Origin of the sequence: Bacteroides salyersiae (assembly GCF_031172035.1) — a bacterium.
Classification (GTDB): Bacteria; Bacteroidota; Bacteroidia; order Bacteroidales; family Bacteroidaceae; genus Bacteroides; species Bacteroides salyersiae.
The window spans coordinates 1,614,800-1,672,470 of record NZ_CP133452.1 but is presented as its reverse complement, the minus strand read 5'-3'; the positions used below and the strand labels follow the sequence as shown (position 1 = coordinate 1,672,470).

The following is a 57,671-nucleotide window of genomic DNA, read 5'->3' as shown; positions in this document are numbered from 1 at the left end:
AGCTAACGGCAACAGACATTATGTCTATACTCGGAGAAGTCTGTCTGGACACAGATGAGTTTCGTAAACTAAGACAACGCATAAAAGAACAATTATGAGAGAGCCCAAAGTACATGTCGGCATCCTGTCCGAAACAAAAATAGAATTTATTTTTCCGGATACTTATCGTGTCAACGAAGAAGAAGTATCCGGAAAACAACTTGTCCTTTTTGATAATGGTAAGATTCTCTGGAAAAACAACCGTTACGATGAATTGCTGTTTGAACCCTTGCGGGAAGAGACTGACTCTTTCGAATTATTAGATGTAACGATCGGCATCAATTTCCATTGGGAACGCAAGGAGAACCAACGTTTTCACGGAGCACTGAAATTTATTGTAGAAGATGAAAAGATAACCGGTATCAATGTCATCCACGTAGAAGATTATTTAACCAGTGTCATCTCTTCGGAAATGAGCGCAACCGCTTCTCTGGAACTGCTGAAAGCCCATGCAGTCATTTCGCGCAGTTGGCTACTTTATCAGTTGAAAGTGGAAAGTGGAAAGTGGAAAGTTGCTATGCAGCATAATAACGCAGCCAACTCTCAACTAAATAAGGACTCTCAACTTTCAACTTTCAACTTTCAACTAATAAAGTGGTACGACCGGGAAGACCATATGCACTTTGACGTATGCGCCGATGATCATTGTCAACGCTACCAAGGAATCACCCGGGCAAGCACTGAAATGGTAGAGCAAGCCATCCAAGCCACGCGGGGACAAGCATTAACTTATGAAGATAAAATCTGCGATGCCCGCTTCTCTAAATGTTGCGGAGGGGCCTTCGAAGAATTTCAATACTGCTGGGAAGACGTAAAACACCCCTATCTTGTCAAACAACGAGACAGTAAAAAAGCGATCTTCCTACCCGATCTACGTATCCATTCAGAAGCAGAGAAGTGGATACGGACCTCTCCTGATGCATTCTGTAATACGAAAGAAAAGAGAATACTCAGTCAAGTATTGAACAATTACGATCAGGAAACTACCGATTTTTACCGTTGGAAAGTAGAATATACACAGGAAGAACTGGCCAAACTTATTTTCCAACGTTCCGGCATCGACTATGGGCAGGTTATAGATTTGATCCCTATAGAACGCGGCACATCCGCCCGTATCTCAAAGTTAAAAATCATAGGAACGAAAAAGACGCTCATTATCGGTAAGGAACTGGAAATCCGGAGAACCCTGTCTCCTTCCCACTTATACAGTTCGGCATTCGTTGTGGACAAAACAGAGGTAAAAAACGGTATTCCCGGAAAATTTATTCTCACAGGTGCCGGTTGGGGACATGGTGTAGGGCTCTGCCAGATCGGTGCCGCCGTAATGGGCGAACAAGGTTATGCTTACGACGAAATATTGTTGCACTATTACATCGGTGCCGCTATCGAGAAATTATATTAAATATATACCGTCATGAAAAACAAGAAACTATCACCGTGGGCTTGGATACCGACATTGTACTTTGCACAAGGTCTACCTTACGTAGCTGTGATGACCATTTCTGTCATTATGTATAAAAAGCTCGGTATCTCCAACACAGACATCGCCCTATATACCAGTTGGTTATATCTCCCTTGGGTTATCAAACCATTCTGGAGCCCTTTTATTGATTTACTGAAAACCAAACGTTGGTGGGTAGTAACCATGCAGATTTTGGTGGGAGCAGGACTGGCCGGAATAGCTTTCACCATCCCAATGCCTAATTTCTTTCAGATAACCCTTGCCATATTCTGGCTGGTAGCTTTCAGTTCGGCTACACATGATATAGCCGCCGACGGGTTCTACATGCTGGCTTTAAGCGTCCGGGACCAAGCTATGTATGTCGGCATCCGAAGTACTTTTTACCGGATTGCAACAATAGCCGGACAAGGACTTCTGGTCGTACTGGCCGGAGAACTGGAAAAGCGTACTTCTACCATAGCCATGGCATGGAGTATTACATTCTATATCCTTGCAGGACTCTTCATTGCATTCTATTTATACCACAGTTACATTTTGCCTCATCCGGCATCCGACAAGCCGGCAGTGGGCAATGTGACCGCGAACAACATATTCAAAGAGTTCTTTGCCACATTCGCAAGTTTCTTCAAAAAGCCGCAAGCCGGAGTTGCCATATTGTTCATGCTGTTCTACCGCTTACCGGAAGCACAATTGGTAAAGCTTATCAATCCTTTTCTACTCGATCCTATTGAAAAAGGCGGGTTAGGGCTGAGTACAGCCGAAGTCGGCTGGGTATACGGCACTATCGGTATTATAGGACTCACTCTCGGAGGAATCATCGGCGGTATTTGCGCGGCAAAAGGCGGACTACAAAAATGGCTATGGCCAATGGCATGGAGTATATCACTCACTTGCATTACATTTGTTTATCTGGGATATTTTCAGCCGCAAGATCTTCTCACAATCAATATTTGTGTATTTATCGAACAGTTCGGATACGGATTCGGTTTCACGGCTTATATGCTTTACTTAATTTATTATTCCGACGGTGAACACAAGACAGCACATTATGCCATTTGTACCGCTTTCATGGCATTAGGTATGATGTTGCCGGGTATGATGGCCGGTTGGCTACAGGAACTTATCGGATACGAGAAGTTCTTTATCTGGGTAATGATCTGTTGTGCTGCTACAATAGCTGTCTGTGCATTCATCAAGATCGATCCGAATTACGGTAAAAAAGAAGAAACAGAAGAAATTAAAGAAACCCAAAAATAAAACAATAACGATTCGAAACAGAGATATTTATGAACAAATTCCGATTTATTATTCTTAGCACCTGCTGCCTGCTGTCCCTCACCATACAGGCACAAAAAATAAAAATCAAAACCGGTATTGAGGTTCTGAAAGAACAGAACTTCAAATGCCTCGAAGGAAAACGTGTCGGCCTCATCACCAATCCGACCGGAGTAGACAATCACTTGAAATCGACCATCGATATCCTTCACGAAGCCCCCAACGTGAATCTGGTAGCTCTATACGGGCCGGAACATGGTGTACGCGGTGATGTTCATGCCGGAGACAAAGTGGATAACTCCGCCGATCCGTCTACCGGCCTACCGGTTTATTCACTTTACGGAAAGACTCGTAAACCAACCCCTGAGATGCTAAAAGACATCGATGTGTTAGTATACGATATACAAGATATCGGTTGTCGTTCATTCACTTATATCAGTACCATGGGAGTGGCCATGGAAGCCGCAGCCGAAAATGGAAAGGAATTTATCGTGCTCGACCGTCCAAACCCGGTGGGTGGTGAAAAGGTGGAAGGCAATCTGGTAGAAGATAAATACATTTCTTTTGTAAGTCAATTTAAGATTCCGTACCTTTACGGACTCACTTGCGGCGAATTAGCTTTGATGCTGAACGGTGAAAATATGCTGGGCAAGCGGTGCGATCTGCACGTGGTGAAAATGAAAGGATGGAAACGCAAGATGGACTATGTGCAAACCGGCTTGCAATGGATTCCTTCCTCCCCCCACATTCCGCATCCACATTCAGCCTTCTTCTATCCGGTATCGGGCATACTCGGAGAACTGGGTTATCTGTCCATCGGAGTAGGTTATACCATTCCATTCCAGATGTTTGCCGCCCCATGGATAAAAGCCGAAGAACTGGCCGGCAAGCTAAATCAATTGCAACTGCCCGGTATCGTTTTCCGTCCGATACACCTCAAGCCGTTTTATTCCGTAGGGAAAGGAGAGCATCTGCAAGGAGTACAAGTGCATATTATGGATTACCGGAAAGCTGCACTAAGTGAAATACAATTTCTGGTAATGCAAGAGGTGGCTGCTCTTTATCCGGAACATACTGTATTCGATCATGCAGACAAAGGACGTTTCGACATGTTCGATAAAGTAAGCGGCTCCAATGAAATACGCGAACGTTTCAGCAAACATAACCGTTGGGAAGACATTCGTGACTATTGGTATAAAGATGTAGACAGCTTCCAGCAATTGTCTAAAAAATATTATTTATATAAATAAAAATGGATAAGGAGAATAAGTACCAGGCCTTTCTGCAGGAAATTTCACAGTTTGTCCCGCAAGAAAGAATCTACACTGACGAATTACGTCGGCTGGCATGGGGAACAGATGCAGGTTTCTACCGGCTCATTCCCCAGATCGTCATTCGTTCGAACAACGAGCAGGAGATATCGGATTTATTGCGTTCGGCAACCCGACATCAGTTGCCGGTGACCTTCCGTGCAGCCGGAACGAGCTTATCCGGACAAGCCATCAGCGACTCTATTCTCATTATAGCCGGAAAAAACTGGGAAAAATACAGCATTTCTCCCGATCATAACCGGATCACATTGCAACCCGGCATCATCGGGCAGCGTGTCAACGAACTGTTACAGCCATTCGGACGTAAATTCGCCCCGGATCCGGCTTCAGTAAAAAGTGCCATGATAGGCGGCATTGTGATGAATAACGCTTCCGGTATGAATTGCGGGACACATGCCAACAGCGATAAGATGTTATTATCTGCACGTATTATACTGGCAGATGGCACTTTGCTCGATACCGGCAATGACGCCAGCAAACAGGCTTTTTCAATGAAGCATGCAGAGTTTATCACACAAATTCAATCCCTGCGTGACCAAATTCGTACCGATAAAGAACTCAGCGCCCGGATTCGCTATAAATATTCAATCAAAAATGTAACGGGACTGAATTTATTACCTTTCATCACATTCGATGATCCGTTCGATATCATCACTCACTTAATGGTAGGTTCGGAAGGAACACTTGCATTCCTTTCCGAAGTCACCATGAGCACAGAATACGACTATCCGCACAAGGCCAGCGCCATGCTCTATTTTAAAGACATCAAAGAAGCATGCCGGGCAGTAGTAGCATTGAAGAAGTTAACCAACGAAAAGAAAGAATGGATTGTAAAAGGTGCCGAACTACTCGACTGGAAATCGTTAGCATCGGTCAATGATCGGACAGGAGAAGGACTCACCGCCGTACTGACAGAGACCAAAGCACACAGTAAAGAAGAACTGGCAGCAAATATCGCTGTCATAGAGGAAACGCTGAAACCCTTCAACACTTATATTCCCGTCCACTTTACGGACAAACCAGAGGAATACTCCAAATATTGGGCCATCCGTTCCGGGATTTTCCCTTCTGTAGGAGGAACCCGGAAACCGGGAACCACAAGTCTCATCGAAGATGTGGCCTTCCACATCGAAGACCTACCTGAAGCAACTGCCGACTTGCAACAACTGATAGCCCGTCATGGATATGACGATGCCTGTATCTACGGGCATGCCCTCGAAGGTAATTATCATTTCATCATCAACCAGTCTTTCAGTACGGATGCTGAAGTAAAACGCTACGAAGAACTGATGAATGATGTCAAAACTTTAGTAATAGACAAATATGACGGTTCACTGAAAGCAGAACACGGTACCGGACGCAACATGGCTCCGTTCGTAAAATACGAATGGGGAGAAAAAGCGTATCGTATGATGCAAGCCGTCAAAACACTCTTCGACCCGCTGAATATACTTAATCCGGGAGTTATCTTCAACGATGATCCCCAATGTCATATCAAGAATTTTAAACCGTTGCCTCTATTAGGCAGTTCCCACCGGCAACCGGCAGAAAACAATAAAAGTACACCGGATATCGGCCCAATAGACAAGTGTATCGAATGCGGCTTCTGTGAAGTAAACTGCCTGACTTGCGGTTTCACTCTTTCTTCGCGCCAACGTATCGTGCTACAACGCGAAATCTCCCGACTCAAAGAAAGCGGTGAAAATCCCCAAAGGCTGGCAACCTTGCAAAAACAATACCGCTATCCCGGCAATCAAACCTGTGCCGGCGACGGTCTCTGTTCTACATCTTGTCCAATGGGAATCAATACCGGCGATCTGACTCATTATATCCGCCAACAGGAATTACCGGAAGGTAGCTTCGCTTACTCCATAGGCAACTTTGCCGCCAACCATTTTGCCGGTATAAAGAGCAGCTTGCGCCCTATGTTGACCTTAGCCAACGCAGCACACACCGTATTAGGTACTTCGGCAATGCTTACTCTCACTACAGGAATGCACAACTTGTTAGGTATTCCGCAATGGACTCCTTTCATGCCCAAGAGCTATAAGAGAAGGGAGAAGGGAGATTTGAGCAGGGAGAAGGAAAGAGAGGAAAGCCAAAGTGACAGCAATACCGGCTCTCAACTTTCAACTTTCAACTCTCAACTTTCAACTAAAAAAAAGGCTTTCAGCTCTCAGCTAAACAAGGTCGTTTATTTTCCAAGCTGTATTAATCAGACGATGGGACTTCCTAAGAAATCCAAGGAGAAGCAACCACTCGTAGATAAGATGTTATCGCTACTGCAAAAGGCCGGATACGAAGTGATCTTTCCGAAAGATATGGAGAAACTCTGTTGCGGTACAATTTGGGAAAGTAAAGGTATGCCGGATATTGCCGACCATAAATCGGCAGAACTTGAAAAAGCCTTGTGGGAAGCTTCCGAAAAAGGGAAATACCCTGTGCTCTGTGACCAAAGCCCCTGCCTGCATCGCATGCGTGAAAAAATCCGGAAGATGAAGCTATATGAACCGGCCGAGTTTATCTATACCTTCCTGCGCGACAAGTTGGAATTCTGCCCGGTCGACCGTCCGGTAGCTATCCATATCACCTGCTCCATGCGTAGGATGGGATTGGCCGATACCCTCCTTTCTCTGGCACGTTTATGCTCCACCCGGGTGATCGTTCCTGAAGAGGTGGGCTGTTGCGGTTTTGCAGGAGACAAGGGCTTCACACACCCGGAAGTGAATAGTTATGCACTGCGTAAGCTACGCCCTCAATTAGAAAAGGCAGGCATACAGACCGGATATTCCAATAGCCGTACCTGTGAAATAGGATTAGCTACCCACACAGGTGTAACTTACGTATCCATCGCCTACCTTGTAGACGAATGTACAAAAGCCCGTTGATCAAACTAAAAAACTTAACACATAAAAATTGCAGAAAATGAATAAAACAACCAGTAAACGCCTCTTAGCCCTCGACATACTGAGAGGTATCACCATTGCAGGAATGATTATGGTGAACAATCCCGGGTCGTGGTCGTACGTCTACGCACCATTGGGACACGCCCAATGGAACGGTTTGACACCGACCGATCTCGTATTCCCCTTTTTCATGTTTATCATGGGAATATCTACTTATATTTCTCTCCGGAAATACAATTTTGAATTCAGCCATTCAGCCGCTCTGAAAATACTCAAACGTACCATTGTTATTTTCGCCATCGGATTGGGGCTTGCATGGTTCTCCATGTTCTGCCGTACATGGAACTCCCTGTCTGCCGAAGAAATTTCGTTCTTCTCCCGTCTCGGACAATCTATTTGGACATTCGACCATATCCGCATTTTGGGAGTTATGCAACGGCTGGCACTCTGCTATGGAGCAACTGCCATCGTTGCCCTGACCATGAAGCACAAGCATATCCCCTACCTGATTGCGACCCTGCTGATCGGTTACTTCATTTTGCTCGTCACCGGCAACGGATTCGAGTACAACAGTACCAATATACTTTCGGTCGTAGACCGTGCCGTATTAGGCGAAGCGCATATGTATAAAGACAACGGAATTGATCCGGAAGGCTTATTAAGCACGATCCCGGCCATCGCCCACGTATTGATAGGCTTTTGTGTCGGCAAACTGCTGATGGAAGTAAAGGACATCAACGAGAAACTCGAACGGCTGTTCCTCGTCGGCACGATCCTTACTTTTCTGGGCTTCCTGCTCAGTTACGGCTGCCCCATCAACAAGAAAATATGGTCGCCCACTTTCGCCATTGTCACTTGCGGATTGGGTTCCAGTTTTTTAGCATTACTCATCTGGATCATCGATGTAAAAGGATACAAATCGTGGAGCCGCTTCTTTGAATCATTCGGTGTAAATCCGCTTTTCATCTATGTCATGGCCGGAGTACTTGCCGTTTTATTAGGTAATATCCGCATACCGTTCGACGGAACGACTACCAGTTTGCACAGCTACATTTACAAAGGTATCCTCCAACCGCTTTTGGGCGATTATCCGGGGTCACTGGCATTCGCACTCCTTTTCGTTGCACTCAATTGGAGCGTCGGTTACATATTATACAAGAAAAAAATATATATAAAAATATGATATTAATAGCAGATAGTGGTTCTACAAAGACCGATTGGTGTGTTGTAGGACAAGGACAACTCGTCCGTCAGATAGTAACGAAAGGCATGAATCCTTTCTTTCAATCAGAGGAAGAAATAGAGAATGAGATTGCTACGGCACTGATTCCTCATTTAAAAACGAACGTGCTCGATGCTGTTTATTTTTATGGAGCCGGCTGTGTACCGGACAAGGTTCCGATGATGTATAATGCACTTTCCACACACCTCAACACCAAGAACGGTATTGAAGTGAATACGGATATGCTTGCCGTTGCCCGGGGATTGTGCGGACACAAACCGGGTATTGCCTGTATCATGGGTACAGGTTCCAATTCTTGTTTCTACGATGGTGAAAAAATAGTAAGTAACGTCTCACCATTAGGATTCATCTTAGGTGATGAAGGTAGCGGTGCAGTATTGGGTAAACTCTTGGTAGGCGACATGCTGAAAAACCAGATGACGCCGGAATTAAAAGAAAAATTCCTGAATAAGACCGGACTGACTCCTCCCGAAATCATCGACCGGGTATACCGGCAGCCGTTCCCCAATCGTTTCTTGGCAAGTCTTTCTCCATTCCTGGCAGAAAACATTCAGGAGCCCTCCGTACATGCATTAGTTCTCGGCAGCTTCAAGGCTTTCTTCCAGCGCAATGTCATGCAATACGATTACAAAAATCATCCGGTTCACTTCATCGGCTCCGTCGCCTACCACTATCAGGACATATTGCACGAAGCCGCCCGCGAATTAGAGATACAAATAACAACCATCGTCAAAAGCCCCATGCAAGGTCTCATGACCTTTCATCAGTCATAAATCATAAATCATTATTCATAAATCACAACATGTTTATCAAAATATCAGAGCAACCTTCGCTCTATAACGATTTAGAAAAAAAGTCTATCCGGGAAATACTGGAAGACATCAATGCAGAAGACCAGAAAGTAGCCCTTGCCACGCAGAAAGCGATTCCGCAAATCGAAAAGTTGGTGAGCCAAATCGTTCCCCGCATGAAACAAGGCGGTCGCATTTTCTACATGGGAGCCGGCACGAGCGGTCGTTTGGGGGTACTCGATGCTTCGGAGATTCCTCCGACATTCGGCATGCCGCCTACATTGGTTATCGGACTGATTGCCGGTGGCGACACCGCCCTCCGTAATCCGGTGGAAAATGCCGAAGACGATACCCGGCGGGGATGGGAAGAACTGGTCGAACACAACATTAACGATAAAGATACCGTAATCGGCATTGCTGCCTCAGGCACTACCCCCTATGTGATCGGTGCACTGCATGCGGCACGTGAACATGGCATCCTGACCGGCTGTATTACCAGTAATCCGGATTCTCCAATGGCCGCGGAAGCCGATGTCCCCATCGAAATGATTGTCGGTCCGGAATATGTGACCGGAAGTTCCCGTATGAAATCGGGTACCGGACAGAAAATGATCCTGAACATGATCACCACTTCCGTTATGATTCAGTTAGGACGTGTAAAAGGTAATAAAATGGTCAATATGCAACTTAGTAACCAGAAATTGATAGACCGTGGTACACGCATGATTGTCGAAGAACTCGGACTGTATTACGACCAAGCAAAGGCATTACTCCTGATGCATGGTTCTGTCAAAAAAGCAGTAGACGCTTACAAATCGGGAACGACAAAGCTCCCATAACATAACTAATAAAACCACAGATGAACGTAAATTTGCGAAAAAACAGTATTCTATTTACGTTCATCTGTATTCCTCACCCGAACACTATCCACATGAAAACACTGTTTGTCATCCTGAACATATTCCTGTTCACTTTTCAAATTTCAGCCCAACCGCTACAACGTGTCGCTCCCGAACAAGTCGGAATGAACTCCCGCCATCTCACATACGCCGACCAAGCCATCGAAAAAGCAATAAACAACAAAGACATTCCCGGTGCCGTACTTGCCGTTGTCCGCCACGGAAAATTAGCTTATCTGAAAGCCTATGGCTGTAAACAGACATTTCCTACCCGTGAACCCATGGATACCCATACTGTATTCGACATGGCATCCGTCAGTAAATCCATATCAACCGCCATCTGTGCCCTTATCCTTACCGAACGGGGACAACTCCGCCTGACAGACCCGGTAAATCTCTACCTGCCGGCATTTTCCGAAGAGATCCGCATCACCGACCTTCTGACACACACCTCCGGGCTACCGGCATATGCTCCCGTAAACAAACTGGCCGAACAGTACGGCTCTCCCAATCCGGAAGGACTCATCGAGTACATAGCAGGCTGTAAACCCGTTTTCAAGCCCGGAAGTGATTTTCAATACAGTTGCCTTAACTACATCGTCTTGCAACATATCATCGAAACCATCAGCGGACAGAGCCTCCGCAATTTTGCCAAAGCCAATATATTTGATCCGTTAGGTATGAGCCACACCGATTATTGCCCCACAGGAGAAATACTGGAACATTGTGCCCCCACTGAAAAACAAAAAGACGGCAGCGTTCTGAAAGGAGTGGTTCACGATCCTTTGGCGCGCATCATGAACGGTGGTATCTCAGGCAATGCCGGTGTTTTCTCCGATGCCAACGATCTGGCCATACTATCCGCCATGTTGTTGAATGACGGCGAATACAACGGACATCGCATACTAAGTCCTTTAGGGGTAAAAGCCATGCGGAGCATCCCACGTCAGGTTAGCGCGCTGGGACGCAGTTTGGGCTGGGACATCTTTTCACCGTATGCTTCCAATCACGGTGACCTTTTCGGTCCGAACACTTACGGGCATACCGGTTATACAGGTACTTCCATCATCCTCGACCCGGATAGCGATACTTCTGTCATCTTATTGACCAACAGCGTACATCCAGACGATAAAGGCAAAGCAATACGCCTCCGTTCATTGGTAGCCAATGCCGTAGCAGCATCTATCTACCCTACCGAACGCACCTATACAGACCATTATTACAAACGTTTCCTTCAGTTCGAAGAAGAACCGGCTATCGGCCCGGAAGACATCGTCATGCTGGGCAATAGTCTCACAGAAGCCGGAAAAGACTGGGGGGCCCGCCTGAAAAAGAAAAATGTCCGTAATCGTGGCATCATCGGAGACGAAGCTATGGGAGTGTACGACCGTCTGCATCAAATACTCCCCGGACATCCGGCCAAGCTCTTCCTTCTGATCGGAATCAATGATGTATCCCACGACCTTTCAGCAGACAGTGTTGTGACACTTATCACCCGTCTGATAGACCGGATACAACAGGAATCCCCCCAAACAAAGATATACCTCCAAAGCCTGCTGCCCATCAACGAATCCGTATGTAAATACAAAACCATGATCGGGAAAACAGACGTTGTACCGGCAATCAATCAACAATTGAAGGACCTAACTGTATCCCGTCAAATAACTTTTATCGATCTCTTCCCCCTCTTTACAGAGAAAGGAACCAATGTATTGCGGAAAGAACTGACCAATGACGGACTGCATCTGACGGAAGAAGGATATAAAATATGGAGTAAGAAATTAAGGAAATATCTCTAACCTGAATGATTCATAGACAGTAATCAAGTAATAAGTGTCAAGTAGCTTAGTAAAAATAGTTCATCTGATGTGGTTCTATTAGTTTACTACTTAACTGCTTATTACTGATCATGAATTATTCAAATTAGGTTACCGACGAGTTCCCTCTTTCAAGGAATCGAAAATGATACTGTTAGTATTTATTTTGATTTTTTTGGCGCATTATCCACATAGAATCCCCCCCCTTCACCGGCTTCACCTTTTGGGCTTAAACTCCTTGTTCATCAGAGATACAGGGTGAAGGGTTATTCCCGTCTTCTCATCTACATACCAATACCTCTCAGGTATCGGGCATACGGTCCGTAAGCACCGAGTGTATGGACAATAAGCACCGGGCGCACGAACAATGAGCACGATGCTTGGAAATCCGGAGTATACCTTCACCCTGTATCTCTGATGAACAAGGAGTTTAAGTCTAAAAGGTGAAGCCGATGAAGGGGGTAGAAATATATAGAACAGGTATTCTGAAGAAATAAGAAAACGCTTGCAAAAAAAGATATTATATCTTTCTTTGAAACCTGCTACATTTTTCAATAAAAGATATCAAGTCTTTTTTTAAAGCTTGCTACGTCTTTTTTTGAAAGATGCTACACTTTGAAAAAAAGATGCTAAATCTTTCCACATGGACTGGAGTTACTATTGCTGAAAACCAACATTTTGAGTTTAATCTTTTTGTTGTTAGTCTTCCAAACACACAACATCAAATATCCCAAATCATCAAATCCCCTCCTTTCTTAATGATTTCATAAACATCTATGGAACAAATAGATTACAAAAACGAGGGTGTGTCAAAACGTAATTTGATGAAAGGACAACTTTTAATCTGAAACTTGACTCCCTAAATCAATGATGAAAAGAGCCATATTATTACTCAAAAACAGAGTTTGATATGGCTCTTTTATAATTGTTAGTTACAATCTATAACTTTTTAGAGTGGTCATTTTAGTTTTGACACACCCTCGTAACTTTTTCATATACAAAAATCTATTATTCTTCTATATCCAGTACTGACAGTGCATTTGAACTACGATTCTCAATGCTATACAATTGCACATCAAATACCAACGTAGAATAGCCAAGAATACTGCCATAGCCACTTGCACCATAACCATATTTCCAAGGAATATAAATCTCCCTACGCTCTCCAACTTTCATACGTTGAAGCATCTCAGACCAGCCTGTAACGACACTATTCACATAAAATCTACTCGGTGAATCAAACACTGTAGGGTTCTTCCCTGTAAAGCCATCAAATCTGGTACCGATTATATAAGTACCTTTATAATATGTATATACACTATCCGTATAATAAGGTTGAATATCTTCCAATACATATCCCTCGATATACTCATATATATTATCAGGGTTCTCAGGCTCATTCTTTACTGGAGTTTTCTCCTTATAAAAGATATAATCATCTGGAGCGCTCAACAAATGAATAGTATCTAATCCGCTTACTTCCCGGTTCGTCATAAATTCATTTCTCAGAGAATCAATAAACGCTTCGTTACGTTCTTGCCAGTTATCATATATGCTCACCTCTTTTGTTTCTTCACAAGAAACAAAAACTAAAGCCAGTAAAAGAATTGGTAATAAATAGATTTTTTTATTCATTCGTCAAGGTTTTATTGGATTGTTTTCAAAAGCGAAGTAATGCTTACTCTGTCGGCAATGATGTTATTCAGCTCAGAGATAGCCACACGCTCTTGTTGCATAGTATCGCGATTACGCAAAGTTACACAATTATCTTCCAATGTCTGATGATCGACAGTTACACAGAACGGAGTACCAATGGCATCCTGGCGACGATAACGCTTACCGATACTGTCTTTTTCATCATACTGGCAGTGGAAATGGAACTTAAGATCGTCAATAATCTCACGGGCCTTTTCGGGCAGTCCGTCTTTCTTCACCAACGGCATCACAGCCAACTTCACAGGCGCAAGAGCAGCAGGCAGTCTCAGTACTACACGACTTTCACCGTTTTCAAGCTGTTCTTCACAATATGCGGCACTCATAATGCTGAGGAACATACGATCCACACCAATAGAAGTTTCAATTACATACGGAGTATAAGATTCATTCAATTCCGGATCAAAATACTTGATGCTCTTGCCGGAGAACTTCTCATGCTGGCTAAGGTCGAAGTTGGTACGGGAGTGGATACCCTCTACCTCTTTAAAGCCAAACGGCATCAGGAATTCAATGTCGGTAGCAGCATTGGCATAGTGCGCCAATTTATCGTGATCGTGATAACGGTAGTGATCATCGCCAAAGCCAAGGGCTTTATGCCACTTCAAACGGATCTCTTTCCATTTCTTGAACCAATCCAGCTCAGTGCCCGGTTTTACGAAAAACTGCATCTCCATCTGTTCAAACTCACGCATACGGAAAATGAACTGACGGGCCACAATTTCATTACGGAATGCCTTACCGATCTGTGCAATACCGAAAGGAACTTTCATACGACCTGTTTTCTGAACATTGAGGTAGTTCACAAAAATACCCTGTGCCGTTTCCGGACGCAGATAGATCTTCATGGCACCATCCAAAGTAGAACCCATCTCTGTGGAGAACATCAAATTGAACTGACGCACTTCCGTCCAGTTCTTCGTTCCGGAAATGGGGCAAACAATCTCTTCATCTACGATGATCTGGCGAAGCTCATCCAGATTATTATCGTTCAGCGCTTTCGCAAAGCGATTATGAAGGGCGTCGCGTTTAGCCTGATACTCAAGGACACGGCCGTTTGTGCCACGGAATTGTGCCTCATCGAAAGCATCACCGAATTTCTTGGCAGCTTTAGCTACCTCTTTATTGATCTTATCATCGTATTTGGCAAGCTGATCTTCGATAAGCACGTCTGCACGATAACGTTTTTTAGAATCTTTATTGTCAATCAACGGATCGTTGAATGCATCAACGTGTCCGGAAGCTTTCCAGATAGTAGGATGCATAAAAATAGCGGAGTCGATGCCGACAATATTTTCGTGCAGCAACACCATGCTATCCCACCAGTATTTCTTTATATTATTTTTGAGTTCAACACCCATTTGACCATAGTCATACACAGCTCCCAATCCATCATAAATATCACTTGAGGGGAATACGAAACCATATTCTTTGCAATGTGATACGAGTTTCTTAAAAACGTCTTCTTGTGCCATTTCTTGTTGTATCTTTAATTAAATTGAAATCATTATTCAGCTAAAAAGCGCCACAAAGATAGCTATTTATCTTATAAATAGGGTGCCGGGGGTATTAATTTATCTTATTTACCACTTCCGAAGAGAAGTCATGGCAATGTTGCCAGCCATAATGCCATAAAGCGGTCGTATACGATATAACCTTTGTCAGACTTATAAACCAGTTCTTTCCCTTGCAGGGATTTCAAGGCCGTATTCACACTGCTGGAAGCTTTCAGCCCATAACGCTTAACGAACTCTCCACTGTTCGGCGTTGCTACTTTCCCCTCTCTGGCAATGGCTTGCATCAGTTGCAATTGGTTATCGGTAAGCAGAGATATAAAATTCTGATAAACAGGGGTATTCTCCTCCAACAGCTGTGCCAGTATGAATTCTGCCTGCCGGATATCAGTAACGGTTTCGTACTGCTCGTATAGCCGATTAAGCAAAACCTGCATGTACCAGGTATGCCCTTCAAAGCGTTTGTATATCCAGCCGAAAACCTCTTTCTCCAACCTTCCTCCTCTCTTTTCAAAGAAAGTGGCCGCAAAAGAGTAATAGGTATTTTCTTCTATTTCACACAACACCATCAGTTGTGAACTCTGATAAAAAGGACGTTTGGCAGAAGTAAACATCTCCTCCATCAAATGCCGGCTACTACCTGCAAAAATGAAATGTACGTTCGGCAGGAATTGGATATAGGAACGAAGTAAAGCCTCGGTCCCTTTCTCGGAATAAGAAGTTATTTGTTGAAATTCATCAATAGCCACATAGCATTTTCTACCGGATGTTGCCATATAATCTAAGATCTCTTTCAACGTCTGTTCAGATTTATCCGGCACAAAATCTAATGAAACGGTGGGTGCTCCCGTCAACTGATCCGCACTGATTACCGGACGACAGGAACGAAAAAAAGAGGTCAGTTTATGAAGCACCGTTTCGCTAAGTGTATCAAGCTGTCCAAGTACGGTCTCCGCAAACAAGCGTACAAACGAAGGTAAATCACGCGTTGCAAATATATCCATATAGAAACAAGAAACACCTACTTCCTGTTGTCGCATCAGATAGAATACATTCTTTATCAACCCCGTCTTTCCAATACGCCGGGGAGCTATCAAGGTGACATTACGTTCATTACTCAGAGCCGAAAGCATCTTTCTGCTCTCCTCTTCACGGTCACAAAAGTAATGCGGACTTACGTATCCATACACCAGGAACGGATTCTTCAATTCGATATTTTTTTGTTTGTCTTTCATACATTCCATATTTTGCGTAACGCATTTTACGTAACGCAAAATACGCAATTTCAGTTGAATTAAACAATTATCACTTCACTTTTAACGTTATGAGACAGCATATCCGGGAATTTATTAAATTTGTCCATCCACATTTATATGTACCAAGCCAAACACCATCATTAGAACATAAACACAGGGACAGATAGATACACCCTTTCTTAATTCTCCATTTCCGGCATAGGATCCTCTCATTTGTCCAAGCTTATCGGGTTCACTTTTGTTTTTTAGAATGATTTGCATTTTTTCCCGATAAATTTTGTATTTTTGCCTGCAACTGAGAAAATCAGTTAATCTTGAACAGACAATTCCCAAACCAATATGAGCGAAGATTTTGAAGCACCGAAAGACGACTTGGACAAAGAGCTCCCGGAAGGGAGCGAAGGACATTCGGACTATAAGCCGGCGGACTCACATAACGAAAGCGTAAAACATCAACTTACAGGCATGTATCAGAACTGGTTTCTGGACTATGCCTCGTACGTGATTCTGGAACGCGCCGTGCCCCACATCATTGATGGACTAAAACCGGTACAACGCCGTATCTTACACTCCATGAGACGTTTGGACGACGGACGCTACAACAAAGTTGCCAATATCGTAGGACATACCATGCAGTTTCACCCGCACGGCGATGCTTCCATCGGAGATGCATTGGTACAACTGGGACAGAAAGATCTGCTCATCGACTGTCAGGGAAACTGGGGTAATATTCTCACCGGTGACGGTGCGGCAGCTCCCCGTTATATCGAAGCGCGTCTCTCCAAATTTGCCCTCGAGGTAGTATTCAATCCTAAAACAACCGAATGGAAGCTATCGTATGACGGACGAAACAAAGAACCGATCGCATTGCCGGTAAAATTCCCCTTGCTATTGGCACAGGGCGTAGAGGGTATTGCCGTCGGACTCTCTTCCAAAATATTACCGCATAATTTTAATGAGTTGTGCGATGCCGCTATCAGCTATCTGCACGAAGAGGATTTCAAGCTATATCCGGATTTCCAGACAGGCGGCTCCATCGATGTATCCAAATACAACGACGGAGAACGCGGCGGTTCGGTAAAGATACGTGCCCGAATCGACAAAGTAGACAACAAAACCTTAGCAATCAAAGAGATTCCCTACGGAAAGACAACCTCCACAGTGATAGATTCCATCCTGAAAGCTGTAGATAAGGGAAAAATAAAAGTTCGCAAGGTAGACGACAACACATCGGCCAATGTAGAAATTCTGGTACACCTGGCACCGGGTACCTCTTCGGACAAGACAATAGATGCATTGTATGCTTTCACCGACTGTGAAATAAGCATATCACCCAACTGCTGTGTCATCGACGACAACAAACCGCACTTCCTCAAAGTCAGTGATGTACTGAAAAAATCGGTTGACAACACGCTCGCCCTCCTTCGGCAGGAACTCGAAATACACAAAGGCGAATTACAGGAAAGCCTGCATTTCGCCTCCCTTGAAAAGATATTCATTGAAGAGCGTATCTACAAAGACAAGGAGTTTGAACAATCCAAAGATATGGATGCCGCATGCGAGCACATCGATAACCGGCTGACACCTTTCTATCCGCAATTCATCCGTGAGGTAACAAAAGAAGATATACTGAGACTGATGGAGATCAAGATGGGACGCATCTTGAAATTCAACACAGACAAAGCGGAAGAAATCATTGCCAAAATGAAATCGGACATTGCCGAAATAGATGCACATCTGGCCAATATCGTGGGATATACGATAGACTGGTACCAGATGTTGAAAGACAAATACGGTAAAAACTTCCCACGCCGGACAGAATTACGTAACTTCGACACCATCGAAGCAACCAAAGTGGTAGAAGCAAACGAGAAGCTATATATCAACCGGGAAGAGGGTTTCATCGGAACAGCTTTGAAGAAAGACGAATTTGTGGCCTGTTGCTCGGATCTGGATGATGTGATCATTTTCTACCGGGATGGCAGGTACATGATAACACCGGTTGCCGATAAGAAATTCGTGGGTAAGAATGTATTGTACGTCAACGTATTCAAGAAAAACGACAAGCGTACCATCTACAACGTGGCCTACCGCGACGGAAAAGAGGGAACGACCTATATCAAACGTTTTGCCGTGACCTCCATCGTACGCGACCGTGAGTATGACGTCACTCAGGGAACTCCGGAATCACGGATTACCTATTTCAGCGCCAACCCTAACGGAGAAGCCGAAATCATAAAGATAACCCTAAAACCCAATCCACGTGTACGCCGTATCATCTTCGAGCGCGACTTCAGCGAAGTGGGTATCAAGAGCCGTCAGGCACAAGGTGTTATCCTGACACGCCTGCCGGTACATAAAATAGCCTTGAAACAAAGAGGCGGTTCTACTTTGGGCGGACGAAAAGTCTGGTTCGACCGGGATGTACTGCGTCTCAACTATGACGGCAGAGGCGAATATCTGGGAGAATTCCAAAGTGACGACAGCATCTTGGTAGTTCTGAACACCGGCGAATTCTATACGACAAATTTCGACGTGAGCAATCACTATGAAAACAATGTAAGCATCGTTGAGAAATTCGACGGTAACAAGGTGTGGACGGCAGCCTTATACGATGCCGACCAACAGAACTATCCGTATCTGAAACGCTTCTGTTTCGAAAGTACCACCCGTAAGCAAAATTATCTGGGAGACAACAAAGCGACCCAACTGATTCTGCTGACAGATGAATATTATCCGCGCCTGGAAGTTATCTTTGGCGGACATGATAGTTTCCGCGATCCGATGGTCATCGAGGCCGATGAATTTATTGCCGTGAAAGGCTTTAAGGCAAAAGGAAAACGTATCACCACATATACTGTGGAAACAATCAATGAATTGGAGCCTACCCGCTTCCCAGATCCTCCGGCACCGGATAAAACAGAAGAGAATGAGGAAGAACCGGAAATACTGGACCCGGATCACGGTAAAAGCGAAGGAGACATACTGGACGAAATGACGGGACAGATGAAACTGTTCTGATTCATTTAAAATTAATTGGGTTGCCAATGAAAAGGAACATACTATTAAAAATGGGGCTGATCGGCTGTTGCCTGCTTGCTCTTTGTGATGGAATATATGCACAGGCAGATTCGCAGCAGGCCAATCGCTACGTCACGCGTGCCACCATGTATGGAATTGGCTATACCAATGTCTTCGACACCTATCTGTCACCGCAGGAATACAAAGGAATAGACTTCCGTATCTCCCGGGAAACCATGCGCATGACCAAGCTATTGGACGGAAACGTATCCGTACAAAACTTTTTTCAGGCCAATATAGGGTATACACACAACCATGCAGAAAACAACAACACATTCAACGGTCTGGTGAATTGGAATTACGGGCTGCATTATCAGTTTCGTATCACCGAAAACTTTAAGCTACTGGCCGGTGCGTTGGCAGATATAAACGGTGGATTCGTATACAACCTGCGCAATACGAACAATCCGGCTTCGGCAAGAGCATTCATCAATCTGGATGCTTCTGCAATGGCCATCTGGCATGCAAAAATAAAGAATTATCCTCTGACGTTCCGCTATCAGGTGAATGTACCGGTAGTGGGGGCCATGTTCTCACCTCACTACGGACAATCTTATTATGAGATTTTCACGTTAGGGAATTCCGACGGAGTAATACAGTTCACTTCATTACACAACCAACCTTCCGTACGCCAGATGTTGTCGATCGATTTTCCGGTCCGGTATGCCAAGTTACGGTTCAGTTACATGGCTGATCTGCAACAATCGGACGTCAACAATATCAAGACACATACTTACTCACATGTATTCATGGTAGGGTTCGTGAAAGACCTGTATCTGATCCGGAATAAAAACGGGACCCCATTGCCGGCGGCGGTGAGAGCGTATTAACTAAAGGGAGAAGGGAGCATTGGCGACGCCATCCAACGGACGGATAATAAATTTAGTAGAAAGAGATGAAAAAGGGAGTAATGAGGATATGGATTCTTTTCTGTTGTCTGGCTGGGCTGACGGCCTGCATCAGAGAGGAAGAGTACGTCAATGATCCGGAGGGGAACTTCGACCAGCTATGGAAGATAATTGATGAGAAATACTGTTTTCTCGATTACAAGGATATCGATTGGGATGCCATCGGAACGGAATACCGCAGCCGGCTTTATCCGGAAATGAGTAATCAGGAATTATTCGGAGTGCTGAACGATATGTTGTACGAACTCAAAGACGGACATGTCAATCTGACTTCCGAAGAGAATCAAAGTCACTTTGACTTCTGGACCGATTCTCCGGTCAATTTCAACGAATCGCTCATTGAGAACACCCACTATCTGGGACGGAATTACCGCCAGATTGCAGGCCTCAAATACAGGATATTAAGTGATAACATCGGCTATATCTATTATGAAACGTTTGCCGACGGTATTGGAAACAGCGATCTGGACGTGGTCTTCTCTTATCTGGCCGACTGCAAGGCGCTGATCTTCGATGTCCGTCAGAATTCCGGGGGCAACGCAACCAACTCAACCCAGATAGCCTCCCGTTTCACCAATGAAAAAATACTGACCGGATACATCCAGCATAAAACAGGACCCGGACATCACGATTTTTCAAGGCCTTATGCCATCTATCTGGAACCATCCAAAAACATCCGTTGGGAAAAGAAAGTAGCCGTGCTTACCAACCGGCATTCATATAGTGCTACCAACGACTTTGTGAAACACATGAAATGTCTGCCCAATGTAGTAATTGTAGGCGACAAGACAGGGGGCGGTTCAGGTATGCCTTTTTCATCGGAGTTACCCAACGGATGGACAGTCCGCTTTTCTGCAAGTCCTCATTTCGACCGGGACATGAACCAGATCGAATGGGGCATCAACCCGGATGTAAAAATAGATATGAAGTCGGAAGATGAGGTAAAAGGCATCGATACGATCATAGAAAAAGCACGGGAATTACTGAAATAAACACTTTTCTTTCGCATTCGTTTGGGAAAACAAAAAATATATCTATCTTTGCACCGCTAAAGAAAAATTAGCCACAACAAGTTTGCGGATGTGGCGTAATTGGTAGCCGCGCCAGACTTAGGATCTGGTGTCTTGCGACGTGTAGGTTCGAGTCCTATCATCCGCACAAAAACTAAAAAGCCTTCAAGAAATACTCTTGGAGGCTTTTTCATTCAATAAAAGGAACAGAATAATGAAGAAACAGACCCTCTGTTGTATCGGACATATCACCCTGGATAAAGTAGTGACCCCGCAATCTACAGTTTACATGCCGGGAGGAACAGCTTATTATTGTTCATATGCCATGCGCCATCTCAACAATACCGACTATAGACTGGTTACTGCCGTAGGAGAAAGTGAGTTGAATGTGGTGGAAAGAATGCGCAACGCCGGTATCAACGTAACAGCCCTCCCCAGCAAACATTCCGTCTATTTCGAAAACATATACGGAGAAAATCAAAATGACCGTACACAAAGGGTGCTTGCCAAAGCAGATCCGTTCACCTCACAATATTTAAAAGAAATTGAAGCGGATATTTATCACTTGGGATCCTTGCTGGCCGATGACTTTCCCGTGGATGTCATCAGACACCTAGCCGGGAAAGGACTGGTAGCCGTTGACTCGCAGGGCTACCTCCGTGAAGTACGTAATACCCGCGTGTATCCGGTGGACTGGCCGGAAAAGAAAGAAGCACTGAAATATGTACATTTTCTGAAAGTCAACGAGCACGAAATGGAAGTATTGACCGGATATGACAGTGTAACGGAAGCCGCCCGAAAGCTTTATGAATGGGGTGTCAAAGAAGTATTACTGACTTTCGGCAGTATGGGTTCGGTAATATTCGATGGTAAGACATTCCATCAGATCCCGGCATATGAACCGGCCGTTATCACAGATGCCACCGGATGCGGGGATACCTATACTATCGGCTACCTTTATCAACGGGCAGCCGGAGCAAGCATCGAAGAAGCCGGGCGTTTTGCTGCTGCAATGTCTACACTAAAAATAGAAAAATCAGGACCATTCTGCGGAACAGAAGCAGACATACTCCACTGCATGAGACATGCCAAAGAGATACTTCCCTGTTTTTCCCTCTAAAAAAGAGGGGAGTTAATGGAAAAAAGGAAGTTAATGGGAGAAGGGAAAATGGAGAGGGGAGAAGTGCTATGCAGCATAATAGCGCAGCCTATTACATTCCTCTCTTTCTTCCGTTTGATTCAAGCGATTGGAACTCATTGTTCCAATAAGATAAAACTCATTGTTCCAACAGTATGAAACTCATTGTTCCAGCAGTATGAAACTCACCGTTCCAATAAGATAAAACTCATCGCCTAAAAAGCTCTTCCTTCTCCCCTCTCCCTTCTCCCATTAATCCCCCCCTCTCAGTGTTAAAAATCAGTATTAACACGCTTGCCCTAATCTTTTTTACTACTTATTTGTTCACTTTAATATTTTTGCCGTCGCTCAATACGGAAGGCGGATGAAAAAACATTCTAATAAAGTAGTTCATATAATAGTAAAATTTGATGCAATGAGACCTAAACCTTTACAACCTCTTCTTAAAGAGAAGAAACTTTCCTGGCTAAGGAGTATCCTTGCCTTGGCATGTCTGTTACTAACCGCTTCACCCCTATTTGCCCAGACAAAAACGGTGACGGGTACGGTAACCGACGCGCAGAACGAACCCCTGATCGGAGTTTCGGTACTGATACAGGGTACCGCAAGCGGAACCGTTACCGACCTCGACGGCAACTATTCTATCTCCGTGATGCCGGAAAATGTGCTTGAATTCTCATACGTCGGCATGCAGAAACAAGACATCCGCGTAGGACTGCAGACAGTGATCAACGTCGTAATGAAAGACGACTCGCAAATGCTGGCCGAAACTGTTGTCATCGGATATGGTAGCGCCAAAAAACGCGACCTGACCGGCTCTATCACCAATATAAAAGGTGAAGAGATTGCCAACAAGCCCGCTACCAATCCGCTATCATCCTTACAGGGCAAGATAGCCGGAGTACAAATTATCAATAACGGACGTGCCGGAGACGATCCGGAGATTCGTATCCGGGGTACAAACTCCATCAACGGTTACAAACCTTTATATATCGTAGACGGACTCTTCAACGACAATATCAACTTCCTCAATCCGGAAGACATCGAATCGATGGAAGTCCTGAAAGACCCGTCATCACTGGCCATCTTCGGAGTACGTGGTGCAAACGGTGTGATCATCATCACCACCAAAAAGGCCAAAGAGGGACAGACAAGGGTAAATATCAATACCTCTTTCGGCTGGAAATCAGTGACGGACAAGATTGCCATGACCAATGCCGAACAATTTAAAGAGCTGTACACCGAGCAGCTTACCAACGAAGAGAACCCGCTTTTCGATTTCAGCAACTGGAATGCCGATACAAACTGGCAGGATGAAATATTCCAAACAGGATTTATTACCAACAATAATATCAGCATCACAGGTGCCTCGGAGAAACACAGTTTCTATTTGGGTGTAGGATATTCGCACGAGCAGGGCAACATCAAGCATGAGAAGTTCAGCAAAGTGACGATCAATGCGAGCAATGAATACAAAGTGACGGACCACTTCAAAGTAGGTTTCCAATTCAACGGGGCACGTATGTTGCCTGCCGATGCCAAACAGGTGTTAGGAGCCATCCGTACCACTCCGGTGGCACCGGTGTACAATGCAGAATACGGTCTTTACACCGCCTTGCCCGAATTTCAGAAAGCGCAGATGAACAACCCGATGGTGGATGTAACATTAAAAGCCAATACCACTAAAGCCGAAAATTACCGGGCTTCGGGCAGTGTATACGGAGAGCTAAATTTCTTGAAGCATTTCACAGCACGCGCCACCTTCTCAATGGATTATGCATCAGACAACGGACGAACCTATATACCTATTATTAAGGTATACGACCCGACGGTAAAAGGAAATGTTTCGACTTTGGGAACCGGTAAGACAGAAGTCAGCCAGTTTAAGCAGAATGAGACGAAGATACAGAGCGATTATGTACTGACATACACCAACAGTTTTGCCGACGGCGCACATAACCTTACTGCTACAGCCGGTTTCACAACTTATTACAACTCGCTAAGCAGACTCGACGGAGCTCGTAAACAGGGAGTCGGTCTTGTTATCCCCGATGATCCCGATAAATGGTTCGTCAGTATCGGCGATGCGGCTACCGCCACTAACGGAAGTACACAGTGGGAACGAACCACCGTATCCATGCTGGCCCGCGTGATCTATAATTATAAAGGAAAATATCTGTTCAACGGTTCTTACCGCCGGGACGGTTCGTCAGCTTTCTCGTACACCGGAAACCAGTGGCAAAACTTCTATTCCGTGGGCGCAGGCTGGCTGATAAGCGAAGAAGAATTCATGAAAGATATCAGTTGGTTGGATATGCTGAAATTGAAAGGTTCATGGGGTACTTTAGGTAATCAGAATTTAAGTTCCGCTTATCCGGCAGAACCGCTTTTGAAGAATGCCTTTTCCGCCGTTTTCGGCAAGCCGTCCATCATCTACCCGGGATATCAACTGGCCTACCTCCCGAATCCGGATTTACGCTGGGAAAAGGTAGAAGCCTGGGAAGTAGGTTTCGAAACCAACCTGCTGCGCAACCGGTTACACTTTGAAGGAGTTTTCTACAAGAAGAATACCAAAGACTTGCTTGCGGAAGTCCCGGGCATCGCCGGCACCATTCCGGGCATCGGTAATTTGGGAGAGATCAGAAACAGCGGTGTGGAACTTGCAGCTACTTGGCGCGACCAGATCGGTGACTGGGGATACTCCATCAGTGCCAACCTGACGACCATCAGTAATAAGGTAAAAAGTCTCGTGCAGGAAGGGTATTCAATCATAGCCGGTGACAAGAATCAAAGTTACACAATGGCCGGATACCCCATCGGCTACTTCTACGGTTACAAAGTGGACGGAGTATACCAATCGAAAGCGGACATTGACGCTTCTCCCGAAAACACACTGGCTACCGTCACTCCGGGAGACCTGAAATTCGCAGATGTGAACGGTGACGGTAAGATTACTCCGGAAGACCGTACGATGATCGGTGACCCGACTCCCGATGTCACTTACGGACTTTCGCTGGGCGTATCCTATAAAAATTGGGATCTCAGCATTGAAATGATGGGCCAAGGAGGTAATCAGATTTACCGTACCTGGGATAATTACAACTTCGCCCAATTCAACTACATGGAACAACGGTTGGACCGCTGGCATGGTGAAGGGACATCAAACAGTCAGCCGCTATTGAATACGAAACATGCTATCAACCGGGAAAATTCGGAATATTATGTAGAGAGCGGACGGTTCTTCCGTATCCGTAACCTGCAACTGGCATACTCTTTCGATAAGGCTCTCATCTCCAAGATACGTTTGCAGGCCTTGAAAATGTACTTCAACGTGCAAAACCTGAAAACATGGAAACATAATACCGGATACACCCCGGAATTAGGAGGTTCGGCCATCGCCTTCGGAGTGGACAACGGCAGTTATCCCGTACCGGCGATTTATACGTTCGGAATCAACCTGACTTTTTAAAAAAGGGAGAAGGGAGAGGGAAAGAGAAAGCAAGAGAGAGAAAGAGAGAGAAAAGGGGAAATTAATAAACTAAATATTTTGATTTTGATATGAAATTATATAAGTATATACTATCCTTGTCACTGGCTATTGGGGCGATGATGGTGACAAGTTGCAATGATTTCTTGGATCGCAGCCCGCAGGGACAATTCACGGAAGACGATGATCCGAATGCCTTGGTAAACGGTAAGATCTATAACGTCTATACGATGATGCGTAAATTTGATATTACGGCAGGAACTCCGGCATTTGCCATTCACAGTTTCCGCAGTGAGGATGCAGAGAAAGGCAGTACGAGCAGTGACGGCTCGGAAGTAGCAGAAATGTATGACGACTTTATGTATACGGCTACTAACGGACAACTCGGGGCTTACTGGAGCCAGAATTATGCCATTATCTTTCAGTGTAATGATATTCTCGAATCGATAGATGAAGCAGAAGCTACCGGAAAGCTAACCGAAGAAGACCTCCGGAACCGTGGAGAAGCCCTGTTTTTCCGTGCATATTGCTACTTCAATCTGGTACGTGCCTTTGGCGAAGTACCTCTGATTACGTTCAAAGTAAACGATTCATCAGAAGCCAATGTACCGAAAACCACAGCCGAAAAACTATATGAGCAAATCGACAAGGATCTGGCCGGCGCCGAAGCCTTACTGCCCGAACAGTGGGCTACCGAGTTTTTAGGACGCCTCACCTGGGGTGCTGCGCGTTCGCTCCATGCACGCACGTTTATGATGCGCAACAACTGGGACAGTCTTTATATAGCATCCAATGACGTAATGACATCCGGCCTTTACAATCTGAACACACCGTATGATAAAATATTTACGGACGAAGGTGAAAACAGTGGCGGTTCTATTTTCGAACTGCAATGTACAGCCACGGCAGCCTTACCGGCCAGCGATGTCATAGGCAGTCAATTCTGTGAAGTCCAGGGAGTGCGCGGTGCCAACCAATGGGATTTAGGCTGGGGTTGGAATATGGCAACCCAGGAATTATATGATGCCTACGAACCGGGAGACCCGCGCCGGGACGCTACCCTTCTTTACTTCCGCAAAAACGAGACAGACCCGATCACTCCCGAAAACACCAATACACCTTATAACGAATCACCCGTATCGCAAGCCATGGGCCGGGCATTCAACAAAAAAGCCTATACCGATCCTGCTATGCGCCGTGAATATACCAACAAAGGTTTTTGGGTAAACATCCGGCTCATCCGTTATGCCGATGTAGTACTGATGGCTGCGGAAGCCGCCAATGAACTCGGAAAGACAGGAGAGGCCAATGCTGATCTTGAAATGGTAAGAGCCCGTGCGAGAGGCAATAACCCGAACGTCCTGCCCAAAGTGGAATCATTGGATCAAACGGTACTCCGCGATGCCATCCGTCATGAACGTCGTGTGGAATTGGGAATGGAGTTCGACCGCTTCTATGATCTGGTGCGGTGGGGCATTGCCGAAGAGGTATTGCATAAAGCCGGAAAGATGAACTACCAGCCCAAGAATGCCCTCCTACCGCTTCCGCAAACGGAGATAGACAAGTCTAAAGGGGTGTTGGTGCAAAATCCGAATTACTAAGCCTCTCCCCCAACCCCTCCCCGTAGGGAGGGGAGTAAAATGCCTTATCAGACATTCTATCAGGAATGAGGTCAATAATATATAACACTCGATTTTACAAATGTACCTTTCTCCCCCCTCCCTACGGGGAGGGGTTGGGGGAGAGGCCTTAATTATTAACCATGAACAGATTTATAAAAACTTTCAGTATTCTGCTTGCGGCAACATTTATAGGTGTTAGTGGCATGCAAGCGCAAAAATCTCCACAGGATATGAATCGTTTCATTGACGCCTTGATGAAGCGAATGACAGTAGATGAAAAGATCGGACAGCTCAATCTTCCTGTCACCGGAGACATCACCACCGGACAGGCAAAGAGCAGCGACATTGCCGGAAGAATCAAACGCGGTGAAGTGGGCGGACTCTTCAATTTGAAAGGAGTGGAAAAAATCCGGGATGTACAAAAATTAGCGGTAGAAAATTCCCGCCTTGGCATACCTTTATTATTCGGTATGGATGTTATCCACGGATACGAAACGATCTTCCCCATTCCATTGGGATTATCGTGTACATGGGATATGAAAGCCATTGAAGAATCGGCCCGTATTGCAGCGATCGAAGCCAGTGCAGACGGCATTTCCTGGACTTTCAGCCCGATGGTGGACATCAGCCGTGACCCACGCTGGGGACGTGTCTCCGAAGGATCGGGAGAAGACCCGTTCTTAGGATCGCTTATCGCCCGGGCAATGATACAGGGGTATCAGGGAGAAAAACTCGCAGACCAGTTGAAACGGAACGATGAAATCATGGCCTGCGTAAAGCATTTCGCCCTTTATGGTGCTGCCGAAGGCGGACGCGATTATAACACCGTAGACATGAGCCGCCAACGGATGTACAATGAATATTTTCCTCCCCTCGAAGCCGCCATCGAAGCGGGAGTAGGCAGCGTAATGGCTTCATTCAATGAAGTGGACGGCATACCTGCCACTGCCAACAAATGGTTGATGAGTGATGTGCTGCGCGGTCAATGGGGTTTCAACGGCTTCGTCGTTACGGACTATACCGGAATATCCGAAATGACAGATCACGGTATCGGCGATTTACAGACCGTTTCCGCCCGTGCCATCAATGCCGGTGTGGACATGGATATGGTAAGTGACGGATTTGTAGGCACTCTGAAGAAATCCATTCAAGAGGGTAAAGTTTCTATGATGACTTTGAATACCGCCTGCCGCCGTATTCTGGAAGCGAAATATAAATTGGGACTATTCGATGACCCCTATAAATATTGTGATCCGAAACGTCCGGCACGTGACATCTTTACGCGTGCCCATCGGGATGCCGCCCGCCGTATCGCTTCCGAAAGTTTTGTCTTGCTGAAAAACGACAACCAGACCTTACCATTGAAGCCCACCGGAACCATTGCAGTGATCGGCCCGTTGGCAGACACCCGGAGCAATATGCCGGGTACATGGAGCGTGGCAGCCGTGCTGGACCGTTCACCGTCGCTTATCGAAGGACTTCGTGAGATGGTGGGCCGTATGGATGAAATGCCTCTTAACCAACCCAATGAACCCTGGTACATCCCTTTAATGGAAAACGGTGCGAACATCAACCTGTTATATGCCAAAGGAAGTAACCTGATAAGCGACGCTGCTTACGAAGAACGCGCTACCATGTTCGGCCGTTCATTGAACCGGGACAATCGTACGGATGCCGAATTATTGAAAGAAGCATTGGAAACCGCCAATAAAGCCGACGTAATCGTCGCTGCCCTCGGAGAATCATCCGAGATGAGCGGAGAAAGCAGCAGCCGTACGGATCTCAATCTACCCGATGTACAACAAACACTGTTGAAAGAACTGGTAGCCACAGGCAAGCCGGTGGTCTTAGTGCTTTTTACCGGCCGCCCGTTGATATTGAATTGGGAACAGGACAATGTTCCGGCTATTCTTAATGTCTGGTTTGGTGGAAGCGAAGCAGCTTATGCCATCGGTGACGTACTGTTCGGTCGTGTCAACCCGAGTGGAAAACTGACAATGAGCTTCCCGCAAAACGTAGGACAGATTCCATTATATTATGCGCATAAGAATACCGGACGTCCGCTACACGATGGCAAATGGTTCGAAAAATTCCGCAGTAATTATCTGGATGTCACCAACGAACCGCTCTATCCATTCGGCTTCGGGCTCTCCTACACTACTTTCGCTTACAGCGACATCTCTCTGAGCCAATCGAGCATGGATATGCAAGGTATGATCACAGCATCCGTAGATGTCAGCAACACCGGACTGCTGCCCGGCGGAGAAGTGGTGCAACTGTATATCCGCGATCTTGTAGGCAGCACTACCCGACCGGTAAAAGAGTTGAAAGGATTCGAAAGAATCTACCTCCAACCCGGACAAACGCGTACTGTCACCTTCAAAATAGCCCCTGAAATGTTGAAGTTCTACGATTATGATCTGCAATATGTCATAGAGCCGGGAGACTTCCAAGTCATGATAGGCTCCAACAGCCGGGATGTGAAAACAGCCGCATTCACCGTAACGTCCAAGTGAGGCCTCTCCCCAACCCTCTCCGTAGGAGAGGGAGTATAGATACTATTGCATTTAATCAGTTATGATATTCAAGCAATTATTATATTTAATCAGTTATAAGACTAACCCAACTCACTCTCCCACGGAGAGGGATGGGGAGAGGTCTTCACCTTCTAAAAACCAACAACAATGAAACCAGTTATTTATTATATATTTTCCGGTCTTCTTCTGCTCCTGACAGCCAACTCCTGTCAGGGCAGCAAGAAAACCTCTCCATCAACTTCTTCCCTCCCATCAGACAGTCTCACTACTGATGCCCTGCTGGATACAGTACAAAGAAGAACCTTTCTATATTTCTGGGATGGTGCGGAGCCCAATAGCGGTCTCGCCCCGGAACGTATTCATATGGACGGTAACTATCCTGCCGGCGGACCGGATGTCGTCACCTCGGGTGGCAGTGGTTTTGGTATCATGGCCATTCTTGCCGGCATCAACCGGGGGTACGTTTCCCGTACCGACGGACTGGTACGCATGGAAAAAATAGTTTCTTTTCTCGAACGTGCCGACCGCTTCAAAGGCGCCTATCCCCATTGGTGGTATGGCGAGACCGGAAAAGTGAAACCCTTCGGTCAGAAAGACAATGGCGGCGACCTTGTAGAGACGGCTTTTCTCATGCAAGGACTGCTTGCCGTACATCAGTATTATATTGACGGCACTCCCCAAGAAAAAGCATTGGCGCAAAGAATAGATAAACTGTGGCGTGAAGTGGATTGGAACTGGTACCGCAAAGGGAACCAGAATGTACTCTACTGGCATTGGAGTCCCGAATACGGCTGGGAGATGGACTTCCCGGTTCATGGTTACAATGAATGTCTCATCATGTACATACTCGCCGCCGCATCGCCCACACACGGTGTGCCTGCCGCCGTATATCATGATGGTTGGGCACAGAATGGCGCCATCGTATCTCCGCATAAAGTAGAGGGTATCGAACTTCACCTTCGTTATCAAGGCAGCGAAGCAGGTCCGCTCTTCTGGGCGCAATATTCCTTCTTGGGATTGGATCCCGTAGGACTGAAAGATAAATACTGTCCGAGTTACTTCAATGAAATGCGTAACCTGACGTTAGTCAACCGCGCCTATTGCATCCGTAATCCGAAACATTACAAAGGTTTCGGCCCGAATTGTTGGGGATTGACCGCCAGCTATTCCGTAAACGGCTACGCCGCACATGCTCCCAATGAGAAAGAGGATGCAGGAGTAATCACCCCTACGGCTGCTTTATCGTCCATCGTCTATACACCGGAATATTCTCTCGAAGTGATGAGACATCTTTATGATATGGGAGACAAACTATTCGGCCCCTATGGCTTTTATGATGCCTTCAGCGAAACAGACAACTGGTATCCGCAACGCTATCTTGCCATCGACCAAGGCCCCATAGCCGTAATGATCGAAAACTACCGGACTGGACTGTTATGGAAACTCTTTATGAGCCATCCGGATGTACAGAACGGATTGAAAAAGTTGGGGTTCAATAAATAAAAAAAGAAGGCACTTCCGGGATGTGTGGAAGTGCCTTTCTATCCAAGCGCCAAGCTACTTTGGTAGAGATGAAAATATAGCTTGACATATTAAAATTGCGGCTTGTCACAAGGGGCAATTTTAGAAACAAACAATATATCATATTCTACATTATATCTGAATCAGTAGAAAAAAATCGGATAGTTCCCACTTTAGACAAAGGGGAACTAAATCCGATTAATTATATTTTATTGTACCAATGCAGGGATTGTAATTAAGATTTCCGTATTAGACGGAGTAGCTCCAGCTATTTCTCCCCATGGAGAAGTAACATTAATCGTCACTTTAGCCTCATACGGTTGTACAAATCCGAAAGTCTTACCAGCTTCAGTGAAATATACTTCACCATTCTCGAACTTCAAATACGGGCATTCAGTACCATCGGCAGCAGTAAGCGTACAAGTCGGAGCAGTTAAACCGTATACCGCCAAACCTTTTACACCGTCTGCAAAATCAGTACCGCCTTCAACATCCGCACCGTCTGCCCACATTACTTTATTTCTGAAATCAATCCAAGAAAATCCTTCTAACACATTTATCTTAGCAGCCTTATCTGTTAAAGTTACTTCAAGTTTTCCGGGTTTCCAAGTACCACTGACATTAACGACTTTAATCGTAGCTTTGCTAGCATCCACAGTAGTATTACCAAACTTAACATCACTTGTAATCACAATGTCCTTTCCACTATATTTAGATGGATTAATAGTTACTACATTATTTTCGAATGATACAGCACCGTTGAATCCAGCCAAATCTTGAACATTAAGAGTTACTGTACCGCCTGCTGCTGTTACATCATTATATACCTCCGTATAATTTCCAAAGAGAGTTGTCAAATCCATTGAAAGAGCAATGGTGCTCGGCCTAAATTGGTCATCCAGTGTAGGAGTGAAAATGACAGTACCATTCATTTTATCACCCTCCCACAGTTCAGGTTTAGTAGTCAAAGAAACCTCATTGTAAGTAATCTTCACATTCGCTTTTACGGTAATCTTCTTTCCATTTCCTTCAAATATCACCTGAATCGGATGCTCACCGCCTGCTGTATTAGCAGCAATAGCGACACTCAAAACATTATCTGTTCCAACTACAAAATGTACATCAGCAGTTTCGTCATAAGATGCGGTTAGCTGTTTGAAAGCGGTAGCTGTTATATTGGCTTCGTCATAGATCTTAGTTAAATCAAATTTAGAAGCCGGAATAGTTTGCTCAGCATTCTTCCATGCTACCTCCAAAGTGCCATAATCACAAGTTGTCTCGGCTATAGAAGTTTCTTCTTTAATTGTAACAGCAGCAAATGAAGTCGGGAAAGTACGTTTCACACCTTCTATTTTCACTGTGGCAGTAGCCGTAGCAGTCTGATCTACATAACTGGCCAAATTATAGTTAGCAGGTTTTAATATACCCTCTGCTTTACCAATAGAGAAATAATTTTCATTAGTGACGCTATATTCAATGGAGAATTTACTCATATCATAATTTTCCAAATTTACATGACCGCCATTGATAACATATTTTATACCTTCCGCATAATTAATAGCCGAATTTTCATTATTATAATATAATGTATTTTCTGCTTTAGCAGGACTTTCTAATACAATTGTTTCAATCTTAGTAAGAGACTTACTTACAACAAAGTAATTAGATGTAATATCCGTCAAATTATCATCATTATCAACTTCACCGACTTTCGCTTTAGGAGTCACATGCATACAGATGGCATAACTCTTACCTGCAGAAATTCCCGTTGAGACCACAAAGTTAACCATTCCGGTTGCCTCATCGACACTACTGCTCTCAACATTCAAATACTCAATTTTTCCGGCAGCACGAGACGCTACTTCATGTCCCTCAAAACTATAATCATATTTATCGAAGAATACTTTTGCAGCAGATACTGGAGATACACGGAAAGATATATTCAATGATTTATCCTCTGCAACAACTACATTCTTGTTCGGGGTCACTCCCGTATCCTCTACCTCCAACGAGTTAAATGCAACTACGCCGCCAACAGTCTGAGGTGCGTATACAATGCTTTGTATCATTGCTTTCACACCTATTTCAAGGGCCTCCAGTCTTTTTTCCAAAGTTTGCATCGTAGATTCAGCCGATTCCATCGATTCACTCAAATATGCCTCTATCTTATCATTCAGATCCGCCTCTTTAACATAGTTTGTCAATTCGGTAGATTTGACATATCCACTCAAAGTCTGTGACAAATCTGTGATTTCTCCCATTGCAGCAACCAAATCTGCCACTTGTTTACTCAACCCTTCTTTATCGGAAGTACCATTCACCAAGTCAACAAGAGCTTGCAATGTCTCAGTTTTATAGTTGTTCAAAGCCGTAACATCCGACACAAGTTTTTTGTATTCCGAACTCTCCGAGTCAACATATCTGGAGAACTTCTCATTGATCTCTTTCAGATCTTTATTATATTTATCCAAACTCACATAAGCAGCATTCACTTTTGCCATTATGTTAGCCGTCAATGTATTATTTACATAATCATAAATAGCTTGTTCTTTCTTTGCATAATCCTCTTTTGTCAGATAATCAAGCATCTTGTTATCCAACAACTTAGCGATTTCATCTTTAGTCAGATAAGCTTGCAACGCTTTCGACAAATCTGCTTCTGTTATGTTGTTGCCTTGTGCTGCTTTTAGTTCATCTATTGCAGTCTGGAAAGCCTGATTAGATGTCTGTAACGCTTCGATGGAAGCCTGGATCTCAGCTAACTGTCCTATTTGGGTTGTCAGTTTCACAATTTCCCCGGCATTGTCGCTTATTTTTTCCTCCAACTCTTTCAGCTGATTCTGTGCCTCGGTAAGTTTTTTAGCCAATTCTTCCATTTCAGCAGCATCAGCTACATTAGCCAACTCGTCTTCCAGCGCCTTTATTTCAGCCTCAAGTTTTGTTTTAGAATCCTCCAAAGAGCCTTTTACCGAGTTCACCTCCTCAGACAATTCTCCAATCTGCGCTATCAGTTCCTGGATAGCCGAAGCGTCCGCTTTGTTATTAAGGGCAGCTTCCAGTTCCCTAACCTTATCCTGTAATGCCACAACAGCCGCATTATCAGCCTTACCGGCAATAACAGCTTCCAGTTCTGTTTTCAAGGCACTAATAGCCGAAGATACCGCTGTTGACATTTCTGCCGTAGTAACTCCCGGTTCTTTCTTATTGATATTATCAATCTGTTCTTGCAGATTTTTAATATCATCATCATAGTCCGTACAGCCTACAAAGGACGCACTAACTGTAAGCGCTAACGCTCCGAAGAGCATCACTTTAACAAACTTTTTTCTCATAAATAAAAAAATTACATTAATAATATATTATTAAACACTAAGTTCCATATGCTATCTATTTGTGTACAATTCCGTCTTCAAACTCTTACTTATCAATCATTTAAAAGTCGCGCAACATGCACTATCAATGCTGTTTTTTTAGTAACTTAGCCGTATTATAGCCGTATTACGGCACAAATATCAAACATTTATTTGAAACTTCAAAACAATTAATTGATTATTTTTTTAATAAACTATGGATATAATTGATAGATTACAAGAAATAATAGACTATGCCGGCCTTAACGTATCCTCATTTGCCAAGAAAATAGGGGTTGTAGACCAAACAATTAGAGGAATTGTTGTACAAAGGAGAAATAAACCGGGATTTGACATCCTTGCTAAAATACTTCAAACATTTACTTGGATAAATGCAGAATGGCTAATTACCGGAAAAGGAGAGATGATTAAACAGGAAACAACTGCAAAAACAGAGAACAGCCCGTCATTAACGGAATTAATACAATACCTGCGGGAGAAAGATTTGAAAATAGAAAAGCTAATAGAGGAAAAGACGGAGTTGAAAATAAAATTTGAAATGGCAAAAAAAACAAATGTGCAGAAAGAAGAACAAATTCGCACTTCACCTACCACTCAAGGCTAAATAATCCGAGAACTCTGATTTTCATTTTGTATTTAAAGAAATAACGAGCGGACAGAAGAGAACAGCAAGTGCATCAAGACTCATATAAATAAAAAAATCGCCCACGTTCCTAATTTGAGCTGCGCCCTAAAAGTTTTATGTCTTGTCTTACTTTTAGGGCACAGTTCGCATTCTTTAATTCGAGCCACCCTGGCCTCCACCACCTTCGCCGCCTTTCACATCATCATTCTCAATAGAACGGGCAGCTTTCTTCACACTGGCTTTTAACTCACCGATCCGGTAACTCACACTAACCCCAAAACGTTGGCGCGAATAACGCGAAGTGCTTTCCTGCCAAAAGTCATCACCAGTCAGCGTATTCTTATTTTTCATGTATTTTTTGAAGAAATTACCGGCAAAAGCACTCACTGTCAATCGTTTTTCTTTGAGAAAAGAACGGTTGACACTCACACTGTAGTCATAGTAACTGCTACCCTTACCTTGTAGAGAGATATACGGAGTGCTACCCATCAAATTCACGCTAAGACGGATATCCAATGGCAAAGTTTGCTGTACACCACCATAAGCAAATACACTCCAGCCACTATTTTCCAAATTCTGAGACGGACTCTTTAAGCGTGAATAATCTCCCCAAAGATTAAGATATACACGAGTTTTCGGAGAAGCATTCCAATTGACATAGCCACTCAAACCCAAATAGCTGCTTTTACCTATATTCTGATAAGTGGAATAAAGCACCTCCTTACCTGTGTGGCTGGTTAAGCCGGGAATATCTTTATCATTCATCAAACTGGTCACCCGCTCTATACCATTATTATTAAACGAGTAGTTCAAAGACATATTTATATTAAATTTCTGCGTAAAGTTACTGTAACTCAGATTAAAAGCATGACTTTTCTCACTTTCCAATGAAGCATTTCCCTGAGTGACATGAGCCGGATTCGAATCATTCAAGTAAGGATTCAAAAACCAGATACTGGGACGCCAGATACGCATATTATATCCCAAACGAATATTCGACATGTCCGTAATTTTAAATCCCAAACTGGCAGAAGGCACCCAATCGTTGAAATCCGCATCAAAACTCTGCTCCGGCTTCTCTGTATATTTCACATCCTGCATTGTTCTTTCATAACGCACACCGGCACGACCCGAAAACTTCTTCACCTTAATACCATAACTGACATATGCCGCCAAAATATCATTCAAATGTTTATAATGGCTACTTCTGTCCTCATCATAATTTTCATCTTTATCATAACGGTTGTTATCGCTATGATTATTACGAATAATATATTTCAACCCCGTTTCAAGCGTATGAATTTTTGCAATAGGGGTAGTATAATCAGCCTGAAAAGTATGCTCCGAACTATTCTGTTTCCCATCAGAACGTTGACCGGCAAGTGTCTTATTCACGTAGTCTTCCCAGCCCGGCTCTACATGATTAAGCGTATAACCATACCGTGAGTTAGAGGTACTCGGCCTTGCATTTATCTTATAAGAAAGGGTAAACATACGATCTTTAAGTTTACGGGAAGTACGCTGATAATCGATATTGCCGCGAACGGAATACCATGAACCATCATTCTCATTATCACTTTCATAAGAATAGTAGGGTACTCCCGAAAAAGCAGGATCGGCATTCTTCATCACCGTCTCACCGTAACCCGTCCCATCATTATTTCCACCATACATACCAAAACCCATTGTTATCAACCGTAAAGTATCTATTTCATAACTGGCTTCCAAATTACCACTCTGAAAACGGTTCTTTCCCTTACTGGAACTTTCGGACTGAATCACTGTTTCTTCCTGCTTTCCCTCGGATATAGTTTGCGTCTGACGCTGTGTGGAACTGGAATAACTTCGAGGAGAATTATTTGCATTATAATTATAACGTGCCGACAACGTCAGTTTATCTTTCTTAATAGTAGTGTACAAGCTTCCTCCACCACCGGTATTGCTGCCATTTCCGGTAAAAGTAGCCGTATAACCTTTAAAACCGCTACCACCTACTGTCACAATATTAAGAATTCCACCAACTCCCTCAGCATCGTATTTTGCACCGGGGTTAGTTATCACTTCAATGTGTTTAATCGTATTAGCCGGCATACTTTTAAGAACGTCTACCGGATTATCGCTCATCATATTATCCGGCTTACCGTTCACATGAATCTTAAAACTGCTGCTACCGTTTACCTTAATATTGTCTTCCCCGTCTACCGTCACTAAAGGAACCTTACGAAGCATTTCCAGTACAGTATTGGTTTTTGAATCCGGATCATCCTGCACATTATATTCTATTTTATCAATATCCGCTTTAACCAACGGTTTTTGAGCCACAATCTCAACGCTTCCCAACTCATTGGTAGCCTCCGAAGTATACAAAGTTCCCAGATCTACTTCTTTCTCACCCGATTTCACTTCAAAATCTTTAGTGACGGTACTTTTCCCAATCGAAGTAATTGTAATAACATACATCCCCGGCTGAGCATTCATTTTCTCTTTAAAATTTCCCTGCATATCGGTTACAGCCATTTTCACCGCTTTATCCGGAGCTTTTTTCTCCACTATTTCAATAGTAGCATAGGGTTCCCCCTCCAGAGTCAGTGAATCGACGAGGATACCTTTTACTATATAAGAAGAGGTAGTCGTGTTTTGTGCATAACTTGCACAAGATGCAATAAGCAACATCAATAGTAGTAGTTTGCCTTTCATATTGTCTTTGTTGAAGTTTATAGTCTATAAGACGAAAAATCATATGTTTTGTTACAAGGTTTTGACAAAAGTAGAGCCTTTATCCTCCGATACGAAATTTTCGGAGTTAAGAAAGACAAAAAGGAATAAAAAAAGAGTCCTTAAAAAACAAGTTAAAATAATTATCAAAGTAGCACCCTTACCAAAATATGACGTAAAGTCCATTTTCTACGTATAATATGCAAACTTCAAACTAAGGGAAATAAGAATAAAAAAAACAATTTAATCAAACAAATACAAGAGAGGACAATAGTTTTCTTCAATAACATTTGTCTCATTAAACGAAATACTCGATCTATTGGTCGTAGAGAGACATCCCGTTGGTCGTAGAGGAACGAGTCGTTTCTCTACGAGTTTCACCCTCTTTCTCATAGAGGAAAACGGCACCAACATAAAGAGCTAATAACCAAGCAATTATCCATCTCATTATTTGTATCACATTTTCATAACCAAAAGGACTACTACAGCAATATTCCTCACTTAGAAAGCAACAATAAATAAAGACAAAAAAAGGCGCAAGAATCCTATTCTGCAATCAGACACTCTCTTCTATTTTCTATATCAAAAACTTTATTTTCAATAAAAATAAAAGAATACAACCATATGACTAAAAAAACAGAAAAAGTCAAGCAGTAATGAACATCTTCAAGAAATAAAAACCTTTTGTTTTTTCATTTGTTATACACAATATAGAGTAATCACAGGAGAGACATTATCAAATAGTCACTTTGCCTCAGTCTTTTACATGTTTTACAGCAAAAAATTAACCAAAATGTAATATAAAATAGGATTACTAACCTTTGTTTATTCAGCTCAATAATATATCTTTGCCTACTCAATTGTGGCAAAAAATATATATTATATGCCACGAATATTAACTTTTATTTTTTAACATCAATGAAGAATCTAAATTTTCTGAAGTTGTTTTTTGGGACAATACTCCTGATTGCCACAGCAACTTTTGTAAGTTGTGTCGATGACAATGATGACACAGAAGCTCCTTTTCTGGAAGTTTCTCCTACAAGTCTGATCTTTACCACAGATGGTGTTCCTGCTGAAGGAAGCCAAGCATCTTTTGAGATCTTAACCAACCGTCATTGGACGGCAACAGTGAAAGATGACAAATCTTGGGTTACTCTCTCCGCAACTGAAGGCGATGGCAGTGCCACCATTCAAGTTAGCATCCCGGAAGGAATCAACGATGAGGCCAACATCGATATTCAAATTTCAAATAAAGTAGGGCCGTTGATGACAGAAACGGTGAAAATTACAAGCGGTAATATCGTGCCGGCAGAAGTAATTTATCACGAAACAGTGGGTAGTACTACCGTAACAAACCCTTATCCCTATGTTGATGCATATGAAGGATGGGCTAAAACCGGTATCGGAGCCGCCAATGTAACATATTCCGGTCAGAAAGCGACCATTAGATCCAGTGGATTGCCCAACAATAATCCGAGTGCCTATGACGGAGCTTCCGGTCCCAATGTTGTCTTTTTCGGTACACTACCCGCAGATTTTGTTATCGGTGACATTGCACTGACAACTGAACAAACCAATCTAAAACTGACGTTTGGTGCAAGCTATTCATACAAAGCAGAAGGAGCTACCGATTATGACAACACCTTCGATCCGAGTAAGTTCACAGTATCACTGAGCGGGGATGGCAATACATGGGTTCCCGTAACTTACACTAAAAATAATGGCGATGCCGAAACACCTTACTGGATTTTTGCAACGGCAAACTTCACACTTAAACAAACTTCAGCCAAATTATACATTAAATTCACTGCATTAGCAGCATCCGCTATCCGTCTTGACGACATCACTTTGTCCACAGGTAATGGAGGTCAGGAAATCGATTTAGGGAATGTTACTCCACCGGAACCGGGAGAAACAAAACCAATTACCATTCCTGAACTTATAGGAATGATGACTACTACGCAGACTCCAGTAGATGCTACCACTGACCGTACATTCGAAGCTGTTGTACAAAGCAATACGGAAGGTGGAAACTATACGAATAACAACCTTGTTCTCGCAACGGAAGGAGCAACTGCGGCAGGCAATGGTATTACTCTCTTCGGAAGTCAAGTAGATCCAGCTACATTACAACTTACGCAGGGAGATAAAGTAAAAGTCACTCTTTATAAAGGCCTTGCTAAAACAGTAAACTACAATGGTATGTACGAAGTAACCGGTTCTCAAACTGACAATTGGGCAAAAGTTGAAAAAATAGGAACAGCAGCTATCACTCCAATTATCATTACCGCAGATAAACTTACAGAATATCAAGGAATGACAGTAACGATAAAGAATGCAACACCTGAAAATGCCGGTATTTGGGGAAGTCAAGATACTCATGCTTTCACTGCGGGTGGCATTACATTCGCTGTATTTTGTAAAGAAGACTCACCGGCATTTGCCAATCAGCCATTTGTAAAAACAGAAAGCGACATCACTGGTTTGGCGGCAGTCTATAAAAACAATAGTCAACTCGTACCGCGTAACCTGCAAGATGTTATCGGTTTTAACTCTACAGATCCTACAATTATCAAAGTGACTCCTTCTCCTGTGAGTTTCCCAGCCACAGGCGGTACCCAAGTTTTAGATGTTGAGATAGCTAATCAAGGAAGTAATACTATCTCTGCCACTGGATTAAGCGGTATATTATCTTCTACAGTAGATGGTAATAAAATCACAGTTGTAGCAGAAGCAAACAACAGTACAGATCCTGAAAATCAAACGTTGTCCATTTCACTTACTAACGGTAATACAGTTACTGTGCCCGTAAGCGTTTCTGGACAAGGTAGTGGAAACCAAACAGTAATTTCTGTAGATTTAACAAACGCAGCCAATTATCCAAGTACATTCCCTAAATTAAAAACGGAAATAAAAGTAGAAGCCCAAACATTCTCATTCGGTGGTTACGATTATGTTTTTGCAGGTTCAACCGGGAATGGTTATTATCAAGCAATGAACAGTAATGTTCCTTATATAATAAACGGAAAACAAGGAGCCTACATCGAATTACCGGCTATCGCAGACAAAAAGTTAACCAAAGTTACCGCTACCACACGTAGCGGAGCATCTACCAACGTCATGGTAGCTATCGTAGACGGTTCTAACACGGAAATTCCTGGTGGAAAAGCGATCAAATGGGATCAGGCAGATGGTAACATGGATTATACTTACAATTTAACAGGAACAGCCATCAATACTAAATATAGAATCTATATTAGTAGCTCTCATAACGCCCAGTTTACAAAATGGGAACTCACTTACGAGTAATTGATGCTTCTCCCCAGCCCTCCCCGCGAGAGAGGGAGCTAAGTTAGTTTTATAACTAATTAATAAACAAGAGTATCTGCTTCCCTCTCCCACGGAGGAGGCTGGGGAGAGGCTTTAAAACAATTTATAAATGACATCAATTCATAAATATTATACAACTGCGATACATACCGCTTTGCTTACAGTGTTGATACTGTGCGTAGGTTCTTGTAGCAGTGATGATCCGGAAGTAGCACAAAGCCCGAATGATGCCTACTGGAAAGTTTCTTCAACGGTAAGCTCATCCGAAGGATCATCAGCAATTATCATAACAGGTACAACAGGAACTGAATGGGATGCAGAAATCACCGAAGGAAGCGGATGGTTCTCGTTCAGCAGTAAAGATTATGCCAACTCTTCCAAACATGGCACAATAAATGACGGATTAAATGTACTGTATGTATATTATAAATCCAACACAGGGAGAGAGCAACGCCAGGCTAAACTATCTCTTCGGTTTGCAGGAGAAGAACCCCAAACCTTCAGCCTTGTTCAAATGGCCGAATCGCAACAGAACTTACCGGCTTTCGGAGCATGGGTAGAACTGCCGGAACGTAAAGAGAATGCAAATTATCAATACGTTACACATTACGGGCCATTAAGTAACAATAAAACAGTCCGTAACTACTCCATTTGCTTCGACAAGACGAAGAAGGCCGCATTATGGGTTGCCTATCCGATACATAATGCCTATCTGACAGGATCGGGCAAGCGGACAGACGCATGGGCGTTTGACCCCATCATCCCCATAGCCTATCAGGCAAACTGCATAGACAAGTCGTATAGAGGTAGCTATGACCGGGGGCATCAATTACCTTCCGCAGACCGTCTGGCGACTAATGAATTGAATGCTCAAACATTCTATATGTCGAATATGACTCCACAATTGAACCGACTCAATCAGGATATGTGGGCCAATCTTGAAAACAAAGTTCGCAACAATAAATGTTCCGATACTTTATATGTAGTAACCGGTGTGTATTTCGATTCAAATGCGACGACGTACGACGGAGCCGGCAACATTGTATCACTCCCGTCAAACTACTATAAGGTATTATTGCGTACCAAAAGTGGTTCGACAGGCAAAGCAATCAAAGATTGTTCGGCAGACGAGCTGATTTCTATCGGATTCTGGGTGGAACATAAATCCTACGGACAGGATATTCCCCGGTCTATTTGCACTAAAGTTGCCGATATCGAGGCCAAAACCGGTTTCACGTTTTTCCCACAAGTATCCGCTTCTGTAAAACAACAAAATAACCCTACGCAGTGGGGAATTAACTAATAACTCTGGCATATGAAAAAGCTATTGATTCCTTCTATTTTCTTTGTGTTACTGATTTCATTCAGTTTCGCACAGAAGCCTTATAAGGTGGTTTTCTATAATCTCGAGAACTTCTTTGATACAATCAATGATCCCGAAGTTCTGGATGACGAGTTCACTCCTGATGGCCCCAAGAAATGGAATACAGCCAAATATAACAAAAAGCTCAACAACACAGAGCGGGTACTTTTTGATATTGCAGCCATCGATAAGAATTATCCGATTGTAATCGGTGTTTCCGAAGTAGAGACCAGAGGCGTGCTGGAAGACATCGTAGCAACGCCCAAACTGGCACCCGCTAATTACCGAATCGCCCATTTTGATTCACCGGAAGCACGTGGTGTGGATGTGGCATTCCTTTACCGACCGGATGTGTTCAAAATAGAAGGACAGTATCCTGTAAAAACAGTCATTCCTTCGCTACCCCATTTCAAAACGCGTGATATCCTTACCATGTGGGGAACGATCGAAGATGAGCCTTTCTTCTTCATGGTAGCACACTGGCCCTCACGTTTGGGAGGCAAAGAAGCTTCGGAGTTTAAACGCATCGCGGTAGGAGAACAAATGCGCAGTATTGCCGACTCCGTGTTACGGGCAAATCCGGCCACCAAAATCATTGCAATGGGAGACTTTAACGATGATCCGACAGACAAGAGCATCGCTCAAGGATTGGGTGCGAAATTCAAACTGAAAGATCTCAAGAAGGGAGATATGTACAATCCATATGCAGACATGCTGAAAGCCGGATTCGGTTCACTGGCTTATGGTGATGCATGGAATATTTTCGACAACATTGTCATGAGTGAGAATCTGGCTAAAGGTTCGACCGGTAAGCTCCAGCTTCAGAAAGCACCCGGCTCCAAATTCTATGGCAATATCTTTAAGCAACGATACATGGTGCAAAAAGAGGGACAATACAAGGGATATCCGTTGCGTACATATGTGGGCAATAATTTTCAGGGAGGTTTCAGTGATCACTTCCCCGTATATATCTATATAGGTAAATAAAAATCTTCAATATTTATGAGAATAAAAACATTTCTGATTATGGTGTTATCTTTGGCTTCGCTGACGGCTTTTGCACAGGGTGGCGGTGTTAAAGGTAAAGTCGTTTCCCGTACAACGCGTGCGGCTATCGATGGTGTAAAGGTCACCTTAACACCCGGCGATATTACGACAACAACCGATGCAACCGGTAATTTTGAGATTGATAAATTGGCGAAAGGCGAATACTCACTTACTTTTGAAGCAACCGAATTCGAATCGCTGACCATTGCCGTCCGTGTAGACCAAATGATGAGAGATATCAATCTCGTAATCATGGTACCCGAAAACACAATGATGTTGGACGATGCCGTATTTGCAGAGTTCGATACTGAGACTTTGGATGATGCCCAGTCATTACCTTCATCACTGTCCGCATCAAAAGATGTTTTCAATAACATCGCATCTTATAAATTCAGTGAGATGCGCTTCAATGTCCGTGGTTACGATTCACAATATTCGGATGTCTATATGAACGGTATCCAGCTTAACGATGCTATGACGGGATATACTCCCTGGTCATTGTGGAGCGGCTTGAATGACGCTACCCGTAATCAAGAAATCACCTCCGGATTAAATATGGGTGATATGGGTATCGGTGGCATTGCCGGTACGACCAATATCAACACCCGCCCTTCACAAATGCGTAAAGGATTACGTGCCAGTGTAGTAAACGGTAATTCTATGTATCGTTTCCGTGGCATGCTAACTTATTCATCCGGGCAACAGGACAACGGCTGGTCATATGCCTTTTCCGTTTCAACCCGTCAAGGAGGAAATTCTTACGTAGACGGCGTTTTCTATAACGCTTTCGGCTACTTTGCAGCTGTCGAAAAACAGTTTAACACCCAACATCGTTTAGGACTAACTGTTTTGGGTACTCCTACGGAGCGCGGAGCACAACAGGCCTCTACCCAAGAAGCGTATGACCTGGTAGGCAACAATTACTATAACCCCAACTGGGGATGGCAGGACGGCAAACGCCGTAATGCACGTGTACGTAATTATCACGAGCCCATCGCAATGCTTAATTATACGTTCGATATCACCGATCGTTCTCAATTGAATATTGCCAGTTCCTTACGTTTCGGAAAGAATGGTTATTCTGCACTGACATGGTATGGTGGTCCGGACCCACGTCCCGATTACTATCGCTATCTGCCGAGTTTCTACAATGGCACAGAAATCGGTGCATGGCTCGACGAAGCATGGCGCACCAATACAGACAACATACGCCACATCAATTGGGATCAGTTGTATGACATCAACCGTAATCAGCCGGAGAACTCGCTGTATGGCTCCGGACGCCGTGCCATCAACATGATCGAAGAACGCCATACCGATCAGTTGGACTGGAATTTCTATACACAATTCTCACACCAACTACGCAACAATTCCAAAATCAACGGCGGGATGAACCTTCGTCGCAACCGTACTGAATATTACAGCGAAGTAAAAGACTTATTAGGCGGTGATTACTGGGTGGATGTAGACAAGTTTGCAGAACGTGACATGGGTGGTCTTAATCCGGTTCCTTACCAGAATGATATGGATTATTACCAGCAATACGGTCATGCCCGTGCAGCCAAAGAAGGAGACAAATACAGTTATGACTATTATGGCAATAACCTCACCGCTCGCGCTTGGGCTATGTATGAAACAAGTTTCAAAGGTATTGGTATCAACCTTGGTGGTGAGGTGGGACACTCTACCTTGTGGCGCCATGGTTTATGGAAAAAGGGGTTATTCCTCGATAATTCACAAGGCGACTCCCAAAAGTTGAATTACCTGACGTATAAACTGAAAGCTAATTTCAATTATAAATTCTCGGCAGCCCACTCTATCGATGCCAGTATTATCTATATGCAGGATGCGCCGGCATTCCAGGCGGCATTCGTATCTCCACGTACGCGTAACTCCGTTACTCCGGGTATCTCCGCTGAAAAAGTATTCGGTGTAGACGCATCCTACAACCTGCGTATAGGAGATATCAAGGCACGTGTATCCGGTTATTATACGAAGTTCATGGATCAGACAAAAGTACTGTCGTACTATGATGACGTGGAGTCCACTTTCTCTAACTTTGCAATGAGCGGTATCGACAAGCGTCACTTCGGTCTGGAAGTAGCTGCTTCTATACCTCTTTATCAAGGATTGTCTTTGAACGGAGCTATCAGTTGGGGGCAGTTTACTTATGATTCCAATCCCGACTATGTACAGATACAGGATAACAGTGGCGAAATCAAAAATCAAGGTAAGGTCTACTGGAAAAACTTCCGTGTAGAAAGCACTCCGCAGACAGCTATGAACATCGGTTTATCTTATCGCAGCCGTAAAAACCTCTATGCTTCCGTAGACTTGAATTACTACAACAATATGTATTTGTCCATGAGCCCGCTCTACCGTACGGACGCTGTTTTATCACGTAATATGACAGAAGAAGACATCCGCGAATTACGCCATCAGGAGAAGTTCGATCCGGCTTGTGTCCTCAATGCCAGCATCGGTAAGAACTGGTACATCAACCGGATCTATACACTTGGATTCAGCCTTGAAGTAAAGAACCTGCTCAATAATCAGGATATCAAGACAGGTGGATATGAGCAAGTACGTCTACTCAAGAACAAAGATGAAAATTATCAGACGTACCAGCCGTTCGATTCGAAATATTTCTATATGTTCGGTACGACCTATTATATGAATATTTATTTCCGGTTCTAAGTAACGTAACGAATAAAAAATGAAAGCTATGAACAAAATATTGAAAATATGCATGATGGCAGCGATCGTATTAGGCTTTACGAGCTGCTATAACGACTTTGACGATCCAGCTCCGGCGAAAGTATGGACTGAAGAGGATTTTGCCAATGAAACTTTGATCTCGATCAAAGACTTCAAGCAACTATTCTACGATGTATACGGCAACGGTGCCGCAAGTTTAGGCAAGACTCTTGAGATCACAGAAGATTACGTTATCCATGGTAAAGTAATCTCAAGCGACCAGGCAGGCAACGTTTATAAATCGGTATATATTTATGATGAAGACTCAGAATCGGCTATCGAACTGAAGCTAATGGTTAGCAACTATGTATTTTATCATCCCGGACAGGAAATATTCGTAAAGACCAAAGGACTGGCAATTGGCTGTTACCGCTATATGTTAAGTGTGGGTGGAATGCCGACAGAAGCGGATATTGCCAAAGGATATGCCAATCGTAATCTTGAAACCCAACTACTGGTTAATGCCCATATTTTTACCGGTGCTTTGGGAGAGTTAAGCCAAAGTGATACATTGGTTGTAAATAAAACCAATTATAAGACAGAACTCAACGATGATGCCTTAGGCCGTCTCGTTCGTTTCGAAGGTCTGGAATACAGAGCAGGAACATTCGATGACGACAAATACCCCCAATATTTAGAAACGACTTATCCGGGTGGTTCAACTACGGCCGTTTATACCAATAAGTATTATGAAGAAGAAGGGTTGACACCGACTTATGCGTATAGTTATAATAATCAGCGCTACTATGGTTCGTCCTGGTTCTCGTACAACGAAGGCAATCCTACCTCGACAGGTAATTACATTGTACGTGTAAGCGGTTATGCAAACTTCGCACTTCAACCGTTGCCGGAAAATGGAAAGACAGGGGATATTACAGCCATTTACACAAAGTATTCATCAAAATCAGGAGGATTTATCAAATACCAACTACTGGTAAATAGCATGAACGATATTCAATTCTGATAGAAATGCTCAATAAAGAAATAAATTTCCGAAAATAAAAAAGTCCGGGTGTACATCGCCCGGACTTTTTTATTCCCATAAATATCAACGGATTACAATAGATAGAAAATCAATAACAACACAGCATTTATTGCCACTACACACCCGAATCCTCCTAAAATCCACGGACGCAGCTTACTCTCTTTCCCGGAAAAAAACAAGGCATAACACATGTTCACCAGAATATTGCTCACAATAGCCTGCATACTACAAGCCGTAACAACCAACACAGCCACACTGCCCGTATTTTGCAGCAAGTTCAAGATAAAAGGAGTAATATCACTAAAACCGGAAACAAACGATAAAAGATTCAACCCTCCCGTACCGGCATAAATCAAAGTATAGTGAGTAAGCACCGTAAAAACGACAAATAACCCCGCAAAGATCAAAGCAACTTTGAACTCCAACGGATTGCTGCTGTCCTCTTCTTCATCCAGACTTTCGGTACCATCCGTTTTCTTCCGCCGGGAATGAATAAACCAGGCAACAGCAGCAGCTACCAAAGCCATAATAAGCAAATAAGGATAGATACTGACAAATATCTCACGACTAAAAATAAAAATAAGTATCATAAATCGCAAGAACATCATACTTACAGCCAACAACATGGCAGCCACATACTCCGTAGCCTGTTCGGAATGCGCATTACGGCTTTTACGTGCCAATACAGAGATGGTGGCCGTACTGCTATACAATCCGCCGATGATACCGGAAACCAATACTCCCGACTCACGGAACACATAACGCTTTAATAGATAAGACAGATACGAGATACCGGAAACCACCACCGTAGCCAACCATATGGAATAGGGAGTCAGATTGATATCCGGAATGATGTTCTTGTCGGGCAACATCGGCAAAATGATTCCACTGATAGCCAAAAACTTGGCAAGAGTGATCATCTCGTCATTCTTCATACGCTGGGCAAACTCAGTAAAGGTATGCTTCAATTCTGTCAGTAACAATACAGTCACAATTACCATCACGTAAAACCACGATGGCTGCGTGTCTACAATGGGAGCAATACAATAAGTAATCAGGGCTATTATAATAGTAGTAATCCCGAAAACATGAAATTGAGACTGCTTGACGTAATAGTTCAGCCCGAGCAATATCCCCAAAATCAAACCGCCCCCCATAAAGAGACGCATATCTGCTTTATCAAGAATATAAAGCAGATATCCCAATATACCGATAAAAGTAAAAGTACGGTCTGTACCGAAAAGCGTGGTTTCTCCTTCTCGTTTCAGACTGATTCTACGCTGCGACAAACCGATAAGAAGAGAAAATAAAGTCACCAAAATAAAGGTAACCAACTCGCGCGGCAGATAATTATATAATTGTTCCATACACTGTTCTTTTGAATGCGAACAAATATACAGATTATTTTTAGAGTTACCAGATTGTATACGGCTTTTTCATTAGCTGTGAATTATAGTAACGGACATCCCCCGTCACCTCTTGACCGATAAAAGCAGGCTTCACAAAAGCTTCATCCTCTGTACTCAATTCAACTTCCGCCACTACAAGCCCCTCATTCTCACCATAAAATTCATCCACTTCAAAAACATGCGCCCCGCTACGGACCAAATAACGGGTTTTATCAATCACTCCCGGCTCACAAAGTTTCATCAATTCTTCGGCCTCGTTCAACGGCAACTCTCTCTCCCACTCGTAACGGCTGGTTCCGGAAGCATTAGAAGCCCCCTTAATAGTAAGATACCCTTTACCATCACGGATTCGTACCCGTACCGTCCTTCCCCGGGCACTGCTTATGTATCCCTGTATAATACGACTTTGCGCAAAAGCCTGCGATTTATAATCTCCCGAAACGAGAAATTTACGTTCAATTTCCTGTGCCATGCTGCAAAAGTAGGAATGAATAATGAATAATGAACAATGAAATTAATTTATTTTCCAGCATCATCGCTCCTAAATCATCATTCATAAATCATACAACTCAAAACCGTGTCATAAATTCAATCACTAACTTATCCTGTTCGGACGGATCGGGTATTCCTCCACTTTTATAAAAATACTTTTCGTAGTTCAAGCGTATATCGGCTATAAAAGATTTGGAGAAGCTGAAAGTCAAACCGCCTGTCACACGATGGCGTGCATAATCGGTTATGGCCAACTTATTCGGTTCCGTTTCAGACGTTGTTATTCCATCACTATGATCCGTCATCATATCATAACGTGCCAGAAAAGACATCTTATGAAAAAAGCGGCGAAGCGGAATATCATAAATAGCGAAACTATTGACAGAATGCATATTCTTAAAAGCGTCATGTCCATACGTCTTATACAAATATTCCGCTTCTATATGGAATTTATCAGTTTCATAATAAATTCCGGCATCGTACATATTGACGCGTACCTCGGCAGGTTTCATCATTTGGGTACTCAGCGTAAGATTCCATCCCTTCGCAAACCAAAGTTGCCCTTTCAAAGAATAATTCAATGTTTTATGCCATTCCTTCTGTTCTGTCAGTCCGGAGCCATTGAACAACCCGCCTTCAAGGATAAACGGCAAAGATGCATCTTTGCGTGTATAAGCCAGAGTGGCCCCGACATCACGTACATCACCAACCTGTTTTCCAATAAACGAACGGTTAGCGAAAAAGCGTACATGCGGCGAACGGTGCGCATCAATCGTAAAAGGAACCCTCATCTGTCCGATTGTAAAGTTGACATGCTTTATTGGGAAAATACGAGTATAAGCATCCAGCATACGGATTTTTCCCTGATCGGACAGATCTATTTCCGCTTTATAAGCCACGATCGGAAGCACATTGCCTGTCAAGCTGAAACGGGCATTCCGTACTTGAAAACGACTTTCGTCAGTTGCCGTCTGATATTCGTATTTTGCACGGATCGTTCCATGGATTGCCGGTAAATAGTCGTGCAATTCCATCTTCTCCTTATCCAGTTTTTTCCCATCTACCACTTCTTCGTTTACTTGTGCCAAAGCTGTTGTCGTCAGCAGTAATCCTGCCCCAATCGTAACCAATATTTTCATCAGGTTTATAACTTAATATTTTGGTGCAAAAGTAACGATGCCCCCATACACCCTTATGACAAACAGGTTACAAATGTATTACACATTACAAATAGATTACGAAGTACAATAACAGTTCCATCAGACAACAACCAACAGTATTGACAAATATATCATAAAAAAAGCGCCCCTCACAGGACGCTTCCATTCATCTTACTCGGCTACCATTATTTTCGCAACCCGATTATCCGCCTTAACCAGATAAACGCCATTCGGAAGTACTACACGACAATTTTTCTGATGATTCGCCTGGAACAACTGCTTTCCTTCCAGATCAAAAACAGCTACACTTTCACAACTATCCGACAGAAAGAGGTGGCCTTTCCGATAATAAACAAAATTTTCCGTAGTCACATCTCCAATACCGGTAGCATTCAGTACGGTCAGAGTCCCATCTCCTTCGAAATAACCGGGGTGAGTGCCGACACTATACGTTCCGGGCACTTGTTTTACACCGTTCAGATACAGTTCGGCTACACTGCCGTTTGTATTCATAACCGCCTTTCCTCCTTCATTCAATTTTAAAACAGCACAGTCACCGGCAGCTCCCACATGGTTAAAGACCACCCGATTACCCTTACCAATTTGTATTTCACCATTGCCCAAAGCATATGCGGCATCTCCTTGTACCCCAATTACCGATCCCTCGGTACGTGGACTATTGGTAATACTCCAAACACCGGTAAAACCACTGTTATCACCTTTCAGCACAAGAATGGCACTATTCACCGTTTTTGCATCATTTGCCACAGTAACCGTCGACTTTCCATCTACATTTCCCTGTAGTGTAAGCGTATTTACCGTACCACCGCCACTTAGTTTAAACGATACTTCCCCATTGATATGAACAGGACTGTTCCAACCGAAATCACTGCTGCCACTGGCATAACTCATACTCGTACCGCCTGCCATATAGAGTTCTTTAATCTTACTGACTGTTTTTCTCAAACGAATGTTATTAGCATTAAGATACATCACTACCGGAAAATTATCTGTTGATGCTTCTATTTCGGAATCAACAAGAATAGTATCTCCTTCAACCGGTAAAATAGCCGGAGTATAATTGGCGGCAACCTCCCAATTTTTATTTGCCTGCGGAGTCCACTGAAAAGCATAATCAGGATGGACAACCGTCAAAGTACCCTCTCCCTCCAGATAGGCCGGCAATTTAGTAGCAGTATACGTTCCCTCTGCCAATAATTTACCACCGGTATATACTTCACTCAAAGAAGCATCCGTATCCAGAATTAATTTACCGCTTTCGGCAATATTCAGTTTGGTTTTGTGATACAGGCAATCACCGCCTGCCAATCGAAGTCCGGCTTCCGCAGCAACATCGATATTACCGGTTCCGGCTGCATTCTTACCATGGACAGTTACCTCACCTGCTTTTATATCCAGATTTCCGGTCCAGGTATCATTCACTCCCTGTATAAACAGTTTTCCGGTTTCTGTTTTGCTTAAAGTGCCTTCGCCATCCATATTTCCTATAAGAACGAGATTACCGGCCACTTCCGCAGTCACATCCGACATCAATGAGATGCCTCCGGTAGTTAAAGTTGCCCCTTCCGATCTGTTTTTTATTACTGCACCGTTGAAAGACAATTTTCCCTTCAGATTCGAAGCAGCAGAAACCAATGCTGTCGTTCCCTCTTCAAGAGTGATATTACCGGCAAAATCTCCCCCGTCAAAATCTATCGTGCCATGAGCCACAATTCCCTGATCCTGTTCTTTCGGTGTCCCGGCAGGATTCCAGTTATTAGGCTGATTCCAAGAATTTGATTCGGCACCTGTCCATTCATAAATATTACTTACAGGAACAAATGTGTAGGTCTTCCCGGCTTCCGTTTCAATATCATACACAGTGGTTTCTACCAAATCCAGTGTGGGAATCTTGGTAATATCTTTAATTACCGGTTCGGGTATTTCATAAACACTGTTCAGTGAATTGCTGTTATCACCCTCTGCTACCTTCATCGTGAAACTATCTCCCGGTCTCAGAGGAGTAGCAGTGCGCAAACGCAAATTGCCTCCTATGCCGGATTTAACCGTTACAGATACAATTTTACCCCACTTCCACTGCATATCCACAATCTCAAATCCTCCTCTGGCTTTCAAACCGGTAACTTTGCCTTCCGACCATACATCCGGTAACGCCGGCAATAAATGCACAGCCCCGTCATGGCTCTGTACCAACATCTCTGCAATACCGGCACAGCACCCAAAATTACCATCTATCTGGAAAGGCGGATGTGCATCGAACATATTGGCATAAGTTCCTCCATTCGCATCCGAAATAGTAACATTCGGATCCTTCAGTTTCAACTGATTCTGAATCAGTTGATAGGCATGATTGCCATCCTGTAACCGGGCCCACAAACAAACTTTCCAACCCATAGACCACCCACGGCTCTCATCCCCACGTCCTACCAATGACTTCTTTACAGCCTGGAACAGGGCAGAATTAGTATAGGGAGAAATCTGAGTACCGGGAAACATACCCCACAAATGAGAGACATGACGATGTCCGGAACTCTCTCTGTCCCAATCTTCAAGCCACTCCTGCAACTGTCCGTATTTACCTACATGCATCGGCGGCAACTGTTCTTTCAACTCTTTCAAATCGGCAACAAATCCTTTATCCGTGTTCAATATTTCAGCAGCCTCAATGGTGTTGCGAAGCAGATCGTATACCATCTGATTATCCATGGTCACCCCACTAAAAATAGCCGCATTCTGTTTGCTACCACTATCATCGGTATACGAAAACAATCCCGGATGATTCTCCGGAGAATTGGAGGGTGACACAACTTTGTAACCGGTATTCGGATCTGTAATCAGAAAATCCTGATAAAATTCGCTGGCGCTCTTCAGAACCGGATAGATCTCTGCCAAAAACTCTTTGTCTCCGGTAAACAAATAATGTTCCCACAAATGAAAACAGAACCAAGCGTTGCAGGTAGGCCACACACCGCATGCCGATTTGTCCACCGCCCCGGTAGAACGCCAGATATCCGTATTGTGATGAAGCGTCCATCCGCGACAACCATACATTTTACCGGCCGACTCTTCTCCGGTCACACTGACATCTTTCACCATCTGCAAAAAAGGATTATGACATTCACTCAGATTCGTGACTTCGGCTGGCCAATAATTCATTTCAACATTTATATTGGCCGTATATTTACTATCCCACGCCGGATACTGCCCGGCATTCGGATTCCAGATTCCCTGCAAATTAGCCGGTTGTGTTCCCGGCTGTGAACTGGAAATAAGCAGATAACGCCCAAACTGAAAATACAAGGCGGCCAATGAAGGATCATTTACTGTAGAAAACTCTTCAATCCGTACATCGGTAGGTTTCTTTTCCTGTTCACTGTTATTGCCCAGATTCAGAGTAACACGTCCGAACTGCTCTTGATATTTCGCAATATGATCCGCTTTGGCCTGCTCGTAATCTTTGTCAAATTTGTCAAGATACTCTTTGGCACGTGCTTCACTATCGGCACTGATATCTTTATAACTAACAAAATTGGTAGCTGTCGAGATATAAATACAAGCACTATTAGCATCCGTAACATTCAAGCTACTGTTTGCCGCCGTCTGACTACCTCCATCAGCAACGACCTTTATCAATGAATGGGCATGCAACAGATTAGGAATATTTTCTTCCGTCTTTTTCCCACCTTCAGTGTAAACAGACAGCATATTATCGGCTCCTTCCACCAGCTTAACAGTCACCTTGGTACGATTTGTTTTCAATGGGCCGACAAAAAAGGTTTTAAAAGTCACCTTACCCGGTTGGTCAGCCGAAATTTTAATAATAATCAACTGATCTGCCAATGAAGTAAAAACCTCACGGGTATAGTTCACCCCATCTACCGTATAGGTTATTTTGGCAACCGCATTGGAGAGATCCAATTCACGATAATAATTAGACGGTGTTTGGTGGTTTTCGGGAAAATCGAGCAACAGATTACCGATTGACTCATAAATCATCCCGTGACCGGTGATATTCCGGTCTGCAATAATATTAGCCAATGCTAACTTTTGAGCCTCTGCATACTCACCATTATTAATATAATTCCGGATATCTTCCAAATGCGTAAGTGCATTCGGATTCGCATTGTTATAAGGACTACCCGACCAATAGGTATCCTCGTTAATCTGAATAGTATCCTGTGAAGCGATACCATAAACCATTGCTCCTAACCGCCCGTTTCCCAAGGGCAAAGCTTCCACCCAATAATCGGCAGGACGATCATACCATAACTTAAGATCTTGTGCCGACATATTTCCGGTACACAGACCTACTACTAACAGCAGTAAACTTTTCATCAGTACATGTTTTCTCATGGATAAAATACATTTTAATAGTTAACCATGAGGCAAAGTTATCCAACGAAAACCTCCCCAACCGGGTAAAAACGTTTCTAAAAAAGGGTAAAATCATATATCCACCCATAAAAACCAATATTTATAAATTCGATTTATTGATCAAAAACAGCAGTAATCACACCTCAAAAGTCCCCTTTTCAAACACCCTCAAATACAAATCCTTTTTACCAACCAACATCAGGCTCCAAAAAGATAACAAACTAACAATAAACAAGTTATCTACAAAAGTATCACATACCCCTTCAAAACCGAACAAAAATTAGCAATGAAATAATCCTCCTTTCGGAAGAAATAGTCCACCTCCCAATGGAAAAGCTTAACAGCCTCAACCTGATATAAAAACCATGTGAAATAAAAGTTTTCCCAAAATCAAGTTCAACCTTTAAAATAACCATCATCAATGATGACAGCCAGCCAATTGGTATATTGGCATATTGGCGCATTGCCCAATTATTCCTGTTCTTTCAAATAAGTAGTAGGCACCTTGCCGGTTTCTTTCTTGAAAACCCGGCTAAAGTATTTCGGGTCACAAAAACCAGTCATGTCCGCTATCTCCGCAATCGTATACTTTTGCGACTTCAACAAGCGTTCCGCTTCCCTTATCCGAATATCCTTTATAAATTGTGCAGGAGTCTTATTCACACTTTCTTTCATCCGCCGATACAACAAAGAACGGCTGAGTCCCAAATACTCTCCTAAGAAATCGACTGTAAGATTATCATTGGCTATATTTTGCCGTACAAAATCTTCTGCTTTGCGAAGAAATCGCTCATCTTCCTCTTCTTTCAAACCGACTGTTTGCCCGTCCACTGTTCCGGACGATATATCAAAATTTATCTGCTGCCGCCTTTTCCTGTAATAAATGACCAAACAGAGCGATACAAGTAATACGACGGCGAATCCGGCATACAACATTTTCCTCTTAAACGGCGGGTCGATATCAATAGACAAAGTAGTAATCTCTGCACTCCAAATTCCTTTGCTATCGGTATATTGTACCTCTAATAAATATTCCCCATTTTTAAGCCCGTTCAGAACAATCGGCTCTCTTTCCGCCAAAGGTATCCAAACGGAATCCGGATTCAACCGATATTTATACTGTATTTTCCCCATATAGCCATAATCCAACACAATGGGGGAAATGCGGATCTCCTGCCCTTCAGATGCCTCTATTTCCGTTATATCCGTGTGTAGATGTAATGTATCTACAAGAATTTCTTTCCAACAAAAGGAGGGATTATTTTTCGACAAGTCATTCAAATGCATGGTAAGATAGCCATCCACTGTCCCCACCCAAAGAGTACGTTCCCGGATAAAAGCCGCCGCTTCTGAAAAGGTCATATTCCTGCCAAAATAATTACTCCCAAAAATCTGGACCTGCTGACCTGCCGAATATTTGAAAAAAGAATCATCCTTAATAAAGTAAAGAACCCCGTCCGTATCTTCTGCAACAGACAGAACGATCTCCGATGAGACGGAGGGTATTTTGAAAGATTCCAATTCCCATTTGCCATTTCGGATAACGAGTTTATGCAATCCGAAGCCCATCGTTGAAACATAGACCGTACCATCCTGTGCGGCATATATATAAGAACAATCGTAGTGGCACAACCGTTGTTCCAATCGTCCGTCCTTATCGTACATCAACAATCCTTTCTTGGAAGCCACCGCTATATGACCATCAATCATAGTGATATGCCTTATTCCGGCAACCGTATCCACCCTCTGTGGAAGAGAATCGTAGTTAGGTTGCCAGGCTATCTTATACAATCCATTATGGTACGTTCCTATCCAAAGATTTTGCCGGTCATCAAAAGCAAACGAATAAATACTGGAATCTCCCTCAAAATCAGTCCAACGGCGAATCTCATACCGGCCTTCTTCCTTTGGAGTAAGCATAAACAGTCCGCCCCCTTTACTCGCCATCCAGACATTTCCGTGCCGTAATTCCATCGAATAAATGTTTGCCCCAAAAGAGACAGGTTCCCTTTGTATATCTCCCCGGGGAGATAAATATCCGATAAAATTCCGGTGCAGGTCATACATGTAGATCCGTCCATTCTTACCAGCCAGCCAGAATTCCTTTTCCATATGCAAGAAAGCACGAATCTCCGTCGCATAGATAGGAGAATCCGTATCCTGTATATGTGTATAGTACTGGTACTGCTCATTTGGAAAACTTATCTTATAAAGGACATCGTTGCAATTGACCCACAAATTACCATTACGATCGGTACAGGAAGCATGCAAAGTAGTGCTTAAATCTTTCTTGGTAGGTACGGATAAGAAAAATGTGTTCCTGCTATCGGAGATCGTTATACCATTTTGTACCGCTTTTAAAACATATGGATTCTTTATCTGTTTTTTAGGGAAAGCCTGAGAAGCCGGCACGGAGAATCTTTTTGTTACCGGATCAAACAGATAACATTTATTTTGTGGTGTCCGGCA

General features: G+C 43.6%; 35 protein-coding genes and 1 tRNA gene (2 of these 36 running past the window's edge). 25 read left to right on the top strand and 11 right to left on the bottom strand.

From position 1 onward, the window contains the following. The 9 genes from RB604_RS06115 to RB604_RS06075 form a co-directional block, all read left to right on the top strand. Positions 1-98: the 3' end of a DUF4922 domain-containing protein gene (locus tag RB604_RS06115; RefSeq protein WP_055293393.1), read on the top strand. Its footprint begins 841 nt before the window's first position; only the last 98 of its 939 coding nucleotides appear in the window; its start codon lies beyond the left edge, outside the window; it ends in the stop codon at positions 96-98. Beyond that, positions 95-1,441, top strand: a complete 1,347-nt coding sequence (locus RB604_RS06110) for a SpoIID/LytB domain-containing protein (RefSeq protein WP_055293391.1) — start codon at positions 95-97, stop codon at positions 1,439-1,441. Before RB604_RS06115 ends, RB604_RS06110 begins: the two co-directional genes overlap by 4 nt. Positions 1,442-1,453: 12 nt before the next feature. Continuing rightward, complete coding sequence (locus RB604_RS06105) at positions 1,454-2,758, top strand: MFS transporter (protein WP_005926970.1); 1,305 nt, start codon at positions 1,454-1,456, stop codon at positions 2,756-2,758. A gap of 29 nt (positions 2,759-2,787) precedes the next feature. After that, positions 2,788-4,026 carry an exo-beta-N-acetylmuramidase NamZ family protein gene (locus RB604_RS06100; RefSeq protein WP_055293389.1) on the top strand — a complete coding sequence of 413 codons (1,239 nt, stop codon included), beginning with the start codon at positions 2,788-2,790 and terminating at the stop codon, positions 4,024-4,026. 2 nt (positions 4,027-4,028) lie between these two features. Further along, complete coding sequence (locus RB604_RS06095; protein ID WP_055293387.1) at positions 4,029-6,995, top strand: FAD-binding and (Fe-S)-binding domain-containing protein; 2,967 nt, start codon at positions 4,029-4,031, stop codon at positions 6,993-6,995. Positions 6,996-7,032: 37 nt separating this feature from the next. Beyond that, positions 7,033-8,196 (top strand): acyltransferase family protein, encoded by a 1,164-nt coding sequence (locus RB604_RS06090; protein ID WP_055293385.1) that lies wholly within the window; start codon positions 7,033-7,035, stop codon positions 8,194-8,196. Continuing rightward, positions 8,193-9,029 carry a hypothetical protein gene (locus RB604_RS06085; RefSeq protein WP_055293383.1) on the top strand — a complete coding sequence of 279 codons (837 nt, stop codon included), beginning with the start codon at positions 8,193-8,195 and terminating at the stop codon, positions 9,027-9,029. Before RB604_RS06090 ends, RB604_RS06085 begins: the two co-directional genes overlap by 4 nt. 29 nt (positions 9,030-9,058) lie before the next feature. Continuing rightward, on the top strand, positions 9,059-9,886 hold the full coding sequence (gene murQ / locus RB604_RS06080; RefSeq protein WP_055293381.1) for an N-acetylmuramic acid 6-phosphate etherase: 828 nt from the start codon (positions 9,059-9,061) through the stop codon (positions 9,884-9,886). Between the two features lie 92 nt (positions 9,887-9,978). Beyond that, entirely contained in the window at positions 9,979-11,745 is a 1,767-nt protein-coding gene (locus RB604_RS06075) for a serine hydrolase (protein ID WP_055293379.1), read from the top strand. A gap of 1,026 nt (positions 11,746-12,771) precedes the next feature. Here RB604_RS06075 and bamJ read toward each other — a convergent pair. From bamJ to RB604_RS06060, 3 genes are all read right to left on the bottom strand, one after another. Next, positions 12,772-13,398: a BamJ family beta-barrel-assembly machinery protein gene (bamJ, locus tag RB604_RS06070; RefSeq protein ID WP_005926985.1), complete on the bottom strand. Its 627-nt coding sequence runs from the start codon at positions 13,396-13,398 to the stop codon at positions 12,772-12,774. An 11-nt stretch (positions 13,399-13,409) separates the two neighbouring features. Beyond that, positions 13,410-14,951, bottom strand: a complete 1,542-nt coding sequence (locus tag RB604_RS06065; RefSeq protein ID WP_055293377.1) for a glycine--tRNA ligase — start codon at positions 14,949-14,951, stop codon at positions 13,410-13,412. A 128-nt stretch (positions 14,952-15,079) separates the two neighbouring features. Further along, positions 15,080-16,225: an AAA family ATPase gene (locus tag RB604_RS06060; protein ID WP_007479068.1), complete on the bottom strand. Its 1,146-nt coding sequence runs from the start codon at positions 16,223-16,225 to the stop codon at positions 15,080-15,082. Positions 16,226-16,585: 360 nt separating this feature from the next. Between RB604_RS06060 and RB604_RS06055 the strand changes: the two genes are divergently transcribed. From RB604_RS06055 to RB604_RS06010, 10 genes are all read left to right on the top strand, one after another. Continuing rightward, positions 16,586-19,267, top strand: a complete 2,682-nt coding sequence (locus tag RB604_RS06055; protein ID WP_005926994.1) for a DNA gyrase/topoisomerase IV subunit A — start codon at positions 16,586-16,588, stop codon at positions 19,265-19,267. Between the two features lie 50 nt (positions 19,268-19,317). Beyond that, entirely contained in the window at positions 19,318-20,157 is an 840-nt protein-coding gene (locus RB604_RS06050; RefSeq protein ID WP_373133582.1) for a DUF3316 domain-containing protein, read from the top strand. 65 nt (positions 20,158-20,222) lie between these two features. Then, positions 20,223-21,227, top strand: coding sequence for a S41 family peptidase (locus RB604_RS06045; protein WP_007479070.1), 1,005 nt, complete (start codon positions 20,223-20,225; stop codon positions 21,225-21,227). 84 nt (positions 21,228-21,311) lie between these two features. After that, a tRNA-Leu gene (locus RB604_RS06040) sits at positions 21,312-21,393 on the top strand. Positions 21,394-21,459: 66 nt separating this feature from the next. Then, entirely contained in the window at positions 21,460-22,365 is a 906-nt protein-coding gene (locus RB604_RS06035; RefSeq protein ID WP_005927002.1) for a carbohydrate kinase family protein, read from the top strand. A 15-nt stretch (positions 22,366-22,380) separates the two neighbouring features. Further along, positions 22,381-22,542: a hypothetical protein gene (locus tag RB604_RS06030; protein ID WP_165353983.1), complete on the top strand. Its 162-nt coding sequence runs from the start codon at positions 22,381-22,383 to the stop codon at positions 22,540-22,542. Positions 22,543-22,798: 256 nt separating this feature from the next. Continuing rightward, positions 22,799-25,852 (top strand): SusC/RagA family TonB-linked outer membrane protein, encoded by a 3,054-nt coding sequence (locus tag RB604_RS06025; RefSeq protein WP_007479073.1) that lies wholly within the window; start codon positions 22,799-22,801, stop codon positions 25,850-25,852. Between the two features lie 89 nt (positions 25,853-25,941). Then, a complete protein-coding gene (locus RB604_RS06020) occupies positions 25,942-27,471 on the top strand; it encodes a RagB/SusD family nutrient uptake outer membrane protein (protein WP_005927010.1) in 1,530 nt (509 codons plus the stop codon). Between the two features lie 161 nt (positions 27,472-27,632). Next, the gene (locus RB604_RS06015) at positions 27,633-30,008 is read left to right on the top strand and encodes a glycoside hydrolase family 3 N-terminal domain-containing protein (RefSeq protein ID WP_309008992.1); all 2,376 of its coding nucleotides are present in this window, start codon (positions 27,633-27,635) and stop codon (positions 30,006-30,008) included. Between the two features lie 168 nt (positions 30,009-30,176). Next, on the top strand, positions 30,177-31,532 hold the full coding sequence (locus RB604_RS06010; RefSeq protein ID WP_021936775.1) for a glucoamylase family protein: 1,356 nt from the start codon (positions 30,177-30,179) through the stop codon (positions 31,530-31,532). 227 nt (positions 31,533-31,759) lie between these two features. On the opposite strand, the gene RB604_RS06005 is transcribed toward RB604_RS06010, so the two are convergent. Beyond that, positions 31,760-34,882, bottom strand: a complete 3,123-nt coding sequence (locus RB604_RS06005) for an ATP-binding protein (RefSeq protein WP_055293372.1) — start codon at positions 34,880-34,882, stop codon at positions 31,760-31,762. Positions 34,883-35,117: 235 nt separating this feature from the next. On the opposite strand from RB604_RS06005, the gene RB604_RS06000 reads away from it, so the two are divergent. Continuing rightward, complete coding sequence (locus tag RB604_RS06000; protein WP_005927023.1) at positions 35,118-35,525, top strand: hypothetical protein; 408 nt, start codon at positions 35,118-35,120, stop codon at positions 35,523-35,525. Between the two features lie 174 nt (positions 35,526-35,699). On the opposite strand, the gene RB604_RS05995 is transcribed toward RB604_RS06000, so the two are convergent. Beyond that, entirely contained in the window at positions 35,700-38,243 is a 2,544-nt protein-coding gene (locus RB604_RS05995; protein WP_055293370.1) for an outer membrane beta-barrel family protein, read from the bottom strand. A 334-nt stretch (positions 38,244-38,577) separates the two neighbouring features. Continuing rightward, positions 38,578-38,709, bottom strand: coding sequence for a hypothetical protein (locus RB604_RS05990; RefSeq protein ID WP_259327275.1), 132 nt, complete (start codon positions 38,707-38,709; stop codon positions 38,578-38,580). A gap of 470 nt (positions 38,710-39,179) precedes the next feature. Here RB604_RS05990 and RB604_RS05985 point away from each other — a divergent pair, with 470 nt between their 5' ends. The 5 genes from RB604_RS05985 to RB604_RS05965 all read left to right on the top strand — a co-directional run bounded on the left by RB604_RS05985 (position 39,180) and on the right by RB604_RS05965 (position 47,725). Continuing rightward, positions 39,180-41,573 (top strand): DUF5689 domain-containing protein, encoded by a 2,394-nt coding sequence (locus RB604_RS05985; protein WP_005927027.1) that lies wholly within the window; start codon positions 39,180-39,182, stop codon positions 41,571-41,573. A 130-nt stretch (positions 41,574-41,703) separates the two neighbouring features. Then, entirely contained in the window at positions 41,704-42,897 is a 1,194-nt protein-coding gene (locus RB604_RS05980; RefSeq protein ID WP_005927029.1) for a DNA/RNA non-specific endonuclease, read from the top strand. Between the two features lie 12 nt (positions 42,898-42,909). Beyond that, a complete protein-coding gene (locus tag RB604_RS05975; protein ID WP_005927031.1) occupies positions 42,910-43,944 on the top strand; it encodes an endonuclease/exonuclease/phosphatase family protein in 1,035 nt (344 codons plus the stop codon). A 15-nt stretch (positions 43,945-43,959) separates the two neighbouring features. Continuing rightward, the gene (locus RB604_RS05970) at positions 43,960-46,701 is read left to right on the top strand and encodes a carboxypeptidase-like regulatory domain-containing protein (protein WP_007479079.1); all 2,742 of its coding nucleotides are present in this window, start codon (positions 43,960-43,962) and stop codon (positions 46,699-46,701) included. A 28-nt stretch (positions 46,702-46,729) separates the two neighbouring features. Further along, entirely contained in the window at positions 46,730-47,725 is a 996-nt protein-coding gene (locus tag RB604_RS05965) for a DUF5689 domain-containing protein (protein WP_005927035.1), read from the top strand. 92 nt (positions 47,726-47,817) lie between these two features. Here the strand turns inward: RB604_RS05965 and RB604_RS05960 are convergent, their stop codons facing one another. The 5 genes from RB604_RS05960 to RB604_RS05940 all read right to left on the bottom strand — a co-directional run. Further along, a complete protein-coding gene (locus RB604_RS05960; protein ID WP_005927038.1) occupies positions 47,818-49,113 on the bottom strand; it encodes an MgtC/SapB family protein in 1,296 nt (431 codons plus the stop codon). Positions 49,114-49,159: 46 nt separating this feature from the next. Next, entirely contained in the window at positions 49,160-49,627 is a 468-nt protein-coding gene (locus RB604_RS05955; RefSeq protein WP_005927041.1) for a CYTH domain-containing protein, read from the bottom strand. Between the two features lie 97 nt (positions 49,628-49,724). Then, a complete protein-coding gene (locus tag RB604_RS05950; protein ID WP_055293368.1) occupies positions 49,725-50,786 on the bottom strand; it encodes a porin in 1,062 nt (353 codons plus the stop codon). Between the two features lie 192 nt (positions 50,787-50,978). Further along, positions 50,979-55,181 (bottom strand): glycoside hydrolase family 95 protein, encoded by a 4,203-nt coding sequence (locus RB604_RS05945; RefSeq protein ID WP_055293367.1) that lies wholly within the window; start codon positions 55,179-55,181, stop codon positions 50,979-50,981. Positions 55,182-55,673: 492 nt separating this feature from the next. Then, positions 55,674-57,671, bottom strand: partial view of a helix-turn-helix domain-containing protein gene (locus tag RB604_RS05940; RefSeq protein ID WP_229103542.1) — the 3' portion only. Its footprint extends 285 nt past the window's final position; the window shows 1,998 of its 2,283 coding nt (coding positions 286-2,283); the start codon falls outside the window, past its right edge; it ends in the stop codon at positions 55,674-55,676.

What these genes read in the sequence shown, in the direction of transcription:
- RB604_RS06110 (WP_055293391.1), top strand. Translation starts at nt 95, where the DNA reads ATGAGAGAGCCCAAAGTACATGTCGGCATCCTGTCCGAAACAAAAATA.
- RB604_RS06105 (WP_005926970.1), top strand. Translation starts at nt 1,454, where the DNA reads ATGAAAAACAAGAAACTATCACCGTGGGCTTGGATACCGACATTGTAC.
- RB604_RS06100 (WP_055293389.1), top strand. Translation starts at nt 2,788, where the DNA reads ATGAACAAATTCCGATTTATTATTCTTAGCACCTGCTGCCTGCTGTCC.
- RB604_RS06095 (WP_055293387.1), top strand. Translation starts at nt 4,029, where the DNA reads ATGGATAAGGAGAATAAGTACCAGGCCTTTCTGCAGGAAATTTCACAG.
- RB604_RS06090 (WP_055293385.1), top strand. Translation starts at nt 7,033, where the DNA reads ATGAATAAAACAACCAGTAAACGCCTCTTAGCCCTCGACATACTGAGA.
- RB604_RS06085 (WP_055293383.1), top strand. Translation starts at nt 8,193, where the DNA reads ATGATATTAATAGCAGATAGTGGTTCTACAAAGACCGATTGGTGTGTT.
- murQ (WP_055293381.1), top strand. Translation starts at nt 9,059, where the DNA reads ATGTTTATCAAAATATCAGAGCAACCTTCGCTCTATAACGATTTAGAA.
- RB604_RS06075 (WP_055293379.1), top strand. Translation starts at nt 9,979, where the DNA reads ATGAAAACACTGTTTGTCATCCTGAACATATTCCTGTTCACTTTTCAA.
- bamJ (WP_005926985.1), bottom strand. Translation starts at nt 13,398, where the DNA reads ATGAATAAAAAAATCTATTTATTACCAATTCTTTTACTGGCTTTAGTT.
- RB604_RS06065 (WP_055293377.1), bottom strand. Translation starts at nt 14,951, where the DNA reads ATGGCACAAGAAGACGTTTTTAAGAAACTCGTATCACATTGCAAAGAA.
- RB604_RS06060 (WP_007479068.1), bottom strand. Translation starts at nt 16,225, where the DNA reads ATGAAAGACAAACAAAAAAATATCGAATTGAAGAATCCGTTCCTGGTG.
- RB604_RS06055 (WP_005926994.1), top strand. Translation starts at nt 16,586, where the DNA reads ATGAGCGAAGATTTTGAAGCACCGAAAGACGACTTGGACAAAGAGCTC.
- RB604_RS06050 (WP_373133582.1), top strand. Translation starts at nt 19,318, where the DNA reads ATGGGGCTGATCGGCTGTTGCCTGCTTGCTCTTTGTGATGGAATATAT.
- RB604_RS06045 (WP_007479070.1), top strand. Translation starts at nt 20,223, where the DNA reads ATGAAAAAGGGAGTAATGAGGATATGGATTCTTTTCTGTTGTCTGGCT.
- RB604_RS06035 (WP_005927002.1), top strand. Translation starts at nt 21,460, where the DNA reads ATGAAGAAACAGACCCTCTGTTGTATCGGACATATCACCCTGGATAAA.
- RB604_RS06030 (WP_165353983.1), top strand. Translation starts at nt 22,381, where the DNA reads ATGGAAAAAAGGAAGTTAATGGGAGAAGGGAAAATGGAGAGGGGAGAA.
- RB604_RS06025 (WP_007479073.1), top strand. Translation starts at nt 22,799, where the DNA reads ATGAGACCTAAACCTTTACAACCTCTTCTTAAAGAGAAGAAACTTTCC.
- RB604_RS06020 (WP_005927010.1), top strand. Translation starts at nt 25,942, where the DNA reads ATGAAATTATATAAGTATATACTATCCTTGTCACTGGCTATTGGGGCG.
- RB604_RS06015 (WP_309008992.1), top strand. Translation starts at nt 27,633, where the DNA reads ATGAACAGATTTATAAAAACTTTCAGTATTCTGCTTGCGGCAACATTT.
- RB604_RS06010 (WP_021936775.1), top strand. Translation starts at nt 30,177, where the DNA reads ATGAAACCAGTTATTTATTATATATTTTCCGGTCTTCTTCTGCTCCTG.
- RB604_RS06005 (WP_055293372.1), bottom strand. Translation starts at nt 34,882, where the DNA reads ATGAGAAAAAAGTTTGTTAAAGTGATGCTCTTCGGAGCGTTAGCGCTT.
- RB604_RS06000 (WP_005927023.1), top strand. Translation starts at nt 35,118, where the DNA reads ATGGATATAATTGATAGATTACAAGAAATAATAGACTATGCCGGCCTT.
- RB604_RS05995 (WP_055293370.1), bottom strand. Translation starts at nt 38,243, where the DNA reads ATGAAAGGCAAACTACTACTATTGATGTTGCTTATTGCATCTTGTGCA.
- RB604_RS05990 (WP_259327275.1), bottom strand. Translation starts at nt 38,709, where the DNA reads ATGAGATGGATAATTGCTTGGTTATTAGCTCTTTATGTTGGTGCCGTT.
- RB604_RS05985 (WP_005927027.1), top strand. Translation starts at nt 39,180, where the DNA reads ATGAAGAATCTAAATTTTCTGAAGTTGTTTTTTGGGACAATACTCCTG.
- RB604_RS05980 (WP_005927029.1), top strand. Translation starts at nt 41,704, where the DNA reads ATGACATCAATTCATAAATATTATACAACTGCGATACATACCGCTTTG.
- RB604_RS05975 (WP_005927031.1), top strand. Translation starts at nt 42,910, where the DNA reads ATGAAAAAGCTATTGATTCCTTCTATTTTCTTTGTGTTACTGATTTCA.
- RB604_RS05970 (WP_007479079.1), top strand. Translation starts at nt 43,960, where the DNA reads ATGAGAATAAAAACATTTCTGATTATGGTGTTATCTTTGGCTTCGCTG.
- RB604_RS05965 (WP_005927035.1), top strand. Translation starts at nt 46,730, where the DNA reads ATGAACAAAATATTGAAAATATGCATGATGGCAGCGATCGTATTAGGC.
- RB604_RS05960 (WP_005927038.1), bottom strand. Translation starts at nt 49,113, where the DNA reads ATGGAACAATTATATAATTATCTGCCGCGCGAGTTGGTTACCTTTATT.
- RB604_RS05955 (WP_005927041.1), bottom strand. Translation starts at nt 49,627, where the DNA reads ATGGCACAGGAAATTGAACGTAAATTTCTCGTTTCGGGAGATTATAAA.
- RB604_RS05950 (WP_055293368.1), bottom strand. Translation starts at nt 50,786, where the DNA reads ATGAAAATATTGGTTACGATTGGGGCAGGATTACTGCTGACGACAACA.
- RB604_RS05945 (WP_055293367.1), bottom strand. Translation starts at nt 55,181, where the DNA reads ATGAGAAAACATGTACTGATGAAAAGTTTACTGCTGTTAGTAGTAGGT.